Raw genomic sequence first — 46,964 nt, 5'->3', positions numbered from 1 at the left:
TTGATGTTTGGGCCCGGTTCCAATCGTGAGCCCGTATTTCCATCTTATCGGGGGCAACCACCCTCGCCAGCCATCATCTTATAAATTGAGCTGGGACGATCGCGCCGCGATTACCCCATGTTTGGGTTTTCCGATCTGATACGCCAAGGTAATTTGGTAACTTTGTGCTTCAAATTTGCAAGTCGCCTCGGGCGTCAGCCGGTGAGACGTGGACTTCTGATGATCTTCAGGAAGAGCGCATTCATTGCATCGACGATCCCTTGCGTCGGGCTAACTTCGAAATAGAGGCCCGGAGAAGCACAACTCTGCAGGCGCATCGGGATTTGCGCCTGGAATGGGCTTATCCATTGATTGTACCATCCGTTCTTCGGAAGGGGCAGGTAGGTGGTGTAGAGGATTGCGATCTTCACGCCCCGGTCCTTCAGCGGCTGGCAGAAGCTGGTGTCGATCGGTTCTTGGCACCGGGTTCCCGTCAGGGTCTTGGTGCAGCCGCTTGGCTTGACGCTATCGGCAACACCGTCAGTGACAAAGAAAACCACCTTCTCTCGATCCAAAGCGCTGGTGCCGTGACCGGCCGTGCCGACGATCGTTGTGTTCATTTGCGTCAGCGCATTGTCAAAGCTGGTCTGGGTATCGTTGTTGAAGCCTTGGCTTGGAATGGTCATGAGATCGACGGCGTCTGTGTAGCTCTTGACTTGCGACATGTCGGCGGTGAGACCTGAGACGGTAAAAATCCCAGCAGACTCGGCCTTTGTTCCGAACGTATAAACTGCCATGCGATATTGATCAGAGCTCGATCGGTTGTTTGTCGCGGTGTCTGTCAGGCGTTGAGTTGCCTGCCGGACCACATCGATGCGCATCTTCACGCCAAGTTTCTTGGCCAATTTATAGTAGCTGTTCGGATCCTCAACGCCGGTTGTCGAAACGATATGGCAGGCGAAGGCGCAGGTGTCGCTGGTGTTGTTCTGCATGGTTGTAATATCGGCCGTCGTTGCCCCGACGCCCATCGAGGGCGTGTTGTCGAGCAGCATGTAGAAGTCCATGAAGGTCGCTGTCTGAAACTGCGCGGTGGCCGTTCCCGATATCGAGATGGAGTCCTTACCGAGGATCTGCATCATGGTCGTCGGGATAGTTGCAGTGAAGGCCACGTTCGACGTCAGCACATTCGCGGCCTTGGTGACGGAAATGTTGACGCTGACAGGCACGTCCTGCAGCTGATTGGAGGTCATCCCAAGGAACAATTTGCGGGCGTCCGCCTGGGCAACTGTGACTGTACCGTCATTCGGCATGGCCATAGCTGCGGCTACACCTGCCGACGTCTCCGATATAGCGCCGAGCGCTGCGACATCTGCCGCATCATATAGAGCCGTTCGCGCACTGAGAGCGCTGGAGATGTCTACCGCCATGCCGGCCGCGCCGATGAGCGGCACGGCGAGCAGCGCCGTCATGATTCCGAAGTTTCCCGATTTGCTGTAGACAAATTCTCTTAGCACGTTCCGCATTATAGCAACCCAACTGTCGAAGACGCCACTAATTGACGCACGAGGTTGCCTTCATGGCATTTCAACAAGCGTAGCTTAGTGTCAAATGTCTAAATTAGAACATAATGGGGCTGCTCGGCGGACCAGCTTGGTTAATTATCTTTCAAAAAAGCTCTGCAGATCTAGGTCCCTGGGGGCTCCGTCGGCCATAATTTGGTCGTTCCGTGTCCAGAACGAGGCGAGAGACTCTGGAAATTCAATAGTCGCCAGCCGCACAACTAGATTGGCGGAAATATTGTCCTGCCGCATGCCTCAAACAGCTCTGCTAGGAATTCATCGCGTTCCAATCGCGACGTTATGCGCCGCGCGCAATTCGGTCGCGAGGCTGTTGAGCCTGTCGGTCGTGCGGGCGACGATGACAAGGTCATGGCCGCGTGCGGCTAGGCGACGGGGCGTAGACTGCACCGATGCCGCTCGAAGGCCTGTAATTAGGTGCTGTTGTCATAGATTTTCTCCTCGTGATTGGTGTTAAATTTGTCTGGGCGGCGTGTTAGCCGCGTGCCTTCAAATGCAGCATCGGATGATGCTCATAGTGACCGGCGCCATTCTTCACGATAGGGTCTTCCGAGGTAATCATCGCGATGTCGAGATCATCGGCGATCTGGTAGAGCGACACGCCATAGCCGCCATTCGGATCCATCACCGGGCCGTGGGCGACGATCTGCCCCTTTTCGAGCAGGTCATCGAGGAATGCCCCGTGCTGCGTGATCCAGTCTTTCTCATCGGCGGTCATCGTCGCCAGGAAGTTCGCGCGCGGGGGAATATATTTGCAGAGATAGTATTTCATTGTTTCGTTCCTCAGGTGAACGGCCATGCCTGCTTGCGTGGGCGTGCCACGATTTGAGAGATCAGTCGATCACGCCCATTTGCTTGCGGAAGCTCTTGTCAAAGGTCTTTTCCGGGATGAAGCGGCGCATGAGGCGGAGACGGCCCGCCACTTTGCCGGGCGTGTAGCGAATGCTCGGTTCCTTGTCGGTGGCGGCCTTCACCACCTTCTCCGCCACGGCTTCCACAGGGTCACCATTCGCAATGCCGTTGCGCCAGGTCGTATTCGCTGCCGCTCGCCCCTTGTCGTAGACGCTCAGGATCTGATCCGGCTGCTCCCCATGGTCTCCCAGCCCCGTGCGGGTGAAGACGGGCTCGACCAGAGACACGCGGATGCCGAACGTCCGAAGTTCGTGATCAAGCGACTCGGAATAGCCTTCGACGGCGTGTTTGGTGGCGTTGTAGAGCGCGGTATAGGGTCCAGGCAGGAAGCCGGCCACCGAACTGATGTTGATGATCCGCCCTTCGCCCTGCTCGCGCATGATCGGCAGCACTTCTTTGGTCGTGCGCAGGATGCCGTAGACATTGATGTCGAACAGGCTCTGAGCTTGGGCGATCGAGGATTCCTCGGCGGCGCCGATTAGGCTGCGGCCGGCATTGTTGACGAGCACGTCGATGCGACCTGTAAGCGCGATCACTTGCCTGACAACCTGCTTGACGGACTCGTCGTCGGTGACGTCGCAGCGGAGCATATGGATGCCCTGACGCGCCTCATCGGGTGAGGCGTTACGGCCGGTGCCGAATACTCGATACCCCGCGCGGATGAGGGCGACCCCGGACGCAAGCCCGATTCCCCCCGAAGCGCCTGTGATCAGCGCAACCTTTTCTCCGGCTGCGCGATTGACCTTGTGCCATTCCAAAATTCCCTCTTCATCGAGCTGCAATGATTATGCTCGACATCATTGGCGAGTTATGATTATGATCATAATCATTGTCAAGCGTGATTTTGCGAACTCCGAAGCTTGATGAAAGAGGGTCGCCGGTCCTCTATGAGACCATCATCACTAGCGAGGGAAGTGGGCGTGAAGATAAGCAAGGAGACGGTGGAGCAGAATCGCGAGAGGGTGATCGACACCGCCGCAAGGCTCTTCCGTGAACGTGGGATTGACGGAATTGGTCTTGTCGATCTGATGAAAGCGGCTGGTCTAACCCCTGGGGGCTTCTATCGGCAATTCAAGTCGAAGGATGACCTCGTTGTCCAAGCGGTTAAGCGAGCCTATGACGATATGAGTGCCGATCTGGGGCGCCGAATTGCTGCGAGCGATGACCCGCTGCAGACGCTCGTGCAACATTATGTTTCGGACTATCACCGCGATGACCCGGGGCACGGATGCAGCCTGGCGGCGCTTGCCGCCGACGCGGCACGGCACGACGATCCGGTGCTGCGGGAGTACTTCGGCAACATCGTCACCAACTATATCGGGCTTCTCACCGCGCTCGTGCGAGGACCCGACGCCGTGGCCAAGCGGAGTGCAGCTATTGCTGCTCTCGCCGAGATGATCGGGTCGGTTGTCCTCTCCCGCGTCGTCCCCGATCAGATACTTTCCGGCGAGATCATCGACACGGTCTCAAATGATCTGATGGCGCGCCACGCGCCATCGAGATCTGCACCAACGGGCGATACGAAACCGACGAAGCGGCCCAAAGAGCTTCCAGCCTAGCGCACCGGACTCCGTCACCGCCTCAAATCCCCAACAAAGTCGTGGAACGCAAGCACCTTGGCCGATGTCAGAGGCGAGGCATGATGATAGGCCTAGAAGTGTGGACGGTTATGGATCCATAGGAAGATTGCTGCGATAGTGACGACTGCACGGGAGTTTTCGGCGGTTTTTTCGAAGCGCGTAGCAACCCTGCGGAGCTGCTTGAGTCTCGAGAAGCAGTATTCGGATCCAAAGCACCCATGACTGCCTCCAAAAGACAGTCTTGAATCTGATTTGCTCAGCCTTGGAAACCCAAGAGTCCACACCTGCTAGAGGGGAAAGAGGCCCCCGGCCCAGTCCGGCAGCAGGAACACTTTTTTCTGCGCGATGAGATACCTGGCGTAGAATTCCAGTAGCTGGGAAATCCCCCCGTCGCCGGACAGTCGCAGAGCAAGGGGCCAGTATCGTCGACCATCAGGCTGCCCGGTTACGCAAGTGGCCCACGTGCCGATCCCTCCAAGACGAGCTTTTAGTCCGCATGGATGAAACCCTGCGGCGGACTTGTACCGTGTATCCGTGGATTTTTTCGCTGCCGACCTCTTCCTTCAGAAAGCCGCTAATGCACCTTGATCGCGACCTTTCCCCTCGCACGGCCCGTCTCGACATAGGCGAGCGCCTCGGGCGTCTGGGTGAAGGGGAATATCTTGTCGACGACGGGGCGGAGGGCGCCGCCATCGATCAACCCGGCAATCTGCTCCAGTTGCCAACCATCGGCGTGCATGAACAGGAAGGAATAGTGAAGGCCGCGGCTCTTAGCCTTCTTGCGCACGCTGCGGCTCAACAGTCGGACGACGAGCTTCAGGAGCGGGTTCAGCCCAAGAGCTTCGGCAAAGGCCGGGTCCGGTGGCCCCGAAATGGAGACGAGGTGGCCGCCCGGCTTCAGGACGTTCAAAGATTTCGCAAGCGTCTTCGGATCCTGGCTGTTCAGCACGACATCGTAGCCGGAGAGCACTTTCTCGAAGTCCTGGCTCGTATAGTCGATCACCACATCCGCGCCGAGGCTTTTGACTAGAGCGGCGTTCTTTGCACTCGTCGTCGTCGCGACAGTCGCGCCCAAATGCTTGGCAAGCTGGATCGCAATTGTCCCGACGCCGCCTGAACCGGCCTGAATGAAGACCTTCTGGCCCGGCTTCACCTTCGCGATATCGACCAGGGCCTGCCACGCCGTCAGGGCGACCAGCGGGACGGACGAGGCTTCTTCCATATTGAGCGAGCGGGGTTTGAGCGCGACATCGTCTTCGTGGATGGCGATGAATTCGGCAAACGTGCCGACGCGGTGATCCCTCGGCCGGGCATAGATCTCGTCACCAACCTTGAAGCGGCTGACGCCGGGCCCGACCTTCGTGATAGTCCCGGCGACGTCGTGACCAAGCACGAAGGGCGGACGGTAGGGCAGGAAGATCTTGAATTCGCCGTCCCTGACCTTCGAGTCGAGCACGTTCACGGCCGTGGCGTGGACGCGAACGAGGACGTCGGGGTTCTGCACCTGTGGATCCGGCACGTCGGCCCGGCGCAACGCACCCTTCTTCTTGTACTTCTCAACGACATAGGCTTTCACTGGGGTCTCCGGTCTGTTGGTCCTTGCCTGGCAAGGTTTTGATTTCGCCGCGCGGCTCCACAGGGCTTAGGTGTGGTCGAGGGCGATGACGGCGCATTGACGTCATTTGAAGCGCGTCAGTCGCCCGGCGGTATTGATTCAGGCTGAGCAAGCCGGTGCGCGTGGACGACCAGCCAGGATACCGATCGCGTCCTTTCCGGCCTGCAGGACTCGATCCGACGTCTCTTTATCGACCGCGCGTGCGAGTTGGAGTGTCCCGATCAGGGACGCAAAAATCGCGCATGCCACGTCTTCCTTCGCTACCACATCTGCCGGAAGTGCTTCCGCGAGCTGCAGCACAAGGGTGCGGGACTGTTCAGCATACATGCTACGCGCCTCTTCCGACTGTCGCGCGAGCTCCGGCAGCAGGGCTGCGGATGCGCAACCCAGTCCAGGGTTGTCCCGGTGTTCGGGCGAGAGGTAGGTCTCGATCACGCGATCGAGCCCCCCGTCGGCCAACACCTCGCGCAGCCATACTGACTGCTTGCTCAAGGCGTCCGATACGGCTTCTCGAACAAGATCGGCTTTCGAGGGAAAGTGCGGATAGAAGGCACCGTTCGTCAAACCGGCATCTTTCATGATCGAGGCAAGGCCCGAGCCCGCAATTCCATCCGAGCGGAACCGCTCGACGGCGACGTCCATGATCCTGCGGCGCGACGTGTCTTTCCGGCCTTTTTCGTATCGCATGACGGTTTTTCCCAATTCTTATTGCATTACGATCGTAATATCATTAAATGAGCATAAAGGCAACCGGTCTCTCGATTGCGTTCCAGGACGTTCACCTGAGGGGAAAATATGGACACCGTCAGAACTGCAATCGTGACCGGGGCATCCTCCGGCATCGGTTACGCCACCGCGGAAGGTCTCGCGCACGCGGGTTTCACCGTTTTCGGAACAAGCCGGAAGATCGCCAATGACGGCCCCAAGGGCGTCACGATGCTGGCGTGCGACGTGACCGACGAGGCGTCCGTCTCGGCGCTGGTCGCAGACGCGGTCTCCCAAGCGGGGAGGATCGATCTTCTCGTCAACAATGCCGGCATCGGCATGTTCGGCGGCGCAGAGGAGTCCTCGATCGCACAGTCGCGGGCCCTTTTCGACGTCAATGTGTTCGGCGTCATGCGGATGACGAACGCCGTTCTGCCGGTCATGAGGCGCCAAGGGGGCGGCCGCATCCTCAACATAGGGTCTATTCTCGGCGTCATCCCGGCGCCGTATTCGGCGCATTACTCCGCCGCCAAGCATGCGATTGAGGGCTATTCCGAGTCGCTCGATCACGAGGTCCGTGCCTTCAATGTCCGCGTTTCCGTGATCGAGCCGGCATACGTCCGCACTGTCTTCGATCAGAACGGCATGGAGCCCGATCAGCAGAAGGCCGAATATGATCAGGCACGCGCGGCTGTCGCGGCGCTGCTGCGGGATGTCATGCCCAAGGCCGACCTGCCGGATGTCATCGTGAAGGTCATCATCAAGGCAGCCAACGATCCGATCCCGCGCCGTCGCTATACTGCCGGCAATGCGGCGCGCGTGGTAAGTCTGCTGCGCCGGTTCGCAAGCGCCGGCGTTTTTGATAAGATCGTGCGCAAGCAGTTCCGCATCACTTAATTAGACCCTTCCGTCTCCCATCCTGCTCGAACGCCGGTGGGTCCGGACATGCGGGAACGTTGCCTAAGGCTTCGCACCGATTGCTATCCGGAACGTCCAATGGCGGTCGGGAGCAATGATTGTAATCGCACAAAATTAGCCGGTGAGCATCGGGCCCTTTGGCAAGATGATGGTCGGTTGCGCCAGATGTTTCGGAGAGGGTCCAACGCTAGTGCCCGTCACAGGTTCTGCAGAACTTTATGATGTCCACGGTGGCGTGGCCGACGATTGTCGCAGCCCGTCGGCCCTTTTTTGTGTGAGAGCTGTCGCAAGTAGCTCAACTGAGCCGCTGTTGCTGGTCGCCACCGTATTAAAATATGGCCGATTTCCAAACGCTTCATCCTCATCATCCAGCCAGTCACTCAGGTGACATGCAAGCTTTTCGACGCAGCGCGATTGCGCGGAGGTAGACAAACTGGTCAGGATACTTGCCGAAGTCTGAGATCAAGCGATGCGGACCACATTCCCGGTGCCAACCCGAGCACATGGACAAACGCTCGAGGAGCACCATTGGCACGGGCAAGCCAGTGCAGCCAACTTGACAGCAACCGTCCGGCTGCGGCGCGACTGCGACCTGCCATCGGTCGGAAATAACGTCACGATATCGTTTGCGAATGCTGATTGCCGGAGCGAGAGTGGCGATCACCGTCGCAGAACACGGGACGCAGCCCGTCGATAATTGCTTTGGTGATGCGTTCGGTACCAGATCTGATCGCCGCCTTCGTGACAATGGCAACGATCTTGCCGATCACTCCTTCCGAGAGGCTGTATATCCGATGCGCCTAGGGCTCGTTCGACAAGTCAGAGTTTTTGGCAAGCGGCAAAGCGGCCTCGAGGCTGTCGAGCAGCATCGGATAGGTCTCGTCATATTGCCAGCGGGGAACCCCGATCAGCTCGAGGCCGCTCGCCATTTCGCGGCTGGCGTTGATAAAATCGTAAACCGCCACCTCGCCGATCAGTACCGGCGAAATGTCGGTTTGCCGGCCGATCCTTCGCAGGAACGCAAAAACGGCCTCGACATCGCGCGCTCGGCCCCGTAGCGTATTTTGGAATGCTTCAAAAATCAGCACCCTCGGTTTGAGGCTTGCCAGCAAGTGGTCAAGCTGTTCGGCCTTGCGCCCGACGTCCCATAGTTCGCCGCCGGAGCCGTTAGCGCTTGGAGAATACTCGCATAGAAGTGGCCGAGTCCGGCGCCTTCGCGAGTTTGCGCTATCCAAACCCTTTGCTCGGGCGAAGTTCTCAGGTGTTCGACGGCGAACGGCTATTGCCATTGGCATAGGGGCCAACCAACATCAGCCCTGGGTTCGCAACGATGCAGGTCGTCACAGCACTCGGCCAGCCGCCGATGGCTGTCCTTCGCAATGTCATGACCGATCCATCGCGGGCCGCGAATATAAGCGATCCGCTCTTCCCGATCACGATCGAGATATGGCCGGACATGGTCAAGCAAATGGTCCGACACGCTCTGTTACCAGTCCTCCACCGGCGGCCGGTTCTTCCGACGAACCGGATGCTCTGCGGGAGCGGGCGCTTGCGCGATGACTGCAAAAGGCTTCTGTGCTGCGGCAGCATGTGCACTGCGCACGGCGTCGCGCAGCCGGCGCTTGGAAGGCTTCGTGGCCTCGGCAATGGCTGCGATCTCACGGCGAAACGCCACCTTCTCGATGCTCGAGCGCTGGATCATTGCGCGCCGGTGCGCGCTCCTCGGCCTCGTGTTCCCGCAGGGTCAGTGGCGTCAGCCGGCCGTCGCGTCGCTCGACAGGTTGGAACAGTCTCGTCGCGGTGTCGCGGATATAGACATGACTGATGTAGCGGGGATCGTATAGCACCTCCAGCTTTCCGAGCCGGTCGCGCGCCGAGCGCGGATCTCAGCGACGATGGGAGCAAGGGAAAGCGCCTCAAGCGTCAGCCATTGTTCGCGCAACGTCGCGCAGATGATGCCCTCGACTTTGGTCGGCAGCCTTTTGCGTCGGCTGACGGTAATGCGAGGCAGCAAAGCCGTCATAGTCCGCTCGGTGGGATAACGGGCGAGGAGATTGTAGATTTGTCCGGTCGTGAGCCGCAATCCGGTTACCGCGCGCGCGACGGCGGCCTGCCTCGGACCACCGCCATCGAGAATCTTGTCCCGTTCACGCGCCACGCGCGGCTCACCGTTGACCACGTCTCTCCAGCGATCGCGCGAGTTGACGTTGGCGTTCGATGTTGAAATCGATCTGGCAAAGGGAGCTGTTCAGTGAAATCGTTCGCGGAAAATCGGCCTTCATCTGTCGGACCTCACGGGCGTATGACGTTTTCCCGTTTGAGCCGGCGTCAGGTAGAGTTTTGCAGCTCGTCGATCGCGAAAACTTCGCTACTTTTTAAAACGTTGTACTTCTATGGCCTGTCACGCGAGAATGCAGAGTAAAGGAGGAATTAATAAGTACCTGGAAACACTGAGGTAAAACATTCTCGTAGCCGGACCAGCTCACTGAGCAGTCCAAAATTTAAAACGATTGCTTCCTTTCATTCGCCGATTAATACTTGTCTCAAGGAGACCTCCGTGGCAATGCGCCAACTGCCGAGTGCTGAGAGAGCAGCGGAAATTGCCGCGGTCGGCAAGCCGACCCTGCGCACGATCGCGGAGCTGGCGGGGCTCGGCGTGTCGACTGTATCGCGCGCCTTGGCCGATGCGCCGCAGATTTCGCAGGATACACGCGATCGTGTCCGCAAGATCGCTGATGAAGTCGGCTATCTGCCCGATCGCGCCGCCCTGCGGCTTCGAACCGGCCGCACGAACGTCATCAGCCTCCTGATGGATTCGCACGAGGAGATCCTCGGCTTCGGCACGTCGATGTTGCGCGGTTTGACGGTCGCTCTGAGCGGCACGCCGTACCATGTCATCGTCACGCCGAATTTCCGCGAATCTCCGGTCGATGCCGTAAATTTCATTCTGCGCAACCGTCTCGCCGACGGGATCATCTTTACGCGCACGGAGCCGTTCGATCCGCGCGTACGGCTCTTGCTGGAAAAGGACTTTCCCTTCGTAACCTATGGACGCACTGAATTTTCGACAGCGCATGCCTTCGTTGATTTTGACGATTGCGGATTCGCCTACGAGGCGACGCAACGGCTGATCGCCAAGGGCCGGCAAAAGGTGATGATCATTCTGCCGCCCAAGCGACTGATGTTCGGCCAGCACCTGCTGCATGGTTTCATGAAAGCGGTTCGCGAGGCCGGCGTCGCGCATGAAATTCCCGATTCGATAACACTTGACAGCTCGGCCGGCGAAATTCGCGAATTCGTGAAGATACGCATGGGTCAGCCCGATGGTCCGGACGCATTTGTCTGCTCGGGCGAAATATCGGCTCTGGCGACGATTGCCGGGCTCAACGAGCGCGGCATGGTGCTGGGGAGGCAGTTCGATATCGTCGCAAAGCAGACCTCGCGCCTTCTCAGCGAAATTTCGCCGGGCGTCGAGACGATCTATGAAGATCTGGCAGCCGCCGGCGAATCGATGGGCAACCTTCTGATGCGCCGGATTGCGGGAGTAGCTGCCGATCAACTGCAAATCCTGCAACCGCTCCGGCGCGAGGTTCCAAAGGACTAGTGGTGATTGCTTGAGACCGCTGGCGGCCGCGTTTTTCATCGGCCCTGACCCCGGGTGGTCCGGGCCTTGTATTCCAGGGTCGGAACGCAGCCCACAGCCCTTCCGCCATAATCGAATTCGTCCATGAATTTCGCTTCATTTTGGGGGAGCCAGACGGCCCAGATATGCTGGTTCTGCGAAAGGATGACGAGGTCGCGGATGGTGACATTAGGCGGGCGAGTCAGCATAAAGCGCACCGCATCGGCAACATCCTCGGATCGAATTCCTTCCCATGTCGCCACCTTGGCATCGATCGAGGCGTGATCGTGGTAACCCCAGAGCTTGTTGACAAAGACGCCGCGCGAAATCTCGCCGACCCTGACGCCATGGCGGCGGACACCGTGAACGAAGGACTGAACTGCGTGCTTCGTCGAGCTGTAGACCGGCTCCCAGTGCAGGGCCTGGTGGCCAGAAATGGACGAGGTGACGGTGATGTCTTCGTGACCGCGCGCGAACATGCCCGGCAGGACGGCGCGCACAGCGCGGAATACGCTGTTTGACGTTGAGCGATATCATCTGGTCCCAGTCGGATGGGTCTTTCAATGACTCGCCCGGTATATAGATCCCCGCATTGGGCAGAAGAATATCGATGCGGCCGTGACGCTCCAGCGTCTCGGCAATCATCCTGTCGGTGTCGCCGGCCCTCGCCAGGTCGACGGCAACGATGCTAGCTCGGTCTTTGCCGAGTTCGGCCGCGAGGATCTTCAGTCTCTCCGCCGACCGAGCGGCAAGAACGACGATCGCGCCATCGCGTGCTAGCAGCTTTGCCAAGGCCCGACCGATGCAGGAACTGGCACCGGCGACCAGCGCGACCTTGCCGCTTAGGCTCTCTCCCATATCGTCCTCCAACGATTGTGTTCCCAGTGTCAAAGCGGCGCCGGAGGATGTCGCGGGGATTATTACAGAGTTTGCGTCTGCGCCTGATCGACCGCCCTGATAACGCCCCTCAGTTCCGCCAATCCCTTGAGGCGGCCGATGCAGGAATAGCCGGGATTGACGTTTTTGGTCTGGTCGTCGATCAGCAGGTGCCCGTGATCCGGCCGCATCGGAATGACGCTGTCCGGCCGCCCCTCGGCAACCCGGCGCCGCTCTTCTCTCCGAAGCACAGAGATCAGCGACACCATGTTGACGTCGCCTGCCAGGTGGTCGGACTCCATGAAGGAACCATCGGGATATTTGGTCACGTTGCGCAGATGAGCGAAATGGATGCGCTCGGCGAACCGCTCCGCCATCGCAACGACGTCGTTGCCATGTCGTGATCCGTAGGAGCCCGCGCAGAGTGTGATGCCGTTGGCGCGATCGCTGACGGCGGCCAGGATGGTTTCGATATCCTTCACCTGCGAAACCACCCGCGGCAGACCGAAGAGGGAAAACGGTGGGTCGTCGGGGTGGATGGCGAGCCGCACGCCGTTTTCCACGGCAACCGGAACCACTTCCTTCAGGAAGTCGACCAGATTTGTTCGCATATCGTCGTCGGAAAGTTCGTCGAAGGCGGCGATGTGACCGCGGATCGTTTCCCTTGTATGGCTGTCCTCGCCGCCCGGAAGGCCAGCGATGATGTTCTTCTCGAGCGTCAGTATCTGTTCTTCGTTCATGTCGGCGAGCCGCTTGCGAGCCGCTTCGATGATTGCCGGATCATAACTGTCTTCCGCCGCACGACGTTTCAGCACGAATAGGTCATAGGCAGCAAAATCGATCATATCAAAGCGCAGCGCAAAGCCACCGGCTTCGGTCGGATAGAGCAGGTTGGTGCGTGTCCAGTCGACAACGGGCATAAAATTGTAACAGACGACCGGGACGCCGCCCTCGCCGAGATTGGCGAGGCTCTGCTTCCAGGCGTCGACGAAGCGCTGCCAGTTTTCGCCGCGCAGCTTGATTGCCGAGTTGACCGGAATGGATTCGCAGACGGACCATACCATGCCCGCCTTCTTGACGAGCGCCATACGTTCGGAAATGTCATCCGGCGTCCATACGCGTCCGTCGTAAATGTGATGAAGTGCGGTTACCACGCCGTGGGCGCCGGCTTGTCGCGCATGCGAAAGGGTGACGGGATCTTCAGGTCCAAACCAACGCCAGCTTTCCAACATATTGTAAACTCCTAAAGGATAATGTTGGACAATTAAGCGCAAGGAACTCGGAAATGCAAGGCCACGACGAATATTGCCAAATTAAGTCCAACATATTAAGTCTTGGATCAGGAGCGCCGCGACCGCGGCGCTGAAGCAAGGGACGGAATTTCGATGGAGGACGGCAATAAGGCTTCAGCTGTCGATGACGTCGTTCGGCAGATACGGACGCTGATCCGCGAGCGGGGCATGGGCATCGGCGACGTCCTGCCGAGCGAAGCAGAACTGGCTGTGATGTTCGATTCGAGCCGCAACACGGTTCGCGAGGCATTCCGAACGCTGAAGGCTTACGGCGTAGCAGAATCGCGCCAGAAGGTCGGTGCGGTACTAACGGGCCAGCACGAGAACGCCATGCGCGATCTGTTCTCCTTTGCCATGGAGATTTCGGTCGACGCCTTTCGTGACATCCAGGGCTATCGCCGGCTGACGGAAATGAACCTCTATGATCTCTTAGCCGATCGAGCCACTGAGGAGATGTTCGCTGACATGGAGCTGGTCAACGATGCCATCCTCGCCGCGGAAAGCCCGGAACGGGCTTCCGAGCTCGATTTTCAGTTTCACAAGATGCTCGTCGATGCGGCCGGGAACCGAACGTTGTCGGAAACCTATGGCATGCTCAAGCCGGTGATCCAGCGCCTTATGATGGCAGGCAAATCCCAGCGTCTCACGCTTCAGACAGTGGCGATCGAGCATAACGACATCGTGCAGGCTTTGCGCGCCCGCGATCGGATCGCCTTTGCCTATCATATGGACCGCCATCTCGACGCCGGTCTTAAATTCATTCCGAATGCATCAAAGTCGGCGCCGCCTGAAAGCAGCAAGTACAACGGGGAAAGCGAGTGATGGGGGAGTTCGACAATAAGGTGGCCGTTGTCACCGGAACGACGGGGATCGGCCGGGCAGTGGCGTTGCATCTCGCCCGTGAAGGGGCCTCCGTGGCCTCGCTCGGTATCGACGCTGCCGCCAATGAGGAACTGGCCAGACTGGCTACGACCGAGAATCTGTCCCTGGTGGTGATGCAGGCGGATGTATCAGTGCCAGAGAACGTCCGCGCTGCGATGGGCGAGGCCGCATCGCGTTTCGGCGGCATCGACGTCATCGTCAATTCGGCCGCGATCCATCCCTATGGCAATGCCACCAATACGCCGTTCGACCTATTTCTGCGCTGCATGGCCGTCAATGTCGGCTCGATCCATCTGACGGCGGAATTCGGCGTGCCGGAAATGCGCAAGCGCGGCGGCGGCGCGATTGTCAATATCTCAAGCGTACAGGGCCATGCCTGCCAGGCCGGCGTTTCTGCCTATGTCGCATCGAAGGGCGCGATCCACGCACTGACCCGCGCCATGGCCATCGATTTCGCACCGGACCGCATTCGCGTCGTTTCGATCAGTCCCGGTTCGGTCCGCACGCCGATCCTCGAACTGGCCGCGAGGACCTTCGAAGGACCGGACGCCAATATCGATGATGTCTTCCGCAGGTTCGGCGAAGCCCATCCGCTTGGCCGCATCGGCGAGCCCGAGGAGGTGGCCGCGCTTGCGGGCTTCCTCGCCTCCGACAAGGCGGGGTTTATAACCGGCTCCGACCATCGCATCGACGGCGGCCTGACCGCTGGCATCGGTGTGCGCTGAAGATTTGAATACAGGGAGAAGGCGATGGCTATGCAAATGAAGCGCAGCGACATCAACCGAATCATCCGGGAGAGCGAAGCGTTCATGCGTTCGCACGGTTATATCCTGCCGCCATTTGCGCGGATGTCCCCTGGCGAGATGAAAGCGCGCAAGGATGAACTCGGACATATCACCGCTTCGGGTCTTGGATGGGATATCACCGATTTTGGCCTCGGCGATTTCGACAAGACGGGTCTCTTCCTGTTCACCACGCGAAACGGCCGTCTTGAGGACCTGAAACAGGGGCGCGGTATGCTCTACGCCGAAAAGGCGATGATCTCGCGAAAGGACCAGCTGACGCCGATGCACAAGCACGTCTTCAAGGCAGAAGACATCATCAACCGCGGTGGGGGTACGCTGGTGCTTGAGCTCTTCGGTGACACCGACGGCCATTGCGATCGCGAAAAGGGAACGACCGTCGCCTGCGACGGAATCCTGCGCAACCTGGGTCCGGGCGAAAAACTTCGTTTGGCTCCGGGAGAGAGCGTGACGTTGTTGCCCGGCGACTGGCATGGTTTCTGGGCGGAAGGCGGAGACGTCTTCGTTGCCGAGGTCTCGACGGTCAACGACGACAAGACCGACAACTATTTCGAAGACCCTGCAGTCTCCAGATTTTCCGGCATCGAAGAGGATGAGGAGCCTGTCCATCTGCTCGTATCGGATTACGGCACATGGCTTGGGTAGAGTTCTGACACCAGAGCTTGTTGCCGATCCTACGTCGATACATTCATGTCAGAGGTCGAGTTCGAGCCGACCGCCGGGTCCTGCCGGTGTCGCGGCCGGGACGGCGCAGCAAATGAGGGCTTCGTCTTCCTCAACGGCAGCATCCGGCACCTCGTCATAGGTGACGGCGCCGGCGATAACCTTCGTGTGGCAGGTTCCGCAATTGCCGAGCCGGCAGCTGAACGCCGGCGAGAGGCCGCGGGACTCGGCCAGTTCGAGGAGAGAGCCCGCGCCCGGGTCCCAGCGTGCCTCCTTGGCGGAGCGCGCGAAATAAACTGGCACTGACGTTTTTGCAGCGGCAGGCAGGAGCTTGACTTCGCCGGGTCGGTCTCTTGTACGCGTCAGGGACGCCGGACCGAAGGTTTCCGAATGAATATGCCCGTCGATGACATTCAGGCCGCGCAACCCATCGTACAAGGACTGCGCGAAGCTTGGCGGTCCGCATAGATAGAAGTCATAATCATTGAACGGCAGCACCGATGTCAGTAGCGCGCTGTCGATGCGTCCGACCCAATCATAGTCTTCGCCGTCGATCGCGCCGTGCGGATCACTCAGGACCCGCAACAAACGCACCGCGCCCTTGGCGGAGGCTACAAGCTCGGCAATCTCGCGATCGAAGGCACGATTGGCCTTGGCGTGCGCAGAATAGATCAGCCAGGTAGGACGGATCCGGCGTTTGCGAAGTCCCTCGTAAACAATGTGGCGCAGCATCGCGAGAAGCGGGGTGATGCCGACACCCCCGGCCAACAGTACAGCCGGGCGCGGCTCAAGCGCGTCGATCGTAAACGCGCCTGCCGGCGCGCGGGCTTCGATGATATCGCCCACCTTGACCATATCGTGCAGATGTCGCGAGACCTGGCCCTCGCGCTTGACGCTGATGCGATAGGCATTGTCCGACGGGGCCAGCGACAGTGTGTAGGTCCTGACCACAGTCTTCTCCCCACCGTCTGGCTTAAGCCGTATCGGCAGGTGCTGCCCGGCCAGATGCGGCCTGAGCCCGTCGCCGTCGGCGGGTTCAAGATGGAACGAGCGAATGACCGCGCTCTCGTCGACGATCCGCGCGACGCGGAACGGACGCCACGCCCGGCCAAGTTCGGAAGCTCTCAGCCTGCTTGCTGCATCCTGCCAATTTCCTGTCATCAGGGCGTTCGGCGACCAGCCATCCGCTCGAAAGTTCCAACGCAGGGGCAGAACCTTGGGGCGATAGATGATCCTGCGCGGCTCGAATCGCCACAGCCGTTCAGCACCCTGGAAGGCGCCGATCTCGGGCGAATCTAGAATGACTTGCGCCCTTCCGGAAAGCTGCAGCAGATCGCCGCCTTCGAAATCGGCAAAGACCAAGCCCGCTCTCGGATTGACCAGAAAATTTCCGAGCGTGTTGAAGAACAGATTTCCGGCGAAGTCAGGAATGGTCAGAACGCCATCCTCACCGATGCGCACGAAGCCGGCCTTGCCGCCGCGATGCGAAACATCGACCTGTCTGCGGCCATCCTCGCGCTCGACATAGGAGGCGACGAAGAACGTATCGGCCGCCTCGATCATCGCCCTGGCGCGCGCGTCGAGCCGGTCGAGATGACGGGCGGCGTGGTCTGCCGCAAGCGGAGGCTCGCGCGCAAAGCTGAAGTCGCGCAGCTGGATATATTGCGGGCAATTGCCATAGGATTGTTCGACGACAACATCGAAGCGGCCCGGTTCGGACCGCCGGATCGTTCCATTCAAGCGGTTGCGGCGGCGGGTGTGAAACTCGATGCCGAGCATAGCAACCGCGTCTCCGTCCTCCATCCCCCTGTCGGCTGGATCGGCAGGTTTGCGGTCTAGATCCACGGTGAGCGTGTGAATGTCGGGACTATGCAAAAAACCCGGACGGCCGGCGCGAAGAGTCGCCCAGACGTCACCGTCGAGGTCCACCGCGCCGATCGCGATGAAGGGCAGTTGCGGATAGAATTCGCGGTGCTGGTCGATCAGGTGATCACGGATGCCGCGGCGACCGAATTCCTCCATTCGCTTTGTAACGCCGACCTTCTCCTGAAGTGCCAGCTCCCCGGCATGCCAGGGTGATGGGCTCATCGTTCCGCTGCTAGGCATAATCTGCTCCTTTGGAACGGCGGGTCGCGGCCGGTTGTGATGCGGCGCGACCGGCCTTTTAGTTTCCCCCCTCGGGGATGCCGATCGGCGTCTTCTGGAACGGGAAAAACCCAGGCAAGGCCTCGACGCGGGCGAGCCAGGCGCTGACATGACGATAGGCATAGCGGTCGACATTTCCTTCGGGCGCCCGTGCAATATAGCTGTAGAGCGCAACATCCGCGATCGTCGGATGGTCGGCGGCGATCCATTGGCGGCGAGCAAGCTGTGCATCGATCAGCTTCAGGATCGCATGGGCGCGTGCGATGACTTCGTTCGCATCGAACTTGGCGCCGAAAACGGTCACCAGCCGGGCAGCGCAGGGACCGTAGGCAATTTCGCCGGCGGCAACGGAAAGCCAGCGCTGCACGGCCGCCGCACCGGCCGCATCCTCCGGCAGCCATGTCCTATCGGCTGACTTCTTCGCCAGATAGACCAGGATCGCATTGGAATCGGTAATGATAACGCCATCGTCGTCGAGAACGGGGATCTGGCCGAAGGGATTGAGCGCAAGGAAAGCCGGCGCCTTGTGCTCACCGGCCCTCATATCGACCTCAATAATCTCTGCATCGGCATCGATAAGGGAGAGGAACAGCCTGGCCCGATGAGCGTGGCCGGACAGTGGGTGAAAATAGAGTTTCATCATGCTGGTCTCCTGCTTGAAGCACGGCACCATGATTGTTTCATTGAAATTGGAGAAGTGCGATAAAGGGCAAGAAACTATTTCGCGGGACGGAACACAGATCGCTGGAGGGACGTTTGGACCGGTTTCAATCTATGAAGATCCTGGTGAAAGCCGCTGATGTCGGCAGCTTTGCCAACGCGGCGCGTCAGCTCCACATGAGCCCGCCGGCGGTAACCCGGGCGATTGCATATCTTGAGGAAGTCACTGGCGCGCGGCTTTTCATCCGCTCGACGCGCTCGGTCAAACTCACGGCTGCCGGCAGGCTCTATGTAGAGGATTGCAGGCGGATCCTGACCGCGATCGATGAAGCGGAGGCCTCGGCCGGCGGATCGCACGCGTCTCCCTCGGGCGTTTTGACCGTCACGGCGCCCGTGCTCTTCGGCCAGATCTACATCATGCCGATCCTGATAGAATTCCTTCGCGAACATCCAGCGGTGACTGGCCGCGTGCTGTTGTTTGACCGGGTCGTGAGCTTGGTGGAGGAGGGGATAGACGTGGCGATCCGCATTGGCCAGCTGCAGGATTCAGATTATGTCGCCACCCGGATCGGCTCGGTGCGCCGCGTCGTCTGCGGTGCGCCGGCCTATTTCAAAGAGCACGGCGTGCCGGAGACGCCGGCGGATCTCTTGCACCACACGATCGTCGTCAATACCGGCTCCTCGGCACCCATCGACTGGCGCTTCGGTTCGGATAAGTCGCCTGTGTCGCTTCATCCCCGCCTGTTTTGCAACACTGTCGAAGCGTCGATTGCGGCCGCCGCCAGCGGCTGGGGTCTGGCAAGGGTGCTCAGCTACCAGATCGCACCAGCCGTCGCCGAAGGGCGCCTGGAAGTCGTGCTGGAGCCTTACGAGCAGGAGCCCTTGCCGATCCACGTCATGCATTCGGAAGGGCGGCATGTCTCGGCCAAAACCCGCGCCTTCGTCGATTTCACGGTCGAGCGTTTGCGCGATACCGGCTTGGGCAGTGGTTCAATTGGCATCGCACGGCCATGAAGTCGGCGCCGTCAATCCGCTCGGCAGCTTCGTCGACGCATCGCCACAAGCGAGTTCGATCTGGGATTGCTGCAGACCGACGGCCGCCGAGAGGTCCATTCCCTGTATCCTGGTCAGGTACATGAAGGCGCGATCGAATGTGATCGGACCCTCGAAGATTGCGCCGGTCAGATCAGCGCGTGACAGGTTTGCCAATGTAAAGCGGGTACCGGTCAAGACAGCCTTTTGAAAATTGGCGCGTCCGAGCTCGGCCTTCTCGAAGTCGACCCCGGTCAGCTTGGCGCCGCTGAAGTTGGCGCGCTGCAATTCCGCGCTGGCGAAGTTGGCACCATCGGCCGAAACGTTGGAAAAGCCGCTTCGGTAGGCCTCTATCCTGGCGAAGTTGGCCTTTTCGGCCTTGGCGCCGGTAAACCAGGCGCGCACCAGATTGGCCTTTTCAAGGTTGGCGCCGTTCATGTTTGTATTGCTGAGGTCGGTCACGGATAAATCTGCGCCGGACAGATTGGCGCCTTGAAAATTGTTGCCGCTCAGCATGAGATTGCCCTTGCTGCATTCGCTCCAGTCCAGGCCCGGCGAAGGCGTATCGCCGCAATCTGCCGCAAGAACCGGGCCCGCAAATGTAGACAAAGCCAACAGAGCAACTGATACCATAGGCTTATTCAAGGACATGCCCTTTCTCTCCCCCAGCGCGCCATCCACTGCATCAATCTTCTATACAGCCTGCACAGCAATAAAAAGATGTTGGCAGAGGCGAATGTTCCGATCCCACGTGTTAAATATTGATCCCAGTTTGTCCCGGTCAAAGAGCGAATACAATGAACATACTCAGCGAAGAAGGAAATCGCGCGCTCAAGGTCATCGCGCAACGCCATGGTGTGAGCCAGGGCGCGGTCGAGCATCTCCTGATGGCGATCATTGCCGGCCAGACCACGCAAGCGCAATTCAATCACCGCGAGCTCGGTGGGATGGGACAATGGTCGCAAGGCGGGATGATCATGGTCGGCGACATGTTCAACAACGGGCTCAAGGCCAAGATTTCGGATATCTGTGCGGAATTGGCAGCCCTTGCGCGCAATACCGAATTGCAGGCGCCAACGACATCGCGCCAGTCTCAATACCAGGGCAACACAGCCAGTCTCTTCGTTCCGAATGTGTTTTCTTCCGGAAACTGGTGGCCTGAGGAATTGGGTTACGCTGCTTCAACCGGCGCGCAGAACGACCTTCGCTACGCCTTCTTTCCGGCAAGCCACAGGCTGGCAATCCGGCTGGGTGAGGGGGTCACCGTCTACGACACCAGGGACCATCAAATTAGCGGTTTTTCGCAGCAACAGAGCGGCGATCAGTCGCTGACCTTTACCTCGCAATATGGTCTCGTTCGCCTTGCCGATCTCGCGGTGGTATCGCCGGCTGAAAGCGAACCCGAGACCATTCAGGCGGTCGCTTCAACGCAGCCGCAGGTCGCACCGGAATTCGCTCCGTCGACCTCGCATGCGTCAGTCTCCACCGTGTCGCCCGAACAGGGTGTGCCGGCTGAGGATGACATCTTTGGCAAGATAGAGAGACTGGCCGGCCTTCATTCCAAGGGCATCCTGACGGACCTGGAATTCGAGGCAAAGAAGAAGGAACTGCTCGATCGGCTTTGAAACACGAGCGGTCTACCGCACCCGTTAGGAAGGGCGCGGTAGGCCCGGTGCCTATTCTCCTGCCTGATAGGCAACCGATTGCGATGCCGTTGTGCTTGGTCCCAACGCGGCCAGCAATGTGACCAATGCCGCGAGTATTGCGATGAAGCAGATTCCCGCGAAATAGGGGTCCCAGCCAAAACTGGGTGCGGCAGCAAAGATTGCCGATGCGGCTGCAAGGACGACGCCGCCGCCGATCTGGAAGGCGGCGAACAGAAGCCCCGAAGCCAGCCCGGATTTGTCACTGTCGACATCGGAGAGTGCCGCCACCTGCACGGACGGGTAAGTCATGGCATAACCGATGCCAAGAGGAATCTGGGAGAGCGCGACGAGCAGGATCGGGTCGATGTGCCCAAGCGCGAAGACCCAGAAAATATAGCTGGCTGCCTGCAACGCCACACCAAAGGCCATCAAGCCGGTCGTGCCGCGACTTTGCGCGATCGACGCAAAACGGGGTGCGAGAAACATCACGCAGACGCCTCCGAATGCAAAGCAGAAGCCGGTGACGAAGGCCGACCATCCAAGGACGTTCTGGTAATACAGCGTGGCAATGAACTGGAAGCCGACATAGACACCCTGGAACAGGGCGGCAATCGTGTTGGCATGGCGAAGCTTCGCCCTGCGGAAGATCGAAAGCGGCACCATCGGGTCTTCGTGACGTGCCTCGACCAAGATGAAGAGGATGATCAGAGCCAGGGATGCGACGAGCGAACCCCAGGTGGGGAACGCGGCAAAGCCCTCAGCGGCGGCATTGGTGATGCCGAATACAAAGAGCAGGAGGCCGGGGGTGATCGTCAGGGCGCCCGCCCAATCGAAGTGTGGTCGTGGCGTCGTCCGGCGCCTGTCGGCAGGCAGCACAAATGGGGCAAGTGCGAGCGCGATGATGGCGACGGGCGCTCCCATGACCAAGGTTGCCCGCCAGCTGAAAACGGTGGCCGCGCCGCCGAGCACCATTCCAAGCACGAAGCCGGTGGCACCGGTCGAGGCAAAAACGCCGAGCGCCTTTGCCCGTCGGTTGCCCTCGCCGAATACTTCAAGCAATAGCGCCAGTGCCGCTGGCGCTGTGAAGGCTGCGGCGATGCCCTTCACAAGACGGGCGGCGACGAGGGTTTCGCCACTGTTGACAAAGGCGCCTGCGATGCTGGCGGCGGCGAAGACAGCAAGAGACCAGAGAAAGACCCGACGATGGCCGAACACGTCGGCCACGCGGCCGCCGAGTAGAAGAAATCCGCCATAGCCAAGCACATAGGCGCTGACCGCCCACTGCAGCGATGTCGCCTTCATACCGAGTTCGGCCTGGATGGCAGGCAGGGCGACGCCGATCGTCGAGACATCCATGGCATCCAGAAAGTTGGCGGCGCAAAGAAGCAGCAGCGCCAAACTGGCACCGGCACCGCCTTGAGTTTTGGAAGTGGTCATAACAGTTCCTTTGTGATGCGCCGTCTCGGGGAGTGCGCGGCGGCAGAGGAACGAGAAAATGTACATCTTCCAGGCCTATTGCAAATTGATAGTAGCTATGTCAGGTATTGCTGGCGATGATGAATGATGCCACGCTACGAAAGATCGATCTCAATCTGCTGCTCGCATTTTCCGTGTTGATGCAGGAGCGAAATGTCAGCCGAGCGGCCGAGCGCCTGTTGCTTGGTCAGCCGGGTCTGTCCGCCGCGTTAAAACGGCTGCGCGAGACACTGGATGACGAATTATTCGTGAGGGTAGGGCGCGGTTTGCAGCCGACCGCGCGAGCCCTTGCGATCGCACCGGCGATAGAGGACGCCCTTTCGGGCATCGAACGAGCCATCCGCAGGCCGGCCGCCTTTGACCCCGCGAGTTGGGAAGGCGAGTTTCGCATCGGCATGTGCGACAATCTGGAATCGGCATTCTTTGGTCCGCTTGCAGCACGGCTATCCGTGCAAGCTCCTCGAGCACGACTGGTCGGCATTGCATCCGACAAGCGCGGGGCCTCACGTATGCTGGACGACGGGGTGTATGATTTCAGCGTGTCTGTCCATGAGGAGCCGGCATCCTGGCATATCCGCATGCCGCTGTTCGATCAGATCTCGGTCTGCCTCTTCCATCCGGATCAGCTAAAGCTGCAGGCGCCTTTACGTCTTGAGGATTTCATCAACGCTCCGCATGTCACCGTATCGTTCGAAGGCAACAGCTCGAGCAGCGTTGATGAAGCGTTGGCAAGAGCGGGGCATAGCCGTCGGGTGGTCGCCTCCGTGCCGCGTTTTTCGGCTTTGCCGATGGCCCTGCGAGCGATGCCGGCGATTGCAACCATCCCGGAATCGATTGCCTGTTGCATGGCGCAATTGCATGGGTTGGTGATTGCTGCGCCGCCGATTGAGCTGCCTGCTGACCCGATTACGATGCTCTATCGCAGAGTCGACCAGGCGGATGGTCGAGCCCTTTGGTTTCGCAGGCTCTTCGTGGAGGTGGCCGCGGCGGCCCTGAAGGCCTCCGGGTGCCAGATGGGCATCTCGCAGGCTGCGTAGCCGTCATCTCATCCCTTACCACGGCCCGGCGCAACGAAGGCGGCGATAGCCGCCTCGTCGTGACCGGCCTCAGCGAGGAAACGCCTGGCGAATTCGCTGGCGGGCGCCCGCAGCGCCTCGTCGGGACGGATCAGGTGGAAGGCCACGTGGTAGTCGACCGTTCGGTCGGAAACCGCCACCAGTCGCCCGGCTTCCAGAGCGGCATCGGACAATGGCGGTCGCGCCAGGGCGATGCCGAGGCCCTGCACGCAGGCGTCGATCACAATATTGTAGTCTTCGAAACGCCGATCCTGACCGCGGGGCACATAGTCGAGCCCTTCCGGGGAGAGCCAGCGGCGCCAGCCTTCGATATTCGAATCGTGCAGGATCGGCAGCTCCAGCAGCGATTGGGCGTCCGAGCGCTGCCCAAGCCGGATCGCCAATGCAGGTGATGCGATCGGAAACGACTTCTCACGCCAGAGCTGCAAGCCACGCACGCCGGCCCAGGGTCCCTTGCCGCAACGAATGGCGAGGTCCGTTCCTTCCCCGAAATCTGCCAGGCGGTGTTCCAGCACCAGCTCGAGATGGACGTCGAGGCCCTCGAGCTTAGGGAGACGCTGAAAAAGCCAGAGCGAGGCGACGGATGGGGTGACAGAGAGCCGCACCACCGACTTGCTGCGACGCGGGGACCAACGCTCGCCGCTATTACCCAGAAGCGCCAGCGCTTCTTCGGCACGCGCAAAAAAGCGCATACCCTCGGGCGTCAGGCTGACGCCGCGCGCTTCTCGCTCGAACAGGCGGACGCCCATCCAGCGCTCCAGGCGGGAGACCTGTCTTGATACCGCGCCGTGGGTAATTCCGCTCTCTTCCGCTGCCGCGGAAAATGACCCAAGCCGAGCAGCGCGCGCAAACGCTTCAAGCGTATCGAGCGGCGGGAGGGTGGTAGAGCTGTGAACCATAGGCACATATGATCATCGATTGAGGTGCTTTTCAAGCCTAGTCTGAAAGCCTATTCGATCTGGATGAAACGGGTGGGAGACGGGGATGAGCACGGGCGCAAGTGAACTGACAATTGCAAAACATAAAGCAAGTTTTGATCTTGTGGCCTTCGCGGCCATCCTGGTCACGATCGTTTTCTGGGCGTCTTCCTTCGTGGTGATCCGCATCTGCCTTGGGCCCCTGACGCCGGTTGAACTGGCGACTGCGCGCTACGTGGCGGCAGGTGTCATCGCCCTGGTCTATCTCGTCGCGATGCGGACCATGCCGCCTAAGCGCGATTTAATCCGTCTTTCCGTCGCTGCAGTCCTCTTCATCGCGGCCTATTCCGTTCTTCTGAATACCGGCGAACAGACCGTGCCGGCGGGGCCGGCAAGCTTTATCATCAACACCATGCCGGTCTTTACCGCGTTGATTGCCACATTCGCGCTTGGAGAGCGTTTCGGCCGCTGGGGCTGGGTCGGCACTGCCATTTCCTTTGCCGGCGTCGCATTGATCGCAGCTTCGACAAACGACGGCTTCACGCTGGACGTCAACGCAATCCTGATCCTCGGGGCAGCTATGTGCTCCGCAATCGCCAGCGTCCTGCAAAAACCGCTTCTTGGTAGATTGCCGGCGCTGGCGGTGACGGCCTGGATCCTGATGATAGGCTGTATCCCGCTGCTTCCGGCCGTGCCCTCGACGATCCATGCTCTTGCTGCCGCACCGGCCGAAGTGAACTGGGGTGTCGCTTATCTCGTCATCTTCCCGACAGCGATCGGCTATATGACCTGGGCCATCGCGCTCAAGCGCCTAACTGCCGGTCGCGCGGCAAATTTCCTTTATGGCGTTCCGCCGACAGCGACGCTGATCGGTTTCGCCTGGCTGGGAGAGATGCCAACGGCGATCGGAGCGATCGGCGGGGTCATGGCGATTGTCGGCGTATTGGTCGTCAATGTCATGAGAAAGAGGTAGCGTCCGTATCTGCGGACGGGAGCGCTGTTGTCTTGCACGCCACTTTCTGGTTACGTGGTTGCAAAGCAGCGGGATCAATCAGGCAGATGGCGCTGGAACCGAACGAGCAAGAAAAGATCGACTCTACCTTTCGCAATGGATCGCTGACGGCCGTCGGGATCATCCTCGGTTTCTGCCTCAGCTTCGTCAATCGCTGGGTTTCCAATCCGAACGACTGGGGACGCATCGATATCCTGCCGATGACATTGATGATGCTTGGAATTGCGATACAGGTGAAAGTCTTCGCCGACCTGCTTTCCCGGGATTCGCTTCTGGCTGCCAAGTACGACCGGGCATGTCGTGTCTTCCTGGTGGGGTTTCTGATTGTAGCCGTCGGGATAGCAATTGCGCTTGCGAATGATATCCTCGGAATAAGCAGTCAAGCGATGCTCGGCTCATAAGGATCAGCCGGCAATCTGAAATCGCAGCCTTGCCGCGCCGGTATCATCTTGCGAAACGGCGGCGGTAATCTAGTGTCCTCCAATTGTACCGCAATGTATCCCGATGCCAGAAAGCTACAGTAGCTTTCAATTCCAGTCGATCGGAACACATCCCGTACACATGGGGACTGTCTCTTCGCGGATGGGTTCAGTTGGAGAGAGATCAGTGTCCGAAGAAATCAATCATCATCGCCGCCGCTTTTTCGGGGCCGCTGCCCTCACCATTGCTGCTGCCCAGTTGGGCGCGGCCGGTTCTGCGCAAGGGCAGTCCGCAGATGGCAAGGCGACAAGGGTGCCTCCAATCAAGCCCGGCACCAACACGTCCTTCGCACCCCTGAAGCAGGTCGATGCGGGTGTGCTCAACATCGGATATGCCGAGGCCGGTCCGCCCGACGGTCCCGTGGTCATCTTGCTGCATGGCTGGCCCTACGACATCCATAGCTTTCTCGACGTCGCGCCGCTTTTGACATCGGCGGGATATCGCGTCATCATTCCGCATCTGCGCGGCTATGGCACGACGCTGTTCCTGTCGGGCGAGACGGTCCGCAGCGGCCAGCAGTCGGCCGTCGCCAGCGATATCATCGCCCTGATGGATGCGCTGAAGATCCCGACGGCGATCCTGGCCGGTTATGACTGGGGGGCGCGGACTGCCTGCATCATCGCGGCCCTGTGGCCGGAGCGCTGCAAAGCGCTGGTCTCGGTCAGCGGCTATCTGATCGGCAGCGTCGAGGCCGGAAAGAAGCCCTTGCCACCGAAGGCCGAGTACAGCTGGTGGTACCAGTTCTATTTCGCCACCGAACGCGGTCGCCAAGGCTACGACGCCTACCGCCGCGATTTTGCAAAACTGATCTGGGAGAATGCCTCGCCGCAATGGCACTTCGATACCGCCACCTTCGATCGCAGTGCGGCTTCGCTCGACAATCCGGATCATGTCGCGGTCGTCATCCATAACTACCGCTGGCGGCAGGGTCTGGCCGAGGGCGAGCCGCAATACGACGCCCTGGAAAAGCGGCTGGCCGCAGGTCCCGTCATCACCGTGCCGACGATCACACTCGAAGGCGACGCCAATGGCGCGCCGCATCCCGAACCCGCCTCCTATCGCGGCAAATTCTCCGGCAAATACGAGCACCGCACGATCAGTGGCGGCATCGGCCACAACCTGGCGCAGGAAGCCCCGCAGGCCTTCGCCCAAGCGGTCGTCGACGCCGCAGGATATTGATCCCCGCGCGACGACAGGCTATCCGCGCTTCGCGCGGATAGCCGGCTCATCAACAAACGATAGAAAGGAACACCCATGGGCTCGTTTAGCGTCTGGCACTGGCTGATCGCACTCGCCATCCTTCTGCTGCTGTTTGGCCGCGGCAAGATTCCTGAACTGATGGGGGACGTGGCGAAAGGCATCAAGAACTTCAGACCGGGATGGCGGACGGTGAAGGCACCGCAGCTCCGCCAGCCTCGGATAGCCAGACTGAGGAAAAGCTGTGACGTCAGCGAATTGGCCTCGCCTGGGGATTTGAAATTGCTGTTACGCTATCCTGAGCATGAATTGAGGGTTGCCGACAATGGATCACATCGATCACGTCCTGGTCGTTGATGACGATCGCGAAATTCGCGAGCTGGTTTCGACCTATCTGACAAAGAACGGCCTGCGCGTGACCGTCGCCGCCGACGGTCGGCATATGCGGGCGTTTCTCGAGGCCAACTCGGTCGACCTGATTGTTCTTGACGTCATGATGCCGGGCGACGACGGTCTGGTGCTGTGTCGCGAGCTCAGGGCGGGCAAACACAAGTCGACACCGGTCCTGATGCTGACGGCGCGAAGCGACGAGACGGACCGCATCGTCGGTCTGGAAATGGGCGCGGATGACTATCTGGCGAAGCCTTTCGCGGCGCGGGAACTGCTTGCACGCATAAAGGCCATTCTACGCCGGGCGCGGATGCTGCCTCCCAATCTGCAGGTGACGGAAGTCGGCCAGTTGTTGACCTTCGGCGCCTGGCAGCTCGACACGTCAGGCCGGCATCTGCTCGATCGAGACGGAACGGCCATAGCCCTCAGCGGGGCCGAATATCGCCTGCTTCGCGCCTTTGTCGACCATCCGCAGCGGGTTCTCAATCGGGATCAGCTCTTGAACCTTACACAGGGCCGCGAGGCCGAGCTTTTCGACCGCTCCATCGACCTTCTGGTTAGCCGGCTTCGACAGCGCCTTGGCGACGACGCGCGCGAGCCCGCCTACATCAAGACCGTTCGCAGCGAAGGATACGTGCTTGCGATGCCGGTCGAAATTTCCGAGCTCCGCCGATGAGCGCCATGATGGCATTCAAGCCATTTCGGCTCTGGCCGCGCAGTTTGGGGTCGAGACTATTCCTGATCTTGCTCGCTGGCCTGATGCTTTCGCAGGGGCTCACCTTCACCGCCCAGTTCCTGGAACGCCACATGACGGCCAAGACCGTCATGCTCAACACACTCGAGAACGATGTGGCGACCTCGATCGCCATTCTGGATCGCCTGCCGGCGGCCGAGCGGCCGGATTGGCTGGATCGTCTCGACCGAGGAACCTATCGATATGAGCTAAACGCCGGACTTCCCGGCATCGACACGTTGAGCGATCAGAGTGCCGGTATCGCGGCGAAGATAAGAGAAGCCGTCGATCCGCGTTTCCCCATAGAATTCCAGTCTATTCCCGGCGATGGCAAGCGCCTTCAGGCGCACCTGACGCTCAGCGATAGCAATCCACTGACGATCGATGTCAACCCCGCGCCGATCATGCCTTTGGCGCAGTGGTTGCCATATGTCCTTGTCGCGCAGCTCATTCTTCTCATTCTCTGCACATGGTTTGCCGTTCGCCAAGTGATCCGTCCCCTCGTCAATTTCGCCAACGCCGCAGATGCGCTTGATCCGAACAGGAACACACCGCGGCTAAGCGAAACGGGGCCAAGCGAGGTCGCCTATGCGGCGACGGCCTTCAACGCGATGCGGGATCGTATCGCCCATTATCTCGAGGAAAGAGTAGAAATCCTGGCGGCGATCTCGCATGACCTGCAAACGCCGATCACGCGCATGAAGCTTCGCGCTGAAATCGCAGAGGATTCCGTTGAGAAGGAGAAACTGGTCCAGGATCTGGCCGAGATCGAGCGTCTCGTCCATGAAGGGGTGGCCTATGCCCGCAGCGCCCATGGAAATAGCGAGAAGTCCTCCCGGATCGATATCGGCTCGTTCATCGAGAGCCTCGCCTATGATTACCAGGATGTGGGCAAGGCGGTGACGGTGGTAGAAAAGATCGATGGCGCGATCGTAACCCGGCCGCACGCCCTTCGTCGGATACTGACAAACCTGATAGATAATGCACTGAAGTTCGGCGGCTCTGCGGAAATATACGTGGAGCGGGATCACAAGGGTGTCGTTTCCATAAAGGTGCTCGATCGCGGATCCGGAATTCCCGAGGATCAGCTCGACGCAGTCATGCAGCCGTTTTTCCGGCTGGAGCAATCCCGAAACCGGGGAACCGGGGGGACGGGGCTGGGATTGGCCATTGCCCAGCAGCTTGCGCTGGCAATCGGGGGCTCGCTCAAGCTACGCAATCGCGAGGGCGGTGGCCTTTGCGCCGAAATCTCCATTCATTGATGAGCTGAAATAGCCGAGAGCCTTGAAGGGCGGGGGTCTTGCTGGCCTTCGGGGTCGGCGCGTTCTTTTTGTACGGCATTGTACGGTCGTACCCACCTTAGACACTTCGTTACACTTTCGCCCGATCGGGACACATGCGGGATACCTGACGACTGCCTTATGCGGTCAACGGCTGGTCTCCAGCCGTCGCGCCTAGGCGCCCGATCAATCCGTTCGAAAGAAACGATGATGACCCTTCTCGCAATTGCCTATCTCGCAGGCATGCTGACCATACTCAGTCCGTGCATCCTTCCGGTCCTTCCCTTCCTTTTTGCGCGCGCGGGACAGCCCTTCGTCAAAAGTACGCTGCCGATGCTTGCCGGGATGGCAATGACCTTTGCCGTCGTGGCCACGCTTGCCGCGATCGGTGGCAGCTGGGCGGTTCATGCCAATGAATATGGTCGCTACGCTGCCATCGCGCTGCTAGCCGTCTTTGGTGTGACGCTTCTGTCGCCACAGCTGGCTACCGTGCTCACCGGGCCGATCGTTGCGTTTGCAAACAGGCTTCTGCATTCGAGCACCGGACCGCGTTCCGTATCGACGGCAGGCGGCTCGCTCGTCCTTGGTATCGCCACGGGCTTGCTTTGGGCGCCTTGCGCCGGTCCCATACTGGGACTGGTACTAACAGGTGCGGCTCTTCAGGGTGCCAACGTTCAGACGACCCTGCTTCTTGCTGCCTACGCCGCTGGGGCGGCGACGTCGCTTGCCGTTGCCCTCCTGATTGGTGGACGGGTATTTACGGTGATGAAGCAGTCGCTTGGCGCTGGCGAATGGGTTCGCCGCGGTCTCGGCATCGCGGTGCTTGGCGGCGTCGTTGCGATCAGCCTTGGCGCAGACACCGGCTTTCTGGCGCGCCTTTCGAGCGTTGGCACGGGCAGGATCGAACAGACACTTCTCGACAGCTTCAACGCGCGCAACTCCAAGCCGACCCTGGTCGCGAGCAACAGCATGACGCTGGCGGCAGGCGACGCGCGTCAGGGTTTTCGCAGCGACCTGCCGGTCGAAGGTCGATTTCCCTCGCTCGGCGGCGCAGCTGAATGGCCGAATTCGCAGCCGCTGACCACTGACCAGCTTCGCGGCAAGGTCGTGCTGGTCGATTTCTGGACCTATTCCTGCATCAACTGCATTCGCACGCTGCCCTATGTTCAGGCCTGGGCGGACAAATACCGGGATCAGGGCCTCGTGGTGATCGGGGTTCATTCGCCGGAATTCGCATTCGAAAAGAAGATCGACAATGTCAAACGGGCGATCGGCGACTTCAAGATCGGCTATCCCGTCGCCATCGACAACGACTTCAAGATCTGGCGCGCATTCGACAACAACTACTGGCCGGCTCACTACCTTGTCGATGCCAAGGGACAGATCAGATATCACCATTTCGGCGAGGGCGACTACGACAAGGCAGAGAAGGCCATCCAGGACCTGCTGGCCGAAGCCGGAAGCCAGAAGGCCGAGAGCGACGTCGTAAAGCCTGTGGCCAAGGGCGCCGAGGCGGCCGCTGATCTCAGCAGCATTCGGTCGACCGAAACGTATATCGGCTACAAGGAAGCCTCGAACCTCGTCTCTCCTGAAGGCTTGAGGGCGGACACGGCCGCGACCTACACCACGCCAAAGCCCGGGCTCAATGAGTGGGGCCTTTCCGGCAACTGGACGGTCGGGCCCGAGCAGGCCACGCTCAACCAGTCGGGTGGCGGTATCACCTACAGGTTCAGCGCCCGCGATCTGCACCTCGTTCTCGGTCCCAATGCTGACGGTAAACCGGTGCGGTTTCAGGTCACGGTCGACGGAAAGGCACCAGGCGAAAGTCATGGCGCCGATATCGATGCCAATGGCAACGGAACCGTCACCGAAACGCGCCTCTATCAACTGGTGCGCCAAGTGGACGATGTCGAGGAACGGACCTTCGAGGTTCGCTTCCTCGATCCCGGCGTCGAAGCCTTTGTCTTCACTTTTGGATGAGGAAATCCATCATGCGCGATAAAGCTCAATCGAATATCCTGAAAGCGGTCAGGGACACCATACCCTTTCTTGTTGTTGGAGGTCTTCTGGCCCTGCTCGGTGCCTCATTGCTTGGCAACTCTACGTCGGCAGCCGAGGACCCGAGGCTTGTTCCCGCCGCACTCCACGACGTTGTCAAGACGAGCGAGGCGCAGACGGCGATCTTGGCAGGCGGTTGCTTCTGGGGCGTCCAGGGCATGTTCCAGCACGTCGACGGTGTTATCAACGCCACATCAGGATATGCCGGCGGCAGCACGGACACTGCGACTTACGACCTGGTGGAGACCGGCAACACCGGCCACGCCGAGGTCGTTCAAGTCACGTTCGATCCGCGTCAAATCAGTTATGGCAAGTTGTTGCAGATCTATTTCTCCGTCGCCCACGACCCGACGCAGGTCGACCGGCAGGGACCTGATGTCGGCACGCAATATCGGTCGGCTATCTTTCCGGTCAATGCGGAACAGGCGAAGGTCGCGTCAGACTATATCGCGCAGCTAGAAACAGCTGGTGTCTTCAAGGCGAAGATTGCGACCTCGATTGAAACGGGAAAGCCCTTCTACAAGGCCGAAGCCTACCACCAGGACTACATGGTCAACAATCCGACCAATCCCTACATCGCGTTCAACGAGCAGGCGAAGATCGACAACCTGAAAAGCTACTTTCCGCAATTCTATCGAGAGAAGCCGGTTCTGGCCTCGGCCGGCCAAGGTTGACGTAAGTATCAGTTTTTCCCAGGAAATTTGTGAGACTGCCGTGGGAATCACGGCAGCCTCTTTGGCATCCGAATGCCTCGGTCTATCGCTCCAGGCTTGCTCACACACTTCGTTACAATTTCGATCAATCAGGACACATGCGGGATACGTCGCGGGCGCCTTATGCGGTCAATGGCTGGCGTTCGGCCATGCGCCCGGCGCCACCAACCAAAGGAGACAACATCATGTCGCAGCAAGTGAAAGCACTCTACACAGGTAAGACCCTCACAACAGGAGGCGGGGACGGCGGCAGCGGTCGTAGCGACGACGGCCATCTGGATGTCCGGTTTACGGTTCCCGACACGGCCGGCAGCGGCACAAATCCGGAGCTGATGCCCGCAGCGGGATGGTCAGGCTGCTTTGTCGGGGCAATGGGGCTCGCAGCGCGCACGATGAATATCGCGATCCCTGCCGATACGGCTGTCGATGCTGAAAGCGACCTGTGTCGTGCAGACGACGCCTACTTTCTGCAGGCTCGCTTGAACGTCAGTCTGCCCGGTCTGGATCACGAAGTTGCCCAGGCCCTGGCAAATGCCGCACACCAGACTTGCCCGTACTCCAAGGCTACGCGTGGCAACATCGACGTCGTGATCAATGTGGTTTGAGCCGGTTCAATATGCCTGCCGGTGATTAAGCAGGCGGCACTCTCTCAAAATCTCAATTTCGCAGCGTCGTTTTGTTTCCCTTTCAGCGACTGCCTTGGTGACCGCCTCCACGGCGCAAGGACGGCATCGGCTGCCGCCGATCCGGCAATCCGACCGTTTCATGTCAAGGTACCCGAAAAGGACCTCGTCGATCTCCGTCGCCGCGTTCTGGTAACGCGGTGGCCGGCCAAGGAAACAGTGTCCGACCAGTCCCAGGGCGTGCAACTGGCTCAGCTCCAGGCGCTCCTGGGAAGAGCCCGAACTCTCCAGCGTCGAGATCCGGGCAGCGTTCCGCTCGTTGGCCAACGCTGGTTCGTCGCTGAACAGATGACAAACGCACGTCGAGGGCCGATGATCTATCGGCGTGCGATTTCCACCGGCTTTCGCCATTTTACAGAAGGTGACAATCTCATGCAGTTCGCCGTCAAATGTCTGATCGGCATCGCAGTGCTGGCATCGCCATGCGCTTACGATCCCGAGCCAAGGGAACCAACTGTTGCTGCCGCAACGATCGAGAAGGCGCCCTCACCAGACCGCTCTTCCGATCTGGAGCGCGTGCAAGTCCGGATGGATAAGGAGACAAGCAATGAAACTCTATGAGAATGAAATCTCGTCAGCGACGTCACGAGTGCGCATTGCATTGGCCCTGAAAGGGCTCTCTGTCGAGAAACTTCCGATTGGCATCCTTGGCGCGGATGCCGAAAACCGTCAGGCGGGCTATCTCAACGTTAATCCGCAAGGGCTGGTGCCGGCTCTGTCGACGGATGAGGGGTCGTTGATCACGCAGTCGCTTGCTATCATCGAGTACCTTGATGAACTTCATCCAGAGCCGCCACTGCTGCCGCAAGATCTTGAGGCCAAAGCTTTCTCACGTTCCATCGCCATGGCGATCGCATCCGAAGTCCACGCCCTGCTAACCCCGCGCATTGCCGCGCGGCTCGGCGCAATTCCTGGCGTTGACGCGAGCGTCGTCGCGGATTGGAATCGCCACTGGATCAAGGAAGGGATGACCGCTGTTGAAACACTGATTGCCAACCGGCGAACCGGCCCATTCGTTGTCGGAGATTTTCCGTCTATGGCCGATATCTTTCTCTTTCCCCAGGCGGTCGGCACCGAACGCATCGGGCTGGATCTCGAGCAATGGCCCAATATTGCCAGGATCGTTGCCAATCTTCGCGCAATTCGGGCCTTCGCCGACAATGCTCCGGCACCCAGAAAATGAACCACAGGCGCCGGCCGGATATGGAAGTCGAAGGCCGGGAAGTCTATATGAGGAAAAAAGGAGAACATCCCATGACCGAAGAACGTGCAGTCCTTGCCGGTGGTTGCTTTTGGGGCATGCAAGATCTCATTCGCCGCTACAACGGCGTGATTTCAACGCGTGTTGGCTACAGTGGCGGCGATGTGCCGAATGCGACCTACCGCAATCACGGAACCCATGCGGAGGCGATCGAGATCATCTTCGACCCCGCCAGGATCAGCTATCGCGACATTCTCGAATTCTTTTTCCAGATTCACGATCCGAGTACAAAAAACCGCCAGGGTAACGATGTCGGCGTGAGTTATCGTTCGGCGATCTTTTACACAAGCCCCGAACAGGAACGGGTGGCAAGGGATACGATCGCGGATGTCGATGCGTCCGGATTGTGGCCGGGCAAGGTGGTGACTGACGTCGCGCCGGTAGGCCCATTCTGGGAAGCCGAACCTGAACATCAGGACTATCTCGAGCGCATCCCGAATGGCTACACATGCCATTTCGTCCGACCCGGCTGGAAGCTCCCCGTGCGGGCAAAAGTCTAACCAGATGACAAGCGCGCGTCTCGCGTTCGGTCAATGTTGACTGAACGCGAGCTTCGCGCCGAAGCCGATAAAGATCACACCTGCCATTGCATCGACCACGCGTCGGGCTTTTTGATAGACCTGTGCCGCGGAACGGTGGCTGAGTGCGAGGGCTAGAAACCCGTACCAGACCGCCGAGATCGCCATCATAACGGCGACCCCTGCCGCCCCGTGGATCCAACGCTCTCCGGGCGACATCGTTGCTGCAAACAGGCTCGCAACGAAAAGTGCCGATTTCGGATTGGCAAGATTGGTTGCCAGCCCCATCTGCCATGCCTGCATCGGCGTCAGGGCGCCTTTGTTTTCTTTCACAGCAATCTTGCTTTCCCGGTGGCGGGCCAGCCAGAGCAGCCGCAGGCCAGCCACAGGAGGTAGACACCTCCCGCCATCTTGGCAACCGCGTAGGCAAATGGCGCGGCGGTGAACAGCGAGCCGATACCGAGCCAGCCCGCAAGCCCCCAGAAAAATGTTCCCGTGATGATGCCAGCGACCGCGGCAACCGCGACGATTTGCGGCCCGGTCAGGCCGACCCGGACGACGAGGAGAAAATTAGGCCCCGGTGTCAGGGCAGCGATAGTCCAGATACTCGCGACCGTGAGAAGGTACATCCTGTCCTTAAATACAGTTTCCGGGATCGGCTTTCTGGATCACTTGTTGGTCATGAGCCACATCTTGCCGGCCATGGTAATTTCGTGGGCTTCCGCTTCTTCCTGATCGGGTAGACTGCGCTTCTCAAGGAGACCGAACTCCTTCAATTCCTCGAGCGTCGTCGTGGTCAGGAATTTGATCTTCTGTGGCCGTTCCTTGAACCTGTCGGTCTTTGCGTATGTCACTACGGCGTTCAGGTGAGTCCACTTCTTTGCTGGCTTAGGAAAGAGGGGCCCTTCCTTGGCGAGCTTCAATCCTCTGATCTGGGTCGGTGTGAGCGTAATCATGCTTTGTCCTTTAGATACGGTAATGGGAGCCCGACGAGGAAAAGCCTCATCTGGCGCCCTTGCTGATGTGTTAGAGCTGTCAGTAGCAGATCATCGGGCCGAAAGGTAAATTGTCTTTCGCGGGCAGAGATGATTCTGCAATATCGCTGACGAGGCCTGGGTTAGAGCGCGTCTCACTGGCTCGATGATGATCCTAGGGATGCGCGCCAGTTCGGCAGGCACCGCTATGCATGAGATAGTCATTCCGGACCATGGACCCATCGGCGACAGGACTATATTGCGGCCTTGGCTGCGCCAAAGTCGCGAAAAGTTTAGTATCCCGGCGCGCGTGAAACGTGCATTCAAACGAGATCGGTCGCCGAAGTCGATCCAGATCCGAAATCTTGGAGGAGTTTTCAATGTCCCGCCCGCCCTTGCCGCCGTTTAGTTCGCAGAGCGCAATCGAGAAGGTTCGACTGGCCGAAGACGGTTGGAACAGCCGAAACCCTTCCAAGGTTGCGCTGGCCTACACCGAAGACAGTCAATGGAGAAATCGCGCTGAATTCGTCACCGGTCGGTCGGCGATCGAAGCTTTCCTTGCTCGGAAGTGGGCCAAGGAGCTCGACTATCGCTTGATCAAGGAGCTCTGGGCGTTCACCGGCAATAGAATTGCCGTTCGGTTCGCCTATGAATATCACGACGACAGCGGCAACTGGTTTCGTGCCTATGGCAACGAGAACTGGGAATTCGACGACGATGGTCTGATGCGCTACCGCCACGCCAGCATCAACGAGCACCCGATCGACGCGGCAGAGCGCAAATTTCACTGGCCGCTCGGACGACGCCCGGACGATCACCCCGGCCTGAGCCACTTCGGCTTTTGAGGCCGAACGGAAGGACGCGAGCGCATGTTGCTCTATTTTCGAATGCGCATGTTATGCCAGCGCTAACCAGGCAGCCTCTTCACGCCGGGGGCGGCTCTTGACTGGCCATGAGCATTTGGCATCTCTTGATTATCGATGGCCACGGCATGACGAATGGATCGCTCGTGCGGCAATGATGATTGAGGGTGCCATATGCCAAGCTTTTCGAAAGAGATGTCCTACTCCGCAGCAGATGACGATGGGCTCTGGCCGGCGCAAAGGCGGAGGGTATTGGATTGGTTGATGACGGAGACCCGCGAGCAACGCTTCATCGACAACATCTTTGTCGACATGTGCCAGAAGCTCGTCGACGCCGGCATCTCGGTCGCCCGCGCGACGCTTCATTTTAGGATCGACAACCCTCAATGGCGTGGCGCCCGCATCCTGTGGCGAAAGGGGATGCTGCAGGCCGATCTGCGCACCTTCGAACACGGTTCCGAGGAAACCCAGCAATATCTGAACAGTCCTATCAACGATATCACCACTGGTCTGAGCGAAATCCGCCGGCATCTCGGCGCTGCGTCAGGAAGCGGTCCAGAATATCCGCTGTTCGACGATCTGCGCGCTGAAGGCTTGACTGATTACATCGCCTGGCCAATGGAACATACGCTCGGCAAGCGGCACGTCGTCAGTTTCGCAAGTGATCGGCTCGGCGGTTTCGGCGATGAGGAAATCTTGTTTTTCAAGGATCTCCTGCCGGCCCTCGCACTCGTGAGCGAGGTCAGGCTGAAGAACCGGCTGGCGCGGACACTGCTCGAGACTTATGTCGGACCTCATGCAAGCGAACAGATTCTGGCCGGCGCCACCACGAGGGGAAGCGGCGTCACGGTGGGGGCAGCCATTCTCATCTGCGACCTTCGCGATTTCACGACGCTTTCGGACATCTGGCCGCGGGATGACGTCATCGGGCTTTTAAATGGCTACTTCGACGCCATGTCGGAACCGATCGAGAGACACGGCGGCGAAATTCTGAAATTCATGGGCGACGGCCTGCTGGCGATCTTTCCTCTTAGCAATCCCAACGCATGCATCGATCTTCTTGCGGCCATTGGTGAAGCGCAAGCTGCGATGATCGCTCTCAACGAAACCAATGTTCGAAGCGGCCACGGCGCCCTTGGCTATGGGATCGGGGTTCATGTCGGCGACGTGATGTATGGCAATATCGGTTCGCGCAAACGCCTCGACTTCACAGTCATCGGCCCCGCCGTCAATATCGCTTCGCGTCTCGAAAACCTGACGAAGGAAATCAAGCGCCCGGTTCTGCTGTCAAAGGCGTTTGTGGATCTGGCGGATTGCCACGGCGGACTGGAGAGCATCGGGCCGCAACTCCTAAGGGGCCTTGGCGTTCCGATCGACGTCTATGCCTTCGACGGCGAGATCGTTAAGTAGATCAAGCGTCGATCTCTGCATGCCGCTTGGCGAGCAGGGTCGAAAGCCCGAGAAGGCCAGCCGCCATGCAAGCCAGAAACCCGCCGAGGACGCGAACGCCGCTTCAGCTCGCAAATGCGAAAAAGTTCATGCTCGAGGCCAGCAAAAGGCGGTGTTGAAGCACCGGCGGCAACGATGAAAGCAGCCGGCCGTAGCTCATAGTCTGTTGCGATTCCCGCCGCCTGGGCATGAAATGCGGCACGAAAACAGCACGCAGACGGTGAACACGGCCGAAAGCGAAGGGCGCCATGTGGCGCTAAACTGCTCGACGATGTGGGACATGGTTCGCGAGAGGATGCTGAGGGATCAGGCCCATCATCAGCGGGCCGACGACGCTGCCTCGCCTTTCAGGCGGGGCAAGGGACGTGGCCAGCGGAATGAGAACCTGGGGCACACGGTCAACAACGCGAGATCGAGGCTGGCTGCAACAAGGATGGCGATGTTTGGTGCGGCGGCATTAAGGGTTCCGGGTTCGGCCGCGAACGCAGTCAATTGGGCGCGCGCGAACCGACGAATGCGAAGCTCGTCTGGCGCTGCCTAAGCCGTCATTCGCGTGGCGTTGTCCGGTGACTTAGATCCCTGTCGTGCCCCTTCAGCGCGACGGGGTTCGATGGCGTTATCCAAGTCCGAAGGTCGGGTGTCGGCCGGGCAGGTCGGGCCTACCCGTTCCCATGCGCGGTCGCGACGGAGAAGGCGGGTAGCAGGAGAGTTCCATCATCCCGGAAATCGGGTGAGGCTTTTTCCACCAGCCGATGATCGTAGATCGACAGTGACGACTTTTCAGCGGCGAAAGCGCTGACATCTACCCTCTGCTCCTGCGGTGTGAGGTTCGCAAGCAACAAGATTTCCGCGCCCGCTTCGCTCCGCGCCGAAATTCCCATCACCTTTGCTGGATCGGACGATATGCATTCCTGCCACTCGGCGCCGGCAAATCCTGCCAGTGCCTTGACGACATGAAAGAGTGGCCGCATGCGGCCTTCTGCTACAGGCTCGCCGGTAGCCGCGATCAGGCCGAAAGGGCCGGTCAAAGCCGACAGCGTCAGCCGGTCGAGGTCAGCCTGAACGACACGGGCGGCGTATCCGAGCGCAAAAGCCGCGGCAAACAGACCGTTGTGCCGTGGATCGATATTCGCCATTGGAGTGCGGGAGCCATCGGGGTTGTCCATGGTTCGGCTGCCATAGGGGTTCTGCCGCATCGGGATGGTCGAGGGGCCGATGCGATAGGGTTTGTCTCCGTAGATCTCACGCACCGACCGGGTGATGAAGGGCAGGGCTTCGAGCGTCTGCATGACACTCAGGTCATCGGCTGCGTGTACGATCGGGTTTGTACAATGGGTGATGAAATCGAGCGCTTGTGGCGGAACGCGCTTGCGGTTGAGCTCCGTGAAGTAGCTCAACATGCCGCCGCCGAGGCGCGCATCGGCGAACGCTGCGCGCGCTGCCGCATAGACATCTTCAAGCCGCGGGCATTCCGGCCAGGTGCTGCCGGGGGGTGTCGACTGCCGGTCAACAGAGGGTGAGACGACCACGGCATTCGGTCTGAAACCGGCCCCACGCATCATCGCCGCGATCTCGTTCATCTCGTCGTCGAGCGGGCGCAAGCAGGAAACGGCGATCTCGAGTGTCGAGGTGCCTTTATGGCCGAGCGCGATCGCGGCGAAATCGGCAATTGCCGCAGCGTCATGGCCGGCCAGTGGATCGAAGTGAAAAAGCAGTTCCTGGACGCCGATATGGGCGATCCGCCAGCGGGACGCAAGCGTTGCCTTGACCTCTTCCGGCGTGATTGTCACGCCGATACCAGGCATCGTGCCGCGCCGGCTACCACGGCTCAACCGGACCGGTTCTACGCCGACGCGCACGGGCGTGGAGCCGGCGGATGGCCGGCGGTCATGGATGGTCAGCGTAATCCGTTGCTTCATCGTTTCGCCGGCGGCGATCCAATATGGCCAGGGAAGCGCCAAGGGGCGGACGTAGGTCTTGTAGGAGGCATCCGACCAGTTGCGCTGGTCTTCCATTTCAAAGATGTCGCCTTCCATCCGGCATTCCGCCGTGACGTCGGATAGAACTGTGTGGGCGATGGCTCGCATGGCCTTGAAGGGCTGCCAGGGTTCGATCAGGTCGGGCAGCGCCGTCAGCTCGATCTTGCCGTCGACATGCTCGATCGTTGCCGCCGAGCCCGCCAGGTCGACAATCGGATGCAGGATACAGAAACCGCATCGATTGGTCTCGAAGCCACTTTGCGACAGGACCTCCGCCTCGAAGATCAATCGGCCGCCTGCATCGGCCGAAATTCGAGCGGCAACGGCGAGATCGGTTCCATCAGGGCCAGCGCAAAGCGCGCGGTAGCTGACGGCGAAACCCTCGGCCTGCTGCTCTACCGTCAGTCCCTCGATCGTCGGATCGTACGTGCCCCAGTCCCGATCGCGGACGAGGAAAAAAACGCCGCGCAGCACCTCGACACCTTCATAGGCGATGCTACGCAGATTGCCGCCGACAAGGTCTGCCGTCAATCGTCCGGCCGTCAGGCGGCGCGGCGGCGCCTCGGTCTTGTCAGTGCCGTAGAGCGCGAAGTTTCGGCGTTGCACATCTTCCCCGCCTGTCATTTGAGCAAAACTCCGATGTCGATGCTCCGGCCGGTGGAAGCACTTTCATAGCCAGCCTCGACCAGAGCGAACGTCTTCAGATTGTCGGCGCCGGAGGTTGACGTTTCACCGCCGGACATCAGCCGATCAGTCCAATGCTGCTGGATGGCAAAGACACTCTCCTGGATGTTGTGCCAGGGCCGCGATGCCCAGGGGAGCAGGGTCGGCGATACGTCGATGATCTCGGTGCCGTTGCCGTTCGTGACCTCGAGGCGGTATCCTTGAGACAATCGGATCGTGCCTTCGCTGCCGTCAATCTCGACGAGCGTCTCGGGAAAGGGTTCGACGGCCAGCTTTGTCGCATAGCTGACATCAACGATCGAGGTCATGCCGCTTTCGTGGTCAAGCAAAATGGTGGCAACATCCTCGCCCTTGATGGCGGGATTTACCCGCTTGGTGCGAGCGGTCAGCGATTTGACATCGCCAAGCAGGAAGCGGGCGATATCCAATGTATGGATGCCGAGATCCTCGATGATGAAACGCTCGCCCTCGGCGAGATAGGGCTGCCCGGAGAACACGTCATAGCCGGAGCGGAAGGACAGCCGACCCCAGAACGGCGTACCGATCGCGCCGTTGTCGAGCACCTTGCGAACCGCCTGGATCGGGGTCTGCCAGCGGAAGTTTTCATGCACCATCAGCGGTACGCCGGCGTTGCGGCATGCCGCGACCATGGCCTTGGCGTCGGAGAGGGTCTGGGCGAACGGCTTCTGGCAAATGGCCGGCACCTTGTGGCCTGCCGCCATCTCTACCAGCGTCCGGTGGCTTTGCACCGTGGTCGCAATATCGACGAAATCAAAACCGCCATCGGCAAAGAGTGCCGCCGTGTCGCTGTACCGGCGCTCGATGCCGAACTGGTCGCCGACGATCTTCAGCCGTTGCGGATCGCGGTCGCAGATCGCCACGATGGTGGCGCCTTTCACATCGCTCCAACCATGCATCTGGTTGACGGCGAAGAAGCCGCAACCGATCAGCGCACCTGTTAAATTTGCCATATCTCAGCCCGCCTTTGCCATTTGCATCAAGGTTACGCGTTGCTGCAGGCGGCGCTGCGCCTGGTCGACCACGACGGCGATGATGATGACCAGTCCCTTGATGACCATCTGCCAGAACGAGGACACACCCATCATTACCAGGCCGTCGGACAGGATGCCGATGACGAAGGCGCCGACGATGGTGCCGCCGATCGTGCCGCGGCCGCCCGACATCGAGGTGCCGCCGAGAACGGCTGCGGCAATTGCGTTGAGCTCGAAGCTTTCGCCGGTTGCCGGATGAGCGGCCATCAACTCCGAAGAGATGACGATGCCGACGATCGCGGCACAGAGGCCCGAGAACATATAGACGAACATTTTCACCGTATCGACGCGGATGCCGGACATACGGGCCGCGCGTTCGTTGCCACCGACGGCGAAGATATGGCGGCCGATCGGCGTCGAGCGGGCGACATAGGCGGCGAGCAAAGCAAGGACGATGAGGATCCAAATCGAGACCGGCAGACCGATGATGCGACCGGCGCCGAAGAAATCGAAACCCGTCGTCGAAAATTCCGGACGGCCGACGAGGTTCGGGAAGGTTTGCCCGTCTGAGGAGAGCAGTGCCAGGCCGCGAGCGACATAAAGCGTTCCAAGCGTGGCGATAAACGGCGCGACGTTCAGCTTCGTGATCAGCAATCCGTTGATGAAGCCTATGGCGATGCCGACGGCAAGCGTAATCAGCACGATCTCGAACAGATTGAAATACACGGTGTAGCCGATCGGCAGCTCGACACCATGCAGGATGAGCGCGCCGGCCACCATGCCGCACAGGCCAACGATCGAGCCCACCGAGAGATCAATACCGCCAGTGATGATGACGAAGGTCATGCCCATCGCCAGGAAGGCATTGAGCGCCACATGCTTCGACATCAAAATGACGTTGGCTGTCGACGTGAAGTTCGGGGCTGCGAAGGCGAAGAAAATGATGACCGCGAAAAGCGCGATGAAGGTACGAAGCTTCATCAGTGTCAGCAGCACCGAGCCGTTCGATCGTTTTGCCGCTGTCGTAGGTGAGGCGTCCGCCGTCATGATGCGAGTTTCCTTGTATGTCCGTGTCCCTTGGCCGAGGCCGCGATGATGGCTTCTTCCGTGGCCTTGCCACGATCGAAGACGGCGACGAGTTGTCCGTTGCTGAGCACCGCGATACGGTCGGAAAGGGCCATGACCTCCTCGAGGTCGGAGGTCGAAAACAGGATGGCGAGGCCTTCGCTCGCCAGACGACGCATGGTGCGGAAGACGTCGGCCTTGGCGCCGACGTCGATGCCGCGGCTCGGCTCATCCATCAAAAGCACCTTGGGACTGGTCATCAGCGCCTTGCCGATCACCACCTTCTGCTGGTTGCCGCCAGACATCGACGTCACCTCGAAATCCGGGTTCGGCGCCTTGATAGACAGGTCGCGGATGATGTCGTGGACCGCCGCCTTTTCGGCGCCGGCGTCGATGTGAAAGAAGCGCGCAAAGCGGCCGAGGCTCGCAAGTGTCAGGTTGCTGGCGATGGACAAGACCTGCACCAGTCCTTCGCGCTGGCGATCCTCAGGGATAAGCGCGAGGCCGCGGCGGATGCGCCGGGTGGTATCGCGTTCGCGGACTTCCTCGCCGTCTATGAATATCTTTCCGGTCGAGTGCATGTGCCGGCCCATGATCGCTTCGAAGAACTCGCTGCGGCCGGCGCCCATCAGCCCGTAGATGCCGAGGATTTCGCCGGCCCGCACTGACAGGGAAACGTGGTCGACAGCAAGACCGCCCGTCGGTCTTGGCAGGCTGATGGCCTCGGCGCGGAAGGCCTCCCTGCCGATCGCGTGCTCTTCGGCCTTGGCGAAATCCTTAGCGTCGGACCCGATCATCGAACGGACGATCCACTTCATGTCGATGTCCTTGACCATCGCCTGGCCCGTGATCTGGCCGTCGCGCAAGACGGTAATGTAGTCGCCGATCCGCATCAGTTCCTCGAGGCGGTGGGAGATATAGACGATTGCCACTCCTTCGGCTCTGAGCTCGGCGATGACCTTGAAGAGGATATCCACTTCCGCCGCCGACAGCGCGGAAGTCGGTTCGTCCATGATGAGGATGCGGGCATTTAGTGAAATCGCCTTGGCGATCTCGACGAGCTGCTGCTGGCCGATCGGCAGGTCTTCCACCATCGTCTCGGCGCTGATGCCGGCATCAAGCTTTTTCAGGAACTGGTTGGCCTTGGCCACCTGTGCCTTGTGGTCGATGCCGAAGATGCCGCGGGTGATCTCCCGCGTTGCAAAGATATTTTCGGCGACCGTCAGATTGGAAAAGAGATTGAGCTCCTGGAAGATCATGCCGATGCCGTGAGCCTGGGCGTCGGCGGGACTGTCGAAGGTGATCGGGCTGCCGTCAAGGATGATGCGGCCAAGCGTCGGACGCTCGACGCCGGCAATGATCTTCATTAGCGTCGACTTGCCGGCGCCATTCTCGCCGACCAGCACGTTGACGGCGCCGCGGTGCAATTCGAGGTTCGCCCGCTTGACCGCGACGATGCCGGAATAGACCTTCGACACCTCCTCGAGCCTGAGGACGATATCGTCGTTCACCGGGTCGTTTTGTGTCTCCGACATCGCTATTGTCCTATGGCAATTGTTGCCGGGGTGACGAGCGGCAGTTGGCCGGAGGATGGCGTCGGGAAAGCGCCACTGACTTTGACGGTCTTGCCGGTCAAGCCATCGCGTGGCAGAGACTGCAAAAGCGTGGCGTTGACCTTTTCGTTGAATGCCTTGCCAAACTGGGCCCATTCGATCTGGTTTTTGAACGCGTTGAAATTGACGAAATCGAGACTGTCGCGCAGCGCTGTGCCGCGCAGAGCGGGGCCGATCTGCACCTTGGCATCAGCTTTCCCGTCGCCATCGATGTCCACGTCTATGGTTGCAGCGCGCGATTGGGTGTCGGCCGCAACGATCTCGCCGTTGAACTTGACGACGTAGGTCCAGGGCGCGTTGCCCTCCTTTTCACGGTGGCCGAATTTAGCGCCGGCGTCGTCGGGATCGGCTGCTATCAGCGACAGGACCTGTTTGAAGTCGCCGGCTCGCTTTTCGATCGAGGGAACGGCCTGGGATTGCCAGATGGCTTCGACTTTGTCGGCAGGATTGAAGGCTGTCTTTGCGGTCTCGGCGGCCTTCTCTTCGGCGGTCGGCGTCTTGACGATCTTGCAGCCGGGCAATACCGCGGCGGCCAGCATCGCCATCAGCAACGCGCCCTTCATCCTCTCCATCGGCATCTCCACCCTGCACTTCATCGGCATTGAACAATATAGGACGGAGAGCAAGGCCTGTCCTTGCTCTCCGTTGATGTCGGATCCGCGAGAGATCAGTTCTTCAGCGCGAAGGTCTCCAGCTTGTCGGCATTGGCGGCGTTGACCAGCACGCAGTCCATGAGCTGCTTTTCGTCCTTCGGAGATGCCTTTGTCTTGATATAGGCGTCGGCCTGGGTCACCGCCATCTGCGCCTGAGCGTAGGCGGGCTGCAGTACGGTCGCCTTGATGCCGCCGGCCTTTATCGAGTCGCGCACGTCGTTCGAACCGTCGAAGCCGACGACGATGACATCCTTGCGGCCGGCAGCCTGGAGAGCCGCGATCGCACCCATTGCCATGGTGTCGTTGCCCGAAATCACGCCCTGAATATTCGGGTTGGCCTGCAGGATGGTTTCCATCTTCGCATAGGCTTCCGTCTGGCTCCAGTTGGCCGACTGCTTGGCAACGCTCTTCAGGTCCGGATAGTCGTCGATGACGTCATGATAACCCTGTGAACGGATGCCGGCATTGGTGTCGGATTCCTTGCCGACGAGCTCGACATAGTTGCCTTTTTCGCCCATCAGCTTGACGAATTCCTGCGCGCCGAGCTGGGCACCTTGGTAGTTGTTCGAGACGATCTGCGCGACGGCGACGCCGGTCTGGTTGATTTCGCGGTCGATAAGGAAAGAGGGGATGCCCGCGTCCTTGGCCTTCTTGACCGCAGCAACGGTTGCGTCGGCGCCGGCATTGTCGAGGATGATGGCCTTGGCGCCGCGACCGATGGCGGTGTCGATCAGCTCGGATTGCTTGTTGGCGTCGTCGTCGTGTGACACACTCAGCACTTCGTAGCCGAGTTCCTTTGCCTTGGCTTCGGCGCCAGCGGCTTCAGCCTTGAAGAATGGATTGTCATGAGCAGGCGTGATGATGGCAAGCAGGTCGGCCGAGAAAGCCGGCATGGCCGTGCCAAGCGCGAGAGCGCCGGCGAAGGCCGCGAGTTTAAGGGTACGGGTCAGTTTCATATGTTCCTCCCAGATGAAAAATCAGCCCCGTTCCCGGCGGGACCGACGGATAGAAGAGCGGAATGCTCTCCGGGTGCTCAGGTGATGCGCCGAATGCTTTCGGCGATCTCCGCGGGTTCGAAAACTTTTTTCCAGTCGTCTCGCATCAGCGCAGGGATGCCGAACTCGATCGCCTTGTTGCAAGCATCCGAGAACACGCCGTCGACTTCCTTGAAGATCACGGCGCCAAGCACATTCATGTGGCCGAGCAGGAAGTCGCGGGCCGCCTCGGCTGGCACACCGCGTGACACGCATTCGTCCATGGCCTGGCGCATGACGACGAGCAGCGAAGCACAGACCGTTTCGGAGAGGCCCGGTTCCAGCATCGCCATCTGATCGACGGTGACGCGGTGCGAACGCATGACGGGAGCCCAGATGACCCTGGCGATTTCCTCGCCGAGTGCGTAGGCGTCTTCGGGGCCTTGCATCAGGGCGGAAACAATATGCTGCTTGGCGAACAGGCCGCCGAAATGGTCCTTCTTCGCGGCCATCTCCGTCTCGTCGTTGAAGATCGGCGGGTGGCAGGGATGGGTAACGAAATAAGTAAGGTCGTCGCGGTTCGGAAGATGACCTGCAAACGGAGCCGCAGCGTCGAGCGCGATCACCATCGTCCCCGCCTTCAGCTTCTCGGAAATGCCAGCGGCAACCTTGCCGATTGCGGTATCCGGAACCGCCAGGATGACCACGTCGGCGCCCAAAAGCGCCGTGTCGGCGTCGAGGCAGGAAAGATCGAGGTCAGCCTTCAGCCGCTGCTTGCCGGCATCGCTGACTTCGACATGACGCACGTCGAAACGCGACCCTTTCAGATTCTTGGCGAGCCGGTAACCCATTTTGCCGCCGGCGCCGAAGAGTGCAATCGCAACCATGTTTCCCAAACCCCTGTCAGTTTTCAACTGTGGTATCGCAACTGGTATAATGAGTCAATGAGTATTCCACATGACGTTAGCGGCCTTCGCGCGCTCGCTTTCACGGCGGCGATCGGAGGCTCCCGGCCTA

47 protein-coding genes and 4 pseudogenes (1 of these 51 cut by a window edge) are annotated in these 46,964 nt (G+C 59.9%); 23 read left to right on the top strand and 28 right to left on the bottom strand.

The annotated features are described in order from the left end of the window. Positions 1-194: 194 nt before the first annotated feature. The 3 genes from CPY51_RS08910 to CPY51_RS08895 all read right to left on the bottom strand — a co-directional run bounded on the left by CPY51_RS08910 (position 195) and on the right by CPY51_RS08895 (position 3,226). The gene (locus CPY51_RS08910) at positions 195-1,502 is read right to left on the bottom strand and encodes a TadE/TadG family type IV pilus assembly protein (RefSeq protein WP_111159899.1); all 1,308 of its coding nucleotides are present in this window, start codon (positions 1,500-1,502) and stop codon (positions 195-197) included. A gap of 529 nt (positions 1,503-2,031) precedes the next feature. Continuing rightward, positions 2,032-2,328 (bottom strand): YciI family protein, encoded by a 297-nt coding sequence (locus CPY51_RS08900; protein WP_111159898.1) that lies wholly within the window; start codon positions 2,326-2,328, stop codon positions 2,032-2,034. 61 nt (positions 2,329-2,389) lie between these two features. Then, complete coding sequence (locus tag CPY51_RS08895; RefSeq protein ID WP_111159908.1) at positions 2,390-3,226, bottom strand: oxidoreductase; 837 nt, start codon at positions 3,224-3,226, stop codon at positions 2,390-2,392. A gap of 162 nt (positions 3,227-3,388) precedes the next feature. Here CPY51_RS08895 and CPY51_RS08890 point away from each other — a divergent pair, with 162 nt between their 5' ends. Next, positions 3,389-4,027, top strand: a complete 639-nt coding sequence (locus CPY51_RS08890) for a TetR/AcrR family transcriptional regulator (protein ID WP_195909477.1) — start codon at positions 3,389-3,391, stop codon at positions 4,025-4,027. 92 nt (positions 4,028-4,119) lie between these two features. Here the strand turns inward: CPY51_RS08890 and CPY51_RS08885 are convergent. From CPY51_RS08885 to CPY51_RS08875, 3 genes and pseudogenes are all read right to left on the bottom strand, one after another. Beyond that, positions 4,120-4,251: pseudogene (locus CPY51_RS08885) on the bottom strand (IS5/IS1182 family transposase); the annotation flags it as partial. Positions 4,252-4,622: 371 nt separating this feature from the next. Continuing rightward, positions 4,623-5,624, bottom strand: a complete 1,002-nt coding sequence (locus CPY51_RS08880) for an NADP-dependent oxidoreductase (protein WP_111159896.1) — start codon at positions 5,622-5,624, stop codon at positions 4,623-4,625. A 138-nt stretch (positions 5,625-5,762) separates the two neighbouring features. Further along, entirely contained in the window at positions 5,763-6,350 is a 588-nt protein-coding gene (locus tag CPY51_RS08875) for a TetR/AcrR family transcriptional regulator (protein ID WP_111159895.1), read from the bottom strand. A gap of 108 nt (positions 6,351-6,458) precedes the next feature. On the opposite strand from CPY51_RS08875, the gene CPY51_RS08870 reads away from it, so the two are divergent. Beyond that, a complete protein-coding gene (locus CPY51_RS08870) occupies positions 6,459-7,265 on the top strand; it encodes an oxidoreductase (protein WP_111159894.1) in 807 nt (268 codons plus the stop codon). 635 nt (positions 7,266-7,900) lie between these two features. On the opposite strand, the pseudogene CPY51_RS08860 reads toward CPY51_RS08870, so the two are convergent. From CPY51_RS08860 to CPY51_RS33900, 3 genes and pseudogenes are all read right to left on the bottom strand, one after another. Then, a pseudogene (locus tag CPY51_RS08860) lies at positions 7,901-8,766 on the bottom strand (TniB family NTP-binding protein). Between the two features lie 6 nt (positions 8,767-8,772). Beyond that, the gene (locus CPY51_RS33905) at positions 8,773-8,988 is read right to left on the bottom strand and encodes a hypothetical protein (protein ID WP_338049414.1); all 216 of its coding nucleotides are present in this window, start codon (positions 8,986-8,988) and stop codon (positions 8,773-8,775) included. A gap of 51 nt (positions 8,989-9,039) precedes the next feature. After that, entirely contained in the window at positions 9,040-9,465 is a 426-nt protein-coding gene (locus CPY51_RS33900) for a hypothetical protein (protein WP_338049413.1), read from the bottom strand. 384 nt (positions 9,466-9,849) lie between these two features. Between CPY51_RS33900 and CPY51_RS08850 the strand changes: the two genes are divergently transcribed. Beyond that, a complete protein-coding gene (locus CPY51_RS08850) occupies positions 9,850-10,890 on the top strand; it encodes a LacI family transcriptional regulator (RefSeq protein WP_111159893.1) in 1,041 nt (346 codons plus the stop codon). Positions 10,891-10,925: 35 nt separating this feature from the next. Here CPY51_RS08850 and CPY51_RS33775 read toward each other — a convergent pair whose 3' ends face one another. The 3 genes and pseudogenes from CPY51_RS33775 to uxuA form a co-directional block, all read right to left on the bottom strand. Continuing rightward, positions 10,926-11,408: an SDR family oxidoreductase gene (locus CPY51_RS33775; protein ID WP_275540463.1), complete on the bottom strand. Its 483-nt coding sequence runs from the start codon at positions 11,406-11,408 to the stop codon at positions 10,926-10,928. 79 nt (positions 11,409-11,487) lie between these two features. After that, positions 11,488-11,766 (bottom strand): annotated as a pseudogene (locus tag CPY51_RS33770) (SDR family oxidoreductase); the annotation flags it as partial. Positions 11,767-11,828: 62 nt separating this feature from the next. Beyond that, complete coding sequence (uxuA, locus tag CPY51_RS08840) at positions 11,829-13,016, bottom strand: mannonate dehydratase (RefSeq protein ID WP_111159892.1); 1,188 nt, start codon at positions 13,014-13,016, stop codon at positions 11,829-11,831. A 153-nt stretch (positions 13,017-13,169) separates the two neighbouring features. Here uxuA and CPY51_RS08835 point away from each other — a divergent pair, with 153 nt between their 5' ends. Genes CPY51_RS08835 through CPY51_RS08825 form a run of 3 tightly spaced genes read left to right on the top strand, consistent with a single transcriptional unit; the run spans position 13,170 to position 15,406 of the window. Next, entirely contained in the window at positions 13,170-13,898 is a 729-nt protein-coding gene (locus CPY51_RS08835) for a FadR/GntR family transcriptional regulator (RefSeq protein WP_111159907.1), read from the top strand. Next, positions 13,898-14,683 (top strand): SDR family NAD(P)-dependent oxidoreductase, encoded by a 786-nt coding sequence (locus CPY51_RS08830; protein WP_111159891.1) that lies wholly within the window; start codon positions 13,898-13,900, stop codon positions 14,681-14,683. Before CPY51_RS08835 ends, CPY51_RS08830 begins: the two co-directional genes overlap by 1 nt. A gap of 36 nt (positions 14,684-14,719) precedes the next feature. Beyond that, positions 14,720-15,406 (top strand): D-lyxose/D-mannose family sugar isomerase, encoded by a 687-nt coding sequence (locus CPY51_RS08825; RefSeq protein WP_111159906.1) that lies wholly within the window; start codon positions 14,720-14,722, stop codon positions 15,404-15,406. A 48-nt stretch (positions 15,407-15,454) separates the two neighbouring features. On the opposite strand, the gene CPY51_RS08820 is transcribed toward CPY51_RS08825, so the two are convergent. Then, positions 15,455-17,530 carry a 2Fe-2S iron-sulfur cluster-binding protein gene (locus tag CPY51_RS08820; RefSeq protein ID WP_111159890.1) on the bottom strand — a complete coding sequence of 692 codons (2,076 nt, stop codon included), beginning with the start codon at positions 17,528-17,530 and terminating at the stop codon, positions 15,455-15,457. Between the two features lie 58 nt (positions 17,531-17,588). After that, positions 17,589-18,209: a glutathione S-transferase family protein gene (locus CPY51_RS08815; protein WP_111159905.1), complete on the bottom strand. Its 621-nt coding sequence runs from the start codon at positions 18,207-18,209 to the stop codon at positions 17,589-17,591. Between the two features lie 116 nt (positions 18,210-18,325). Here CPY51_RS08815 and CPY51_RS08810 point away from each other — a divergent pair, with 116 nt between their 5' ends. Then, positions 18,326-19,243, top strand: coding sequence for a LysR family transcriptional regulator (locus tag CPY51_RS08810; protein WP_206607239.1), 918 nt, complete (start codon positions 18,326-18,328; stop codon positions 19,241-19,243). On the opposite strand, the gene CPY51_RS08805 is transcribed toward CPY51_RS08810, so the two are convergent. Further along, positions 19,220-19,912, bottom strand: a complete 693-nt coding sequence (locus tag CPY51_RS08805) for a pentapeptide repeat-containing protein (protein WP_111159888.1) — start codon at positions 19,910-19,912, stop codon at positions 19,220-19,222. The genes CPY51_RS08810 and CPY51_RS08805 overlap by 24 nt on opposite strands. Positions 19,913-20,058: 146 nt before the next feature. Here CPY51_RS08805 and CPY51_RS08800 point away from each other — a divergent pair, with 146 nt between their 5' ends. Beyond that, positions 20,059-20,886, top strand: coding sequence for an SHOCT domain-containing protein (locus CPY51_RS08800; protein WP_111159887.1), 828 nt, complete (start codon positions 20,059-20,061; stop codon positions 20,884-20,886). A 51-nt stretch (positions 20,887-20,937) separates the two neighbouring features. Here the strand turns inward: CPY51_RS08800 and CPY51_RS08795 are convergent, their stop codons facing one another. Next, the gene (locus CPY51_RS08795) at positions 20,938-22,344 is read right to left on the bottom strand and encodes an MFS transporter (RefSeq protein ID WP_111159886.1); all 1,407 of its coding nucleotides are present in this window, start codon (positions 22,342-22,344) and stop codon (positions 20,938-20,940) included. Between the two features lie 116 nt (positions 22,345-22,460). Between CPY51_RS08795 and CPY51_RS08790 the strand changes: the two genes are divergently transcribed. Next, positions 22,461-23,420 carry a LysR family transcriptional regulator gene (locus CPY51_RS08790; protein ID WP_111159885.1) on the top strand — a complete coding sequence of 320 codons (960 nt, stop codon included), beginning with the start codon at positions 22,461-22,463 and terminating at the stop codon, positions 23,418-23,420. An 8-nt stretch (positions 23,421-23,428) separates the two neighbouring features. Here CPY51_RS08790 and CPY51_RS08785 read toward each other — a convergent pair whose 3' ends face one another. Further along, entirely contained in the window at positions 23,429-24,358 is a 930-nt protein-coding gene (locus CPY51_RS08785; RefSeq protein ID WP_111159884.1) for a LysR family transcriptional regulator, read from the bottom strand. 85 nt (positions 24,359-24,443) lie between these two features. Between CPY51_RS08785 and CPY51_RS08780 the strand changes: the two genes are divergently transcribed. From CPY51_RS08780 to msrA (CPY51_RS08725), 12 genes and pseudogenes are all read left to right on the top strand, one after another. Next, positions 24,444-25,349, top strand: coding sequence for a DMT family transporter (locus tag CPY51_RS08780; protein ID WP_111159883.1), 906 nt, complete (start codon positions 24,444-24,446; stop codon positions 25,347-25,349). Between the two features lie 86 nt (positions 25,350-25,435). Then, entirely contained in the window at positions 25,436-25,789 is a 354-nt protein-coding gene (locus tag CPY51_RS08775) for a hypothetical protein (RefSeq protein WP_111159882.1), read from the top strand. 205 nt (positions 25,790-25,994) lie between these two features. After that, a complete protein-coding gene (locus tag CPY51_RS08770; RefSeq protein ID WP_111159881.1) occupies positions 25,995-27,047 on the top strand; it encodes an alpha/beta fold hydrolase in 1,053 nt (350 codons plus the stop codon). 75 nt (positions 27,048-27,122) lie between these two features. Next, on the top strand, positions 27,123-27,422 hold the full coding sequence (locus CPY51_RS34050; protein ID WP_111159880.1) for a twin-arginine translocase TatA/TatE family subunit: 300 nt from the start codon (positions 27,123-27,125) through the stop codon (positions 27,420-27,422). After that, entirely contained in the window at positions 27,391-28,131 is a 741-nt protein-coding gene (locus CPY51_RS08760) for a response regulator (RefSeq protein WP_111159879.1), read from the top strand. Before CPY51_RS34050 ends, CPY51_RS08760 begins: the two co-directional genes overlap by 32 nt. Then, positions 28,128-29,450 carry an ATP-binding protein gene (locus tag CPY51_RS08755; protein WP_111159878.1) on the top strand — a complete coding sequence of 441 codons (1,323 nt, stop codon included), beginning with the start codon at positions 28,128-28,130 and terminating at the stop codon, positions 29,448-29,450. The genes CPY51_RS08760 and CPY51_RS08755 overlap by 4 nt, the downstream gene beginning before the upstream one ends. Before the next feature lie 228 nt (positions 29,451-29,678). Then, on the top strand, positions 29,679-31,448 hold the full coding sequence (locus CPY51_RS08750; protein WP_111159904.1) for a cytochrome c biogenesis protein DipZ: 1,770 nt from the start codon (positions 29,679-29,681) through the stop codon (positions 31,446-31,448). 11 nt (positions 31,449-31,459) lie between these two features. After that, positions 31,460-32,200 carry a peptide-methionine (S)-S-oxide reductase MsrA gene (gene msrA, locus CPY51_RS08745; protein WP_206607238.1) on the top strand — a complete coding sequence of 247 codons (741 nt, stop codon included), beginning with the start codon at positions 31,460-31,462 and terminating at the stop codon, positions 32,198-32,200. A 224-nt stretch (positions 32,201-32,424) separates the two neighbouring features. Continuing rightward, complete coding sequence (locus tag CPY51_RS08740; RefSeq protein ID WP_111159876.1) at positions 32,425-32,844, top strand: Ohr family peroxiredoxin; 420 nt, start codon at positions 32,425-32,427, stop codon at positions 32,842-32,844. 123 nt (positions 32,845-32,967) lie between these two features. Beyond that, a pseudogene (locus CPY51_RS33275) lies at positions 32,968-33,132 on the top strand (epoxide hydrolase N-terminal domain-containing protein); the annotation flags it as partial. A gap of 337 nt (positions 33,133-33,469) precedes the next feature. After that, entirely contained in the window at positions 33,470-34,105 is a 636-nt protein-coding gene (gene maiA, locus CPY51_RS08730; protein WP_111159875.1) for a maleylacetoacetate isomerase, read from the top strand. A 71-nt stretch (positions 34,106-34,176) separates the two neighbouring features. Further along, positions 34,177-34,683 (top strand): peptide-methionine (S)-S-oxide reductase MsrA, encoded by a 507-nt coding sequence (gene msrA, locus CPY51_RS08725; RefSeq protein ID WP_111159874.1) that lies wholly within the window; start codon positions 34,177-34,179, stop codon positions 34,681-34,683. Between the two features lie 30 nt (positions 34,684-34,713). Here the strand turns inward: msrA (CPY51_RS08725) and CPY51_RS33765 are convergent, their stop codons facing one another. From CPY51_RS33765 to CPY51_RS08715, 3 genes are read right to left on the bottom strand one after another with little or no spacing between them, the layout of a single operon-like run. Then, positions 34,714-35,034 carry a LysE family translocator gene (locus CPY51_RS33765; RefSeq protein ID WP_275540462.1) on the bottom strand — a complete coding sequence of 107 codons (321 nt, stop codon included), beginning with the start codon at positions 35,032-35,034 and terminating at the stop codon, positions 34,714-34,716. Then, on the bottom strand, positions 35,031-35,330 hold the full coding sequence (locus CPY51_RS33760) for a LysE family translocator (RefSeq protein WP_275540461.1): 300 nt from the start codon (positions 35,328-35,330) through the stop codon (positions 35,031-35,033). Before CPY51_RS33760 ends, CPY51_RS33765 begins: the two co-directional genes overlap by 4 nt. A gap of 39 nt (positions 35,331-35,369) precedes the next feature. After that, on the bottom strand, positions 35,370-35,657 hold the full coding sequence (locus tag CPY51_RS08715; RefSeq protein ID WP_111159873.1) for a hypothetical protein: 288 nt from the start codon (positions 35,655-35,657) through the stop codon (positions 35,370-35,372). A gap of 398 nt (positions 35,658-36,055) precedes the next feature. On the opposite strand from CPY51_RS08715, the gene CPY51_RS08710 reads away from it, so the two are divergent. Then, on the top strand, positions 36,056-36,520 hold the full coding sequence (locus CPY51_RS08710; RefSeq protein ID WP_111159872.1) for a nuclear transport factor 2 family protein: 465 nt from the start codon (positions 36,056-36,058) through the stop codon (positions 36,518-36,520). Positions 36,521-36,712: 192 nt separating this feature from the next. After that, complete coding sequence (locus CPY51_RS08705) at positions 36,713-37,948, top strand: adenylate/guanylate cyclase domain-containing protein (RefSeq protein ID WP_111159871.1); 1,236 nt, start codon at positions 36,713-36,715, stop codon at positions 37,946-37,948. 698 nt (positions 37,949-38,646) lie between these two features. Here CPY51_RS08705 and apnL read toward each other — a convergent pair. From apnL to CPY51_RS08660, 8 genes are all read right to left on the bottom strand, one after another. Further along, the gene (gene apnL, locus CPY51_RS08695; protein ID WP_111159869.1) at positions 38,647-40,590 is read right to left on the bottom strand and encodes a D-apionate lactonase; all 1,944 of its coding nucleotides are present in this window, start codon (positions 40,588-40,590) and stop codon (positions 38,647-38,649) included. Further along, on the bottom strand, positions 40,587-41,621 hold the full coding sequence (locus tag CPY51_RS08690) for a Gfo/Idh/MocA family protein (protein ID WP_111159868.1): 1,035 nt from the start codon (positions 41,619-41,621) through the stop codon (positions 40,587-40,589). The genes apnL and CPY51_RS08690 overlap by 4 nt, the downstream gene beginning before the upstream one ends. Positions 41,622-41,624: 3 nt before the next feature. Next, on the bottom strand, positions 41,625-42,689 hold the full coding sequence (locus CPY51_RS08685) for an ABC transporter permease (RefSeq protein ID WP_111159867.1): 1,065 nt from the start codon (positions 42,687-42,689) through the stop codon (positions 41,625-41,627). Then, positions 42,686-44,242 carry a sugar ABC transporter ATP-binding protein gene (locus CPY51_RS08680; RefSeq protein WP_111159866.1) on the bottom strand — a complete coding sequence of 519 codons (1,557 nt, stop codon included), beginning with the start codon at positions 44,240-44,242 and terminating at the stop codon, positions 42,686-42,688. Before CPY51_RS08680 ends, CPY51_RS08685 begins: the two co-directional genes overlap by 4 nt. Before the next feature lie 2 nt (positions 44,243-44,244). Then, positions 44,245-44,892: a DUF2291 family protein gene (locus CPY51_RS08675; RefSeq protein ID WP_111159865.1), complete on the bottom strand. Its 648-nt coding sequence runs from the start codon at positions 44,890-44,892 to the stop codon at positions 44,245-44,247. A gap of 95 nt (positions 44,893-44,987) precedes the next feature. Then, on the bottom strand, positions 44,988-45,929 hold the full coding sequence (locus CPY51_RS08670) for a D-ribose ABC transporter substrate-binding protein (RefSeq protein WP_111159864.1): 942 nt from the start codon (positions 45,927-45,929) through the stop codon (positions 44,988-44,990). Positions 45,930-46,006: 77 nt separating this feature from the next. Further along, on the bottom strand, positions 46,007-46,834 hold the full coding sequence (locus CPY51_RS08665) for a phosphogluconate dehydrogenase C-terminal domain-containing protein (RefSeq protein WP_111159863.1): 828 nt from the start codon (positions 46,832-46,834) through the stop codon (positions 46,007-46,009). Positions 46,835-46,961: 127 nt separating this feature from the next. Beyond that, positions 46,962-46,964, bottom strand: partial view of a four-carbon acid sugar kinase family protein gene (locus tag CPY51_RS08660; RefSeq protein ID WP_111159903.1) — the end only. The gene runs 1,338 nt beyond the window's last position; only the last 3 of its 1,341 coding nucleotides appear in the window; the start codon falls outside the window, past its right edge; the stop codon is at positions 46,962-46,964.

The sequence above is a fragment of the Arminella tubonensis genome, from assembly GCF_003240585.1.
GTDB lineage: Bacteria > Pseudomonadota > Alphaproteobacteria > Rhizobiales > Rhizobiaceae > Rhizobium > Rhizobium tubonense.
This window is presented reverse-complemented; position numbering and strand designations above follow the sequence as displayed.

Coding starts and splice junctions, on each gene's coding strand:
- CPY51_RS08910 (WP_111159899.1), bottom strand. CDS start 1,502: ATGCGGAACGTGCTAAGAGAATTTGTCTACAGCAAATCGGGAAACTTC.
- CPY51_RS08900 (WP_111159898.1), bottom strand. CDS start 2,328: ATGAAATACTATCTCTGCAAATATATTCCCCCGCGCGCGAACTTCCTG.
- CPY51_RS08875 (WP_111159895.1), bottom strand. CDS start 6,350: ATGCGATACGAAAAAGGCCGGAAAGACACGTCGCGCCGCAGGATCATG.
- CPY51_RS08870 (WP_111159894.1), top strand. CDS start 6,459: ATGGACACCGTCAGAACTGCAATCGTGACCGGGGCATCCTCCGGCATC.
- CPY51_RS33905 (WP_338049414.1), bottom strand. CDS start 8,988: ATGATCCAGCGCTCGAGCATCGAGAAGGTGGCGTTTCGCCGTGAGATC.
- CPY51_RS08850 (WP_111159893.1), top strand. CDS start 9,850: ATGCGCCAACTGCCGAGTGCTGAGAGAGCAGCGGAAATTGCCGCGGTC.
- uxuA (WP_111159892.1), bottom strand. CDS start 13,016: ATGTTGGAAAGCTGGCGTTGGTTTGGACCTGAAGATCCCGTCACCCTT.
- CPY51_RS08835 (WP_111159907.1), top strand. CDS start 13,170: ATGGAGGACGGCAATAAGGCTTCAGCTGTCGATGACGTCGTTCGGCAG.
- CPY51_RS08830 (WP_111159891.1), top strand. CDS start 13,898: ATGGGGGAGTTCGACAATAAGGTGGCCGTTGTCACCGGAACGACGGGG.
- CPY51_RS08825 (WP_111159906.1), top strand. CDS start 14,720: ATGAAGCGCAGCGACATCAACCGAATCATCCGGGAGAGCGAAGCGTTC.
- CPY51_RS08820 (WP_111159890.1), bottom strand. CDS start 17,530: ATGCCTAGCAGCGGAACGATGAGCCCATCACCCTGGCATGCCGGGGAG.
- CPY51_RS08815 (WP_111159905.1), bottom strand. CDS start 18,209: ATGAAACTCTATTTTCACCCACTGTCCGGCCACGCTCATCGGGCCAGG.
- CPY51_RS08805 (WP_111159888.1), bottom strand. CDS start 19,912: ATGTCCTTGAATAAGCCTATGGTATCAGTTGCTCTGTTGGCTTTGTCT.
- CPY51_RS08800 (WP_111159887.1), top strand. CDS start 20,059: ATGAACATACTCAGCGAAGAAGGAAATCGCGCGCTCAAGGTCATCGCG.
- CPY51_RS08795 (WP_111159886.1), bottom strand. CDS start 22,344: ATGACCACTTCCAAAACTCAAGGCGGTGCCGGTGCCAGTTTGGCGCTG.
- CPY51_RS08790 (WP_111159885.1), top strand. CDS start 22,461: ATGATGAATGATGCCACGCTACGAAAGATCGATCTCAATCTGCTGCTC.
- CPY51_RS08785 (WP_111159884.1), bottom strand. CDS start 24,358: ATGGTTCACAGCTCTACCACCCTCCCGCCGCTCGATACGCTTGAAGCG.
- CPY51_RS08780 (WP_111159883.1), top strand. CDS start 24,444: ATGAGCACGGGCGCAAGTGAACTGACAATTGCAAAACATAAAGCAAGT.
- CPY51_RS08775 (WP_111159882.1), top strand. CDS start 25,436: ATGGCGCTGGAACCGAACGAGCAAGAAAAGATCGACTCTACCTTTCGC.
- CPY51_RS34050 (WP_111159880.1), top strand. CDS start 27,123: ATGGGCTCGTTTAGCGTCTGGCACTGGCTGATCGCACTCGCCATCCTT.
- CPY51_RS08760 (WP_111159879.1), top strand. CDS start 27,391: ATGGATCACATCGATCACGTCCTGGTCGTTGATGACGATCGCGAAATT.
- CPY51_RS08755 (WP_111159878.1), top strand. CDS start 28,128: ATGAGCGCCATGATGGCATTCAAGCCATTTCGGCTCTGGCCGCGCAGT.
- CPY51_RS08750 (WP_111159904.1), top strand. CDS start 29,679: ATGACCCTTCTCGCAATTGCCTATCTCGCAGGCATGCTGACCATACTC.
- msrA (WP_206607238.1), top strand. CDS start 31,460: ATGCGCGATAAAGCTCAATCGAATATCCTGAAAGCGGTCAGGGACACC.
- CPY51_RS08740 (WP_111159876.1), top strand. CDS start 32,425: ATGTCGCAGCAAGTGAAAGCACTCTACACAGGTAAGACCCTCACAACA.
- maiA (WP_111159875.1), top strand. CDS start 33,470: ATGAAACTCTATGAGAATGAAATCTCGTCAGCGACGTCACGAGTGCGC.
- msrA (WP_111159874.1), top strand. CDS start 34,177: ATGACCGAAGAACGTGCAGTCCTTGCCGGTGGTTGCTTTTGGGGCATG.
- CPY51_RS33760 (WP_275540461.1), bottom strand. CDS start 35,330: ATGTACCTTCTCACGGTCGCGAGTATCTGGACTATCGCTGCCCTGACA.
- CPY51_RS08715 (WP_111159873.1), bottom strand. CDS start 35,657: ATGATTACGCTCACACCGACCCAGATCAGAGGATTGAAGCTCGCCAAG.
- CPY51_RS08710 (WP_111159872.1), top strand. CDS start 36,056: ATGTCCCGCCCGCCCTTGCCGCCGTTTAGTTCGCAGAGCGCAATCGAG.
- CPY51_RS08705 (WP_111159871.1), top strand. CDS start 36,713: ATGCCAAGCTTTTCGAAAGAGATGTCCTACTCCGCAGCAGATGACGAT.
- apnL (WP_111159869.1), bottom strand. CDS start 40,590: ATGACAGGCGGGGAAGATGTGCAACGCCGAAACTTCGCGCTCTACGGC.
- CPY51_RS08690 (WP_111159868.1), bottom strand. CDS start 41,621: ATGGCAAATTTAACAGGTGCGCTGATCGGTTGCGGCTTCTTCGCCGTC.
- CPY51_RS08685 (WP_111159867.1), bottom strand. CDS start 42,689: ATGACGGCGGACGCCTCACCTACGACAGCGGCAAAACGATCGAACGGC.
- CPY51_RS08680 (WP_111159866.1), bottom strand. CDS start 44,242: ATGTCGGAGACACAAAACGACCCGGTGAACGACGATATCGTCCTCAGG.
- CPY51_RS08675 (WP_111159865.1), bottom strand. CDS start 44,892: ATGGAGAGGATGAAGGGCGCGTTGCTGATGGCGATGCTGGCCGCCGCG.
- CPY51_RS08670 (WP_111159864.1), bottom strand. CDS start 45,929: ATGAAACTGACCCGTACCCTTAAACTCGCGGCCTTCGCCGGCGCTCTC.
- CPY51_RS08665 (WP_111159863.1), bottom strand. CDS start 46,834: ATGGTTGCGATTGCACTCTTCGGCGCCGGCGGCAAAATGGGTTACCGG.